Origin of the sequence: Enhygromyxa salina (genome assembly GCF_002994635.1) — a bacterium.
GTDB classification, from domain to species: Bacteria; Myxococcota_A; Polyangia; order Nannocystales; family Nannocystaceae; genus Plesiocystis; species Plesiocystis salina_B.
Genome location: NZ_PVNL01000064.1, coordinates 1 through 57,671 on the forward strand (window position 1 = coordinate 1; position 57,671 = coordinate 57,671).

General features: G+C 67.0%; 23 protein-coding genes (1 of these 23 running past the window's edge). 8 read left to right on the plus strand and 15 right to left on the minus strand.

Annotated features, from left to right (window positions below; translation table 11 throughout):
- Positions 1-862 (minus strand): toxin TcdB middle/N-terminal domain-containing protein (locus ENSA7_RS17175; RefSeq protein WP_280524014.1); only part of this gene is annotated, 862 nt, incomplete at its 3' end.
- A complete protein-coding gene (locus ENSA7_RS17180; RefSeq protein WP_181233824.1) occupies positions 859-1,500 on the minus strand; it encodes a transposase zinc-binding domain-containing protein in 642 nt (213 codons plus the stop codon). The genes ENSA7_RS17175 and ENSA7_RS17180, both read right to left, overlap by 4 nt.
- Positions 1,501-2,007: 507 nt before the next feature.
- Between ENSA7_RS17180 and ENSA7_RS17185 the strand changes: the two genes are divergently transcribed.
- Positions 2,008-2,982: a CNNM domain-containing protein gene (locus tag ENSA7_RS17185; protein WP_106090383.1), complete on the plus strand. Its 975-nt coding sequence runs from the start codon at positions 2,008-2,010 to the stop codon at positions 2,980-2,982.
- An 87-nt stretch (positions 2,983-3,069) separates the two neighbouring features.
- On the opposite strand, the gene ENSA7_RS42290 is transcribed toward ENSA7_RS17185, so the two are convergent.
- The 3 genes from ENSA7_RS42290 to ENSA7_RS17195 are packed head-to-tail and all read right to left on the minus strand — an operon-like array spanning position 3,070 to position 19,790.
- Positions 3,070-3,726, minus strand: a complete 657-nt coding sequence (locus tag ENSA7_RS42290) for a hypothetical protein (protein WP_146157795.1) — start codon at positions 3,724-3,726, stop codon at positions 3,070-3,072.
- The gene (locus tag ENSA7_RS17190; protein WP_106090384.1) at positions 3,723-11,129 is read right to left on the minus strand and encodes a SpvB/TcaC N-terminal domain-containing protein; all 7,407 of its coding nucleotides are present in this window, start codon (positions 11,127-11,129) and stop codon (positions 3,723-3,725) included. Before ENSA7_RS17190 ends, ENSA7_RS42290 begins: the two co-directional genes overlap by 4 nt.
- Positions 11,130-11,150: 21 nt before the next feature.
- Positions 11,151-19,790, minus strand: a complete 8,640-nt coding sequence (locus ENSA7_RS17195; protein WP_146157796.1) for a Tc toxin subunit A-related protein — start codon at positions 19,788-19,790, stop codon at positions 11,151-11,153.
- A gap of 1,083 nt (positions 19,791-20,873) precedes the next feature.
- Here ENSA7_RS17195 and ENSA7_RS17200 point away from each other — a divergent pair.
- On the plus strand, positions 20,874-21,836 hold the full coding sequence (locus tag ENSA7_RS17200; protein WP_181233825.1) for a serine/threonine-protein kinase: 963 nt from the start codon (positions 20,874-20,876) through the stop codon (positions 21,834-21,836).
- A gap of 20 nt (positions 21,837-21,856) precedes the next feature.
- On the opposite strand, the gene ENSA7_RS17205 is transcribed toward ENSA7_RS17200, so the two are convergent.
- Together ENSA7_RS17205 and ENSA7_RS17210 are read right to left on the minus strand one after the other, a co-directional pair.
- Positions 21,857-22,450 (minus strand): hypothetical protein, encoded by a 594-nt coding sequence (locus ENSA7_RS17205; RefSeq protein WP_146157797.1) that lies wholly within the window; start codon positions 22,448-22,450, stop codon positions 21,857-21,859.
- The gene (locus tag ENSA7_RS17210) at positions 22,447-23,550 is read right to left on the minus strand and encodes a hypothetical protein (RefSeq protein ID WP_146157798.1); all 1,104 of its coding nucleotides are present in this window, start codon (positions 23,548-23,550) and stop codon (positions 22,447-22,449) included. The genes ENSA7_RS17205 and ENSA7_RS17210 overlap by 4 nt, the downstream gene beginning before the upstream one ends.
- 135 nt (positions 23,551-23,685) lie before the next feature.
- Here ENSA7_RS17210 and ENSA7_RS17215 point away from each other — a divergent pair, with 135 nt between their 5' ends.
- A complete protein-coding gene (locus ENSA7_RS17215; RefSeq protein WP_106090389.1) occupies positions 23,686-26,232 on the plus strand; it encodes a serine hydrolase in 2,547 nt (848 codons plus the stop codon).
- Between the two features lie 106 nt (positions 26,233-26,338).
- Positions 26,339-26,917 carry a Uma2 family endonuclease gene (locus ENSA7_RS17220; protein WP_181233826.1) on the plus strand — a complete coding sequence of 193 codons (579 nt, stop codon included), beginning with the start codon at positions 26,339-26,341 and terminating at the stop codon, positions 26,915-26,917.
- A 20-nt stretch (positions 26,918-26,937) separates the two neighbouring features.
- On the opposite strand, the gene ENSA7_RS17225 is transcribed toward ENSA7_RS17220, so the two are convergent.
- The 3 genes from ENSA7_RS17225 to ENSA7_RS17235 form a co-directional block, all read right to left on the minus strand.
- On the minus strand, positions 26,938-27,714 hold the full coding sequence (locus tag ENSA7_RS17225) for a hypothetical protein (protein WP_146157799.1): 777 nt from the start codon (positions 27,712-27,714) through the stop codon (positions 26,938-26,940).
- 14 nt (positions 27,715-27,728) lie between these two features.
- Positions 27,729-28,133, minus strand: coding sequence for a hypothetical protein (locus ENSA7_RS17230; RefSeq protein ID WP_181233827.1), 405 nt, complete (start codon positions 28,131-28,133; stop codon positions 27,729-27,731).
- 307 nt (positions 28,134-28,440) lie between these two features.
- Positions 28,441-29,034 carry a hypothetical protein gene (locus tag ENSA7_RS17235; protein ID WP_106090392.1) on the minus strand — a complete coding sequence of 198 codons (594 nt, stop codon included), beginning with the start codon at positions 29,032-29,034 and terminating at the stop codon, positions 28,441-28,443.
- Positions 29,035-29,123: 89 nt separating this feature from the next.
- Here ENSA7_RS17235 and ENSA7_RS17240 point away from each other — a divergent pair, with 89 nt between their 5' ends.
- From ENSA7_RS17240 to ENSA7_RS17255, 4 genes are all read left to right on the plus strand, one after another.
- The gene (locus ENSA7_RS17240; RefSeq protein ID WP_106090393.1) at positions 29,124-30,239 is read left to right on the plus strand and encodes an ADP-ribosylglycohydrolase family protein; all 1,116 of its coding nucleotides are present in this window, start codon (positions 29,124-29,126) and stop codon (positions 30,237-30,239) included.
- A 67-nt stretch (positions 30,240-30,306) separates the two neighbouring features.
- Complete coding sequence (locus ENSA7_RS17245) at positions 30,307-31,716, plus strand: MBOAT family O-acyltransferase (protein ID WP_181233828.1); 1,410 nt, start codon at positions 30,307-30,309, stop codon at positions 31,714-31,716.
- Between the two features lie 18 nt (positions 31,717-31,734).
- Positions 31,735-35,019: an NHL repeat-containing protein gene (locus tag ENSA7_RS17250; protein ID WP_106090395.1), complete on the plus strand. Its 3,285-nt coding sequence runs from the start codon at positions 31,735-31,737 to the stop codon at positions 35,017-35,019.
- A 97-nt stretch (positions 35,020-35,116) separates the two neighbouring features.
- Positions 35,117-37,534: a trypsin-like peptidase domain-containing protein gene (locus tag ENSA7_RS17255; protein ID WP_106090396.1), complete on the plus strand. Its 2,418-nt coding sequence runs from the start codon at positions 35,117-35,119 to the stop codon at positions 37,532-37,534.
- 32 nt (positions 37,535-37,566) lie between these two features.
- Here the strand turns inward: ENSA7_RS17255 and ENSA7_RS17260 are convergent, their stop codons facing one another.
- The 5 genes from ENSA7_RS17260 to ENSA7_RS17280 form a co-directional block, all read right to left on the minus strand.
- Entirely contained in the window at positions 37,567-38,145 is a 579-nt protein-coding gene (locus tag ENSA7_RS17260) for a Uma2 family endonuclease (protein ID WP_244923828.1), read from the minus strand.
- Positions 38,146-38,326: 181 nt separating this feature from the next.
- A complete protein-coding gene (locus ENSA7_RS17265) occupies positions 38,327-40,003 on the minus strand; it encodes a SulP family inorganic anion transporter (RefSeq protein ID WP_106090397.1) in 1,677 nt (558 codons plus the stop codon).
- 233 nt (positions 40,004-40,236) lie between these two features.
- The gene (locus ENSA7_RS17270) at positions 40,237-42,666 is read right to left on the minus strand and encodes a LamG-like jellyroll fold domain-containing protein (RefSeq protein WP_181233829.1); all 2,430 of its coding nucleotides are present in this window, start codon (positions 42,664-42,666) and stop codon (positions 40,237-40,239) included.
- Positions 42,667-42,944: 278 nt separating this feature from the next.
- Positions 42,945-47,066 (minus strand): type I polyketide synthase, encoded by a 4,122-nt coding sequence (locus ENSA7_RS17275; protein ID WP_106090399.1) that lies wholly within the window; start codon positions 47,064-47,066, stop codon positions 42,945-42,947.
- 21 nt (positions 47,067-47,087) lie between these two features.
- Positions 47,088-57,671: the 3' portion of a type I polyketide synthase gene (locus ENSA7_RS17280; protein WP_106090400.1), read on the minus strand. It continues 5,892 nt past the right edge of the window; the window shows 10,584 of its 16,476 coding nt (coding positions 5,893-16,476); its start codon lies off the right edge, out of view; its stop codon occupies positions 47,088-47,090.

Genomic DNA, 57,671 nt, shown 5'->3' on the forward strand with positions numbered 1-57,671 from the left:
TCGCGTCACCGCCCCAATACTCCGCAGAAAACCGCTCCTCGAGCTGCTCCGCACCCAAGAACGCCCCCGTGTGAAACCAGCTCTTCGTGTACACCGGCGGCTGGTGCAGCTGCTCCTCCACCGCGTCGAATTGCTCGAACGAGAACAACCCCGCATTCGAAAAATCCTCGAACGACTCGGTGTCCCAGCTCTCCACCATCCCAAACCCTCGAAACTCCCGCTCTTGCCCGTCGAAGTACCCGTGGTGGTACGCCACGTGCTGCACGTACCGCTGGCGCGTCACGTGATCAATGCTCTCGACCCGCTCGACCACCTGCACCGGAAACGGCAGCTTCGTCGCCCATGGCTTCCCGGCTCGCCTGTCGGCCAGGTAGAACTTGGTCGACGGCGCGTACGCAACCTTGGTCTCGGCGCCCATGTTGTTGCGGGACCCGATCAGCAAGTGCGGCTTTTGCCCACCCATCAGATCAATGTACCGAAGCACGCCGCCGCGCCCCGAGCTCAGCGATGACGACCACACCAGGTGCCCGTTCCCGGTCCCCTTCAGATCCACGACCTCGGCCCAATCGACGCTGCGCACGCCCGGGAACCTCGAGATCTGCTCGGCCGCCGCAAAACCGTTGCCGCACAGATTGCGAAACAAGGTCGCCCCGCGATCCCCGAGGTACAAAATGTCCGTCGCCCCGCTACCGTCGACGTCCGCGAGCCGCACCCGCGCTGGATCGAACAGGTTGCCGGCGGCGAACGCTGACAGCCCGCGCATGCGGATCATCGGGCCAAACCGCCCATACCCGAGGTTTGCCCAATACACGCACTCGCCGTTGCGGATCCTGACGATGTCGACCAGCCCGTCGCCGGTCATGTCCGCGAACTGGATCGCCGTGCGCGGATCCGAGAACAGAACGCCCGAAAGCTTCCCCAGCCCTCCTGCTCTGTCCGCCGAAAGAACCCCGGCGCAGGCGCGACGAAGCTGACGAGTTCCTTGCGACCGTCGCCGTCCACGTCCATGAGCTGCGTGCCCGCCATGCCCAGCGTCGTCGGCCGGGTGGGCAGCGCGACGATGAACGCGTCGAGCACGTCGGCACACAGCTTGCGGTCGTAGCCCATTGCATAGCGCAGCCGCCACGGCAGCGAGCACACCCACTGCCGCACGGGGACCTCCGGGAACACCTCGTCGATGAGATGCGCGGCAACGTCGGACATACGCCGGCCGAGGCACGACGGGCATAACCCTCGGCGCTTGCAGGAAAACGCCACGACCAACGACTCGCCACATTGCCGACAAACAAAGTGGGCGAGACCGTGCTCGAGCATGCCGCAGCGCAGGTATGCCTCGAACTCCTCGACGATGAAGTCAGGCAAGCCGCCGGCCTGCTCGGCGCGCTCGAGGAAAGTCGGCCAATGCTCTTCGATGAGCTGGTACAGCCGCGTCTCGTCGGGCCGGCGACGCTGATAGCTGTCTCGACGCGGAGTCGTCGAGCACGGTGAGGGAGCAGCCACGACCAGCTGCTCGGCCGTCGTGCTCAGGCTTTGCAGCGCTCACGCGTGAGCCAGCGAGGTGTCCGGGATTTGGGCCACCCTCGCTTGCGGGAAAGCAGCCTCGCCGAGTCACGCCGTGCACACACCGAGCGGTGCGTGCCCGGTCCAAGGCGCTGTGAGCAAAGGCGGCCCATTTTGGGCCACAGCCGATCCTGCAACTGCTGGCGCGGACGGGGCTGTGTCTGCCCGACAGCACGCCGAGAATTGAGCGAATTCGACCCGAGCGGGCGCGGACGGTGCGAGACATCGCCGAGTTGCGCCCGAGTTGGGCTCGTGCGGCCAGGCGCTCTCAGGGGCGCCCGCCCCCCACTGTCACGTAGTGTGCCCGCATCGCCGCGTGAAACCGGGGCACATACTCCGCGACCCACACGGCGAGCTCGTCCGCCTCCTCGCCCGAGCGCACCGGCTGTTTGCTGTGGAGCTCGTCGCTGAGCTCGGGGCGCGGCGGGTTGTTGCGGTATCGACCTGATGGGCGGACAAAAGCCGCATCTGTTGATAGGGACCTGCAACAACATGGGCGCCGAGACCAAGGTTGCGTACGTGCCGTCGACCAAGTTCTACTTGGCGGACAAAGCGGCGGGGAGGTTGTGGGCGACCAAGCTGCCGTTTTCCGTGCAGGTGATCGAGCGGGTCGAGTCGATAGATTACGTCTCGCGCCAGCGCTACGTGCAGCATTATGCCCTACCATCCGAATCGGCGAACACCCTGGGCGACATGGTCGCCAAGCTGATCTGGACTGCGCTGTTCGTGTTCCTCAACGGGATCTTCGTCGCCGCCGAGTTCGCCCTGGTCAAGACTCGTCCCGCCCGCATGCAAGCTCTGGCCGACCAGGGCGACGCACGCGCCAAGCGTCTGATCGGCATGTTTGACGAGCTCGATCTGTACCTCTCCGCCTGCCAGCTGGGGATCACGATCGCCAGCCTCGTGCTCGGTTACCTCGCCGAGCCTGCGTTCGCGGCCCTGATCGAGCTGGCCGCGGAGTCCATGGGCTTCGACACCCACGACAACACGACCCTGCACGTGGTCTCGTTCGGCCTGGCCCTGACGATCGTGACCCTGCTGCACATGGTGCTCGGCGAGCAGTGGCCGAAGATCTGGGCGATCCACACGGCAGAGCGAACCTCGTTGCGGCTGTCCTTGCCGCTCAAGATCTTCACCATGATGTTCAAGCCGCTGATCGTCGTGGCCAACGTCCTGTCCAACGGCTTGCTGCCGGTACGTCTGCGGGTCGTACGTGTAGTTGGTCGTCGTGGTCGGGCTCGAGCTCGAGCCGTAGACCACGGACTCTCGCTGGCCGCGGGCGTTGTAGGTGATGTCTCCCACGACCGTCTCGGCCGTGGAGCTGCCGCGGTGCTTGACCTCGACGGCCTGCAGCGCGCCGCCCTCGTCGTAGCTGTAGATGACCTCGATGTCGTCGGGCGAGATCGCCGTGAGACTGAGTAGCGAGCCTCTTCTTTATCGCGCTCCTCGTCTGTCGTCGGATTGCGGTTCGCTGGACGGATACTACATGCCCTTCGGGCGGGGACCCCCCTACCCAAGCAGATGAATCGAGCAACCTGATGGATCGGCTGCAAATATGTCGAACTCAACGCGCCCAGCCCCGTGCGACCATTGCGAAATGATCCCTCGCGTAGTTGACGATGTCACTTCTCGCTCCGCTCGCTGATAGTCGACATCGTCAAAAGGGAAAGCCATTGGCGTGCGCATAGATTCTAGGTTGTATCGCCAAGAATTGCGTGCGCAGTGCAACAGATCACAGAAAGCCATGCCAGGATGCGCAATTTTCACCGCAATGCTACACAAACGATTTTTTAATTTTGTATTGCGCTTCAAGGCCACTGTTAGCGCCTGCGGTTCACAGTCGAGACTGCGCAAGTAGTACGCAAATTCCCGAACGGGAGCACTTACATGCTGTTCTAGTTCGTTGGCGTTGGGATCGAGCGCCACAACATCAGCAAGGGTGAACCGGTAGCTGTCCCCTTTAAGTATCCAGCTGAATGTCCCGTCGGAGTGGCAGGTGATCACAGGCAGCTTGCCTAGGTACGCCACCTCCTTCTTGGACTTGATTCGCCACCTCAAAATCGAGTTTTTACCCGATTGCGATACCTCAGCAACTTCCGCGCGCGCGCATGCAATGCGTGAAAGCGCATGAAGCAGCATGTCGATTTGCTCTTTCTGTACGGTCATGGGCTAAAGTGGAAGGTGAGATTTGTAAACTCAGACAATTCGGCCAGCATCGCTTCGCCCGTACCATCAATTAAAATAACATTGCCCGCCGTGTCAACTATTGCGTTGACGACATGCCCCACATCTGTCGACGCGGTTTCAAACGTAAGAATGCCAACGCTGCCTGGGCTCCGTGACATAGCGACAACCATCTCCTCAAATGTGCCTGCCGCCACCGTGTCAGTAAGATAAATCTCAGGCATGAGCACTTCGAGCAGTTCATCGGTCGCTGTCAGACCCTGCTCGACTTCGGTAATTGCCTCCGCGTGGACACCAACCCCTTGCAGATTTCGAGAGATCGCAATCGTGTTCGCGGCACAGGCTTCACTCTCGGCGAGGCCGACTTCCGCGACTGTCAATCCGCTGGGCAGCAGAGCCTCAGCTTCCGCAATCATTACCTCGACTCCATCGACGGTCGCAACTGCTCGCAGGTCAGCAATAGCCTCGCCAGCGAGAGGTGTGCCACCCTCTAATGCGCCGACAAGGGTGCGCGCTCCGTTTACCGCCGCTGGCTCCCCCACGCCGAGGGCCCCTAGCATAAGGATGAAGAGAAGGGCAAAAGCCTCTGCTTCAGCCGTCACTTCATTGTTGAACACTGGCTCAAACTCCGTTCCCTCTGCGAGTGCGGCCACACCACCGAAAGCGGATTCGTCCACAATCTCCGCAGCCATCACCTCTCCGGCGGCGACCGTACCCAGTGCAATCGTCGTCGGGAGTTCCAGTACACCTTCAGCCTGGGAATTAAGCTGATCAAGGGAGTCGAAGGGTGTTCCGTGCCCATTTGGACTGGGGCTTGGATTGAGCTTTCGCCGAACTCCGTCAATGCGTTTAGAGGCTTCCCCGATGGGATCTTTTATAAATGCTTCGGCTTGCTCCAACAACCCCGGCTTTGTTGTCAAGGTACCCGATTTGTCCGCTAGTGTTGCTGAATTGTCGGTAGCGTACATCCAGCGATTCGGTCCATCTCCGAGTCCGATCGGGTCAGCCGAGACCCATCGCCCCAACCAAGGAGCATAGTAGCGGGCAGAGTGGTACGCGAGCCCCGTCTCCTCGTCGCGCTCCATACCCGTATAGCGGTAGCGTTTGGCCGAGACGTCGATGCTCGTGTTCACAGCTCGGTACGCGCTCGTGCCGTAGGAATGATACTCCTCGTAGGAGATGACCGCTCCGCTCCCGTCGACCTCGGTCGCGGCGGAGCCGAGGTGGTTGCTCAGCTGGTACCGCCAGACGCCAGTCGGACCCCCGACCGCAGAGCCGCCGTCGACCGTCTTGGTCTCAATGATGCAGATGCGACCGGTGTCGTCGCTAATGTGCAGCGACTCCCGCTCGAGGTCGAGCGTGTCGCTGATGCTCCTGCGATAAATCTCGAATGCGCCAATGTAGATGCGCTCCTCGGTGGTCGCGCCGGACTTCTCCACGTACTTGCGGCTGCGCATGCCGCCCGCGTACTGGAAGTAGACCGTCTCCGTGCCCACGGCGACCTCGCGCAGCTCGTCGTCGTGGTTCCACACCATGCTCGACAGGTGCGGCATCGCGGTCATGTTGCCGTGCGCGTCGTAGGTGTACGCGTGCGTGTACGGCCCGTTTGCCGGATCTCCGGGAGCGGACGTCTTCTCGAGCCGGTTGCCGTAGGCGTCGTATTCGTAGTACCGAGTCCAGCCACTCCCCGAGGCGGGGATGTGCTGCATCTTCAGAATGTTGCCCACCTCGTCGTAGGTGAACTTTTGCGTGTACCGCCGCATCGCAGACGGGTCACTCGTCATCGGCTGGGCACCGATCGTGATCTGCACGTCCGTGCGCTGCGTCGTGCCTTGCGTGCTGTGCTCGCGGCCCGTCGCTTCTATCAGCCGGTACGTCGCGTCGTACGTATACGAGTTCGCAGCCTCGACCACGGAGTTGTTGAAGTAGACGGTCTCCTGCGCGGTGTCGCGGATGTCGGTGATGTTGCCGACGGGGTCGTAGTGATAGTGTAGGCCCTGCAGCGTGGCGTCATCGCTTCCGCGGACGGTGGTGAGCGACGCGAGCCGGTAGGTCTCCAGGTCATAGGTGTACGTGGTCGTCGTGGTCGGGCTGGAGGTCGAGCCGTACACGACACTCTCGCGTTGGCCGCGGGCGTTGTAGGAGATCTCCCCGACCACGGTCTGCGCGGTGGAGCTCCCGCGGTGCTTGACCTCGACGGCCTGCAGCGCGCCGCCCTCGTCGTACGTGTAGCTCACCTCGCTGTCGTCCGGCGAGATCGCCGTGAGCACCCGGTTCGCCGCGTCACGCTCACTGCTGGCCGAGAACGTCTCGGAGTCGAGCAGCGAGGTCGCGGCGGTTGCCATCGCGGCAATTGTACTCTCGCCCAGCAGCGCGCTCCAGTCGGGCTGGGTAGTCTTGCTCGTGACGAGCTGTCGCTGCTCTTCGAGCGGGTTGCCCTTGAAGTCGAACTCCACCGTGGTGGCCACGCCAGCGCCGTCGTACACCCGATACACACGACCGACGTGGTTGGTGTCCTCGGGCGTACTGAGTAAGTCGCCATACACGATGCGCCCCAGCAACTTCTCCGAGCCGCTAGACACGCTGACCGTCCGGTCCACCGGACGGCGCAGGGTGTCATACGAGTACGAGAAGCGCTGGCTGCGGCTGTCCCAGTTTCGCATGGGTTGCCCCAGCGCGTTGAGCAGCGTGTACCGGTCGCCCGCGTCGACGCTGCTGACCACCAACGACTGCCCGAGCATCCCGAACGTCCGAGACTCGGCCGTGTTGTCCCGCGCGTCGATCACCTCGAGCACGTGCCCCTGGATGTCCAGCACAGACTTCGTCGTGTAGTACTCTGAGTCCCCAATCAGATCCTTGTTGTGGGCGACCGACAAGAACGGCCGCCCGAGCGTGTCGAGGTGCACGACGCTCGGCGTGCCGTGGTGGTCCGCCGCGAGCAACGCGGCCCGCTTCTCCGCGAGCAGGCCGACGTCGGCGCCTTGGTAGCTGATCCGCGCCGTGTGCCAGTCGCTGCCGATGACGGTGTCGTTCGGGTCGTAGCTGGTGTGCTCCCACGGCGTGAACTCCACTTTGGAAAATGTGGCGTTGGGCAGGTCCGTGCGGATCAGCCGCCCCAGCGGATCATAGTGCATCAGCGGCGTCACACCCTGCTCGACCAACTCGGCTTCGTCCTCGTATATGTGGGAACTAGAAAAGTACGGCTCATACGCCTTGAGCACGTTGCCCTTGTTGTCCTTGACGACGCGACCGTTGCCGACCCAGCGCACGCTCGGGCTGGTGTCCTCGTATTGCAAAACATCATCGACGAACACGAGCTCCCCGTTGCCATCGCGCTCGGGCGCGAGTCCTGGTCGGGCCTGCACCTTCGTCATCACGACGCCACCGGCACCACCAAAGTAGTTGTACGACCCGAGCCAGCGGGTGCTGACGTCCTGATGCGTCTCGCGGACACGCATCTTCGCCCAGTTGGGCTTGCCGGTGTTCTGCCAGGCGAACAGGTCGTACTCGAACGTGCTCGTCGGGTCCTCGAGCGTGTCACCGTCGGTGTCGCCGACCTTGCCCATCACCGCGGTGGCGGTGACGAACCCGAGCACGTCGAACGCGACCTGGCTGCGGTTGCCGTTCGCGTCGGTCAGCTGCCAGGGCCCGAGCACGCGATAGTCGTGCTCGGCGCTGGCCGTGTTCCCGAGCGGGTCGGTGCTGCTCACGGTCAGCAGCGCGTGCGCGTCGTAGGTGGTCGAGTAGACGTTGCCGTACGGGTCCTCGACGGATGTGACCGCAAAAAACTTGCTCGCGTCGTAGCTTGGGTGACCCGTGCGAACCCACCACGCGTCATCGGCGAGCACGTACTTGCCCTCGTCCTCGAGCTCGGCGTTGGTGGGCGCGCCAGTCAGCCCGCCGAACACCGACTGCCGCTGGGACTCGGTCATCGCCATCGCGTCACTGTCATACGCCAGCGCCTTGCTCTGCACGACACCATGGGCCAGCGGCGCGGACAGGTCATCGGCGAGATAGCGGGTACGGCTGCGAGTGAGCAGGCGCTTGTCGATGCCGTTCGACAGCTGCCCGTCGTAGGCCACCGCGTTGGCCGTGTCCGCGGCGTCGCGTATTGCCTGCCAGGTGAAGGCATCGTCCCCCGGCGCCGGGAGCCCGTGCAGCTCATAGCTACGCGCCTCGACCGGCACGCCCAGCCGCAACACGTCGTCGCTCGCATCGAGGTGCACGACGTCTGTCTCACTGAGCGTCGCGTGGCACACACCCTGCTCGTCGAGCACGAAGCTGCGCCGCGGGTACACGACCGCAGCCGAGCGCAGCGCCGTGCCGTAGTCGTCGACCTCGAGCACGAAGCTGTGCGCGATGCGAGGGTCCGCGGGGTCGCGCTCATACTGGTAGCTCAGCGCCTCGCGGTCGTGTGCGAGATACACCCCATACACGTTCGGCCCGCGACCCTGCACTTGCCGGACCTCAAAGTTCGCCCCACTCACCGTGAACGGCTCGTCCTCTTTGTCGGACCCATCCAACGCATAGACCTCGGTCCGCAACGTCCGCCCCGCCAGCGCCCGCGTGGCCTCGCGCGCGTCGGCGCCGTTGAGCCCACTCGGCAACACGCTCCTCGGCAGCACGAACGCCGCCGCGTCACCCGCCCAATACTCCTGCGCGAACCGCTGCTCCAGCCGCTCCGCCCCCAAGAACGCCCCCGTGTGAAACCAGCTCTTCGTGTACACCGGCGGCTGGTGCAGCTGCTCCTCCACCGCGTCGAATTGCTTGAACGAGAACAACCCCGCATTCGAAAAATCCTCGAACGACTCGGTGTCCCAGCTCTCCACCATCCCAAACCCTCGAAACTCCCGCTCTTGCCCGTCGAAGTACCCGTGGTGGTACGCCACGTGCTGCACGTACCGCTGGCGCGTCACGTGATCAATGCTCTCGACCCGCTCGACCACCTGCACCGGAAACGGCAGCTTCGTCGCCCATGGCTTCCCGGCTCGCCTGTCGGCCAGGTAGAACTTTGTCGACGGCGCGTACGCAACCTTGGTCTCGGCGCCCATATTGTTGCGGGACCCGATCAGCAAGTGCGGCTTTTGCCCACCCATCAGATCAATGTACCGAAGCACGCCGCCGCGCCCCGAGCTCAGCGATGACGACCACACCAGGTGCCCGGTCCCGGTCCCCTTCAGATCCACGACCTCGGCCCAATCGACGCTGCGCACGCCCGGGAACCTCGAGATCTGCTCGGCCGCCGCAAAACCGTTGCCGCACAGATTGCGAAACAAGGTCGCCCCGCGATCCCCGAGGTACAAAATGTCCGTCGCCCCGCTACCGTCGACGTCCGCGAGCCGCACCCGCGCTGGATCGAACAGGTTGCCGGCGGCGAACGCTGACAGCCCGCGCATGCGGATCATCGGGCCAAACCGCCCATACCCGAGGTTTGCCCAATACACGCACTCGCCGTTGCGGATCCTGACGATGTCGACCAGCCCGTCGCCGGTCATGTCCGCGAACTGGATCGCCGTGCGCGGATCCGAGAACAGCACCATCGGCTTGCTGCGATCATCCCCCGGGTTCGGCACGAACCGCGGGCTCTCGAACCCGTCGGCGCCCTTGCTGCGGTACCAGACGAAATCCCGGCCACGATCGATCAGCAGATCAGGGAAGCCGTCCCCGCACAGATCGATCATCTGCAGCCGCGGATCCTGCCAGTCGATGTTGGGCACCGAGGAGAACGCCCGAAAGCTTCCCCAGCCCTCCTGCTCGGTCCGCCGAAAGAACCCCCGCGCAGGCGCGACGAAGCTGACCAGCTCCTTGCGACCGTCGCCGTCGACGTCCATGAGCTGCGTGCCCGCCATGCCCAGCGTCGTCGGCCGGCTGGGAAGTGCGAGCATCGGCCCAAAGCGACCATCGCCGAGTCCCCGTTTAAAGTACCACTGGCCCGCCTGCTCGGCGACGATCCCCGGCAAGCCTTCGCCATCGAGATCCATGAGCCGATACTGCCGACCGTCGATCCCGGCGGGCAGGTTCCTGAGCGTGCCCGGATCATTGATCTCGTGCACCGTGGGATCGATGATCGGCTCGCTGTAGTCGAACTCGAGCGTAGGCAGCTGCGCGACCTCGAAGTGCTCGGTCTGATCATCGCGCCGATAGCTGCGCTGAATCACGCCGGTGATCCGCGTGAGCGCCGGCCCCTCGTCGTGGATGAAGTCCGTCGACGCGACCAGGTACGGCGCCGGCCCGAGCGCCGCGGAGAAGTGGTGAAACATCAACACCCGCCGGCACAGCCGACGCGTGCGCAGCTCAAAGCCCGCGCGGTTGGTCGAGAACGTGTCTTGCCGCGCAGACCACTCGCGGACTTCGGACGGCGAGACCTCGAGTTGGTCGTCGTGCATCACCCCGTGCTCGCCATAGTCGAGCACCACCTCGAACAGCCAACCGCCCTTCACGAACGGCGTCGCGTTGCTGTACTTGATCCGCTTGAGGTAGCGCTGCGCCTGCACGCTAGTCTTCGCCAACCGCGGCCGCTCCTCGAGCGCGCTTTGGTCCACGCCTGCCAGATCCTCGGGCTTGTATTCGTAGACCACGATATTCCCGCGGTCGTCGTGGCTCTCCTCGAGCAACCACGAGAACACGCGCTTGGGGTCGCCAGGATCCGAGACACGGCCGAACGGCGTCACGCCATAGAGACTCGTCACGTTGTCGGGCGTGATCGTTCGCCAATGCACCTCCCCAGTCGCTTGCGACGTCCACCGCTCGATCCTGGCAAACCCGCCCTCGACCCGCGGCATGAAACGATGAACCCGGTGCCCGTCGCGAACCTGCGTCCAGACCTCGCCCTGCTCGTCGAGCGCGTGCACCAAGTCCTCGACGCCCGCGAGCACGAACGTGTCCCGCCGCTCGAGCTTGGGATCCTGGTCGCGGTACTCGGGCAGCCCTTTGTCGGTCTTGCGCGAGATCGCAGGCACCCCCAGCATCCACCCCAGCCCGAATGGCCCGTTGCCGAGCCCAGAGCTGTAGCTGAGCGACAACGAGGGCCCAAACCCGCCACGCCCCGGCGAGCTGGCGACCGGCACCGACATCGAGCCGCCCCCGGTAAACGGGTTTGGGGAGAACTTCTCGCCGATGCTCCGCAGGGCCCCACCGCCGGTCGGCAAGCTGATCGACGGCGCAAAGCTCGAGGTTGGATCCCCTTGTCCCTCGGGCGACTGCGCGCCGCCATACGGCGACTTGAACACCTGCGCGAACGGGTTGGCATCGGGCTTCATCCCGGCCCCGGGCGCGTCGCGGCCCGGGAATGTCCCAGCGCCAAAGGGCTGGCGAGGTTGCGGACCCTCGATCGGGATCGAGGGACCCGAAGTCATGCCGGGGCGGTTGGTCTTGTCGTTGCTCATGGCGGCAGCTCCCCAGCGTGATCAGGCGTCGAGCGTGTAGCGGACGATCATCAACATCCCGGCGACCTTCGTGCGATCCAGCCGCGTGCCGTCCTTGATGTTCGCAGGCGCGGTGTCGTCGGCGAGCGAGAGCGTCCACGTCCCAGGCTGCTCCGTGATCACGCCGGTGTCCCCGATCATGAACGCATCGTCGTCCGTCTGCACGAGATCCAACTCCGCAACACCGATCGACGAAGTGAACGATAGGTCGTCCCCCGCGTCGACCCCGTCGGGGAGCAGCAGCGCAAACTCGACCCGCTTGATCTGCACGCCCTGCCGCCGCGCCAGGTGGTCGAACTCCTCCAGCTCCACGGGCAAGCTGAGCACCTGCGGCCCTGAACTGGGCGTCACCAAAAACTGCTCCCATTCGTTGGGGAACGCGTCATGGACCACGAACAGTCGCATCAGCTCCGCACCTGCAGCGGCACTGACTAGCGACGCTAGCGCGCTCTCGCTGGCTTCATCACGCAAATCCGTGCCACCGTCCCGCGCGCTGTAGTCGACGTGCAGCACGACGTCGGAGATCGTCCGATAATCGAACTGGCGCGTGTCGCTGGGGAGCGTCAGCTTCCACTCGCTGATCGCCCCCGCGTACTCGAACGGCAGGTACCGCTCGTCGCGGAAGTCGAGGTTGAACAGTCCGCCATCCGCGACGGCCGTGCTCGTGGCGATCGCCTTTCCTCCGCCATACCCGACGCGAAAACGGTCGTCCGGCTCCTCCGTCTCTGGGTAGTCAGACAACGCGTCAGCGTCGATCCGGGTCCGATGCCGCACGAGCTCGAGTCGGGCGCCGAGGCTCGTGTAGGTCCCGACCACCGCAGGGATCGTCAGACGAACCGCCCGGATTCGCCGCAGGTAGTGGCCGGGATGATCGAGATCAAACAGCAGCTCAGGCAGCGAGATGTCGCAACCCCCGGTCTCTTGCAGCGTCCGCAGCTGAACTGGGTTGAGCTCGGCCAGTGACACGCTCTTGCGCAGCTCGAACTCCCGTATATCCCGATCCATGTACGCGAGGTCGAGCCGCTCGAGGTCATGGTTGAGGCGCTCACCGGCGAGCAGGCCGTTGCGCAGGCTGTCCCAGTAGCCGTGCTTGATAATCGGTGGGTCGTCGCTCGGGATCGCCAGCTCGAGGCGATAGGCTCGCTCGGCTCGTTTGGCGAGATCGCAGGCCAGCTGGTACGTCTGGAAGTAGAGCGTGGAGAGCTGGCCTACCATCCAGTCGTAGAGTTCGAGATTGGTGAATTTGCCGCGCATGTAGCGATCGAGGTCGCGCGACTGCTCGGCCTGGTGGTCGTGGTTGTCGAGCTCGCGGGTGGCGATGTCGCGGCGGATCTCGGCAGCGATGATGTCACGGTCGATCCGGGTGATCTCCCTTTCGGCCTGCGAGAGCTGTAGATCCCAGTCCTCTGAGCGGCGATTGTAGCCCGCGGTGATCGCCGCCTGATTCGCGTGATAGGAATACTCAGCCGAAGCCATTGACAGGATCGTCGAGTTCGCGCTCATCATGTGCGCTAAATTGAGCCCACCGACCTCGGTCGAGACCGAACCCGGTGGAATGGTGATCTTGAACTGTGGGATCATTGAGACGATGGCCCCGAGGGCGCTCGTCGCAGAGGCCCTCTGGCCCCACTTATTCGCTTTCCGTGCAAGCTCGAACTGCCGGTTTTCCCGCTCCGACAACCCGACTTTTAGGAGCTCCTCGTAGTGTTTTTTGCGGGCGTCAACGGTGGCCTTCGCGGCTTTGAGAGAGGCGATCGCCTGCTGCGCCTCGTCGATCTGCTGGACCCGTACGTCGCGGACACGGTCGAGCATCTCGAGTTCGTGCTCGGTCCGCAACCGCGCGATACTCTCAGCGTCACGCTTCTCGAACGCCGCGAGCAGCTCCCCGCCCAAGCTGCGCAGCGTGCCCGTGAACGCCATCGCCCGCGCATGGACCGAGCGGAACCGATACGGCGGGAGCCCTGAGTCGAGCTCGGCGAGCACCGAGCGAATATCGACGCCGGCCGCCGTCGCACGCACCAGCAGCCCCGGGTCGATCGGCGGCTGGAACAGCGGCAGTTGACGTGCCACGCCCTCGATGTTGCGACAGTGGCGGATCTTCCACAGCCGGTCCTCGATCGTGTCCCAATACTTCAGCAGCTCGGCGTTCGGCGGATAGCAAAAGTACCAGAACCGCGACACGACGGGCACCCGCACCCACGGATCCGAGGGCAGCGCTGGCCCGCACCCGAGCTTCTTCGCGCCGTCGCTTGGCCAGTGAATATAACCCTCGAGTTGGACCAAGGCGTTGGAGAACGCGTCGAGCCCGGAGTCGGCGAGTTGGTCGAAGCTCTTCGCGTCCGTCTCCGGGCCAGGCACCGCATGAGGACGCGGGCCGAGCAACTGTGCCACCAGGATGTACAAAATCGTGGCTTCGTTGATCGACTCGATCGTATCGCGACGATACAAGCTGTCCGCCCACTCGATCAAGTTGTTGATGTACTTGCGCAGCAGTGTACGTTGATAGACGCCGTCTCGCACCCTGGCGACGGCGTGCGGGTCAAATGGATTGTGCTCCCAAGCCTTCACCTGCGCCATGAATTCCTTGACCGCGGTTGTTTGCTTCGCTTGCGTGGTGCCGATGCCGAGCATCAACTCCAGCTGGTCCTTCGCCAGTGCCCCTGATTGATCGACGAAAGGCTTGAGCCGCCAAAACTTCGAGGTCGTGGTCTCCTCGGGCAGGTCGACGACATCGATCGGGTTGAAGATCAAGTGGTACCACTCCCGAGCCTCTTCGAAACGTTGTTCGGTTGCCAGCTTGCCGGCGATCAACATCGGCACGTGGAAGAACAGCTCCCAGTTGTAGATGCCGTAGGGGCTGTCGTAGCGAAAATCGAACTCCTCGATCGGTGGGTCTCCTTCGGCGACGCCGGGCCAGAGAAACAACTCCTCTACCACGAAAGGATTAAACGCGCCTTGTTGCCGGAAGAGAAATGAGTTTGGCGCGGGGGCATACAATCCCCGAAAACCCTCGTTGGCGACCGCCTCGACCATGGTGCGCGCTGCCGGATGATAGAGCGACTCGAACGCCAACGTGTACTTGGTCTTGGACAGGGGAAACGGCGCCTCGATGCCCTGCGAGGTGTTCGCGGCCTGACTGTCTTGTGTCGCCTTGTATAGGATCGCGGCCGCGTCAGTGGTTGGGGCAAGGGCCGGGACGACCCCGTCCAGCAAGTCGTATCCCGCAAGTTGTTCCGGTACGCCGCTTGGCCAGGTGTTGATCTCTGTCACCTCGTCGTGGAGCTTCTGCGCCCACTCCATCTGAGGAACGGTGCGCAGGGGTTCTCGATACTCGAGAGGGGGACACTCATCGTAGTACGGTTGGATCGTGAAGCCGGCTACAGCGTCGACATTGCCACCGTCGTCTTCACTCACTGGAAGACCACCGTCGGGCACCGGCTCGAGCAGATACTTGCGCTGAACATCGTCGTAAACGACCGGGCAAAGCTTCGTATTTTCGTGCGAAGACCAGACGTCGGCGTGGTGGATCGCGGCCGCGGGAAGCTTCGCGTTTGAACGCGACATGAACACTGGTCCCTGGAAGCTGCCCTGAGCAAACCGAAAGCCCAGGACTTCCGATGGATCGGAGTACCGTTGACCGTCAAAATGGTACCGAACCTGTAGCGAAATGACGCCGGGGTCATCCAGCATATGCGATCCCTCGACATGGTCGGTCCCCGTGAAGTCACTCCCACCCCATCGGACCTTGCCGTCTATCGGGTTGAATCGGAAGTACTGCAGCAGGCGCACCCGGCCTAAGATCCAATCGGCGATGATGAGGAACAGCGATCCTGATGTATCTGCATCGAGGCACATGAGGTGATGGCCAGGCCTCGTTGATACTCGTTGGTCAGGAGCGCTCTGCTCGGAGATCTGCACCTTCCCCCAACCATCATCGGATCGCTCGACGTGTCCGATACTGTAGCGGACGGCCTGGACGTTGGCGGACGTGACGGTCGCGAAGGAGTTGGCCCAGAACACGTGAACCCTGCGCTCGCGAACGATCAACGCGACCGTGCGAGTGTCGATCTTAATCGGTATCGTTTCCCACGGGTCCCACGCACCGTCCTTGCGCCGATGCCTCAAGAACCACTCGTGGGGTTGGGCGCTCGTGCGCCCGAGGATCCAGGTTTCGCCGCCGTAGAAAGGCTGGCAGACCCCCGCGATTTCCAAATTCGACACGCGAGCGAGCTGCTCGAGGTAGCCGATCAGCGCCTTCTCCACCCGCGTCTGGTCGAGCGTTCCCTGCATGAGCGTGGCTTCGAGCGCAGCGAACTCCGGCGTCTTGTTTGAACGCAGCTCGGGCTCGATCCAGTTCTCCGGGTACAAGAACACCTTGCGGTTGGCCTCCCAGACCCGGTAGTTCTTCATCCACTCCCAGCGCGCGATCGCGTCGCTGGCAAACACGACGTCGTCAACCTCGAGATGCAACAACGCCCGATGGATGTAGATCTGCACCGAGCTGATCGCCTGCTTGATCCGCGACGTCTGCATGCAGGCGCTCATCTCCACGTCGATGAGCAGGTGCTCGAACACCGCGTTGCGATCACGCAAGCTCGGAGCCACAGATGTAGCGATCACGGCGTCGACCAGCGCGTCGCGTTGCCGCTCACGAATCGTGTCTCGCAGCGGCGCGGCGACCTTGGCCCACCGTGACTCATCGTGCTTGGCCCGCGCCGCGGTCTTGATCGCGGTGGCCTTGGCCATGGTCATCGTAGGTGTGGTCCAAGCCAGCAGCGTGTTGGCGTCGACGCCGAGCCGCTCGCTGGTCTCGGCGATTTTCCACAGGCGCAGCAGCGCGGCCTCGCCGGCGAGATCTTCCGACGCGAAGCCCAGCGCCGCGGCGACGGTCGCCAACGCGTTGGGCTCCCAACCCGCGTGGTCGGCGAAGATCGCAACGCCCTCGGCTAACGCAGCGCCAGCGATAGCCACGTGGCCGAGCTCGCCAGCCCGAAACAGCTTCCGCAAGCTCAGAGCGCCTCGCAGCTTGTCCCACGCGTCAAAGCTCGCGCTCGGCTCGTTGGCACCCAACGGCAGGGCGTTGAAATCGAGCCACTCACCAGTTCCCGAGTAGCAAAATGCTTCGTCGGCTCGGAGCACGAACCGTCCGCCGAGCATCGCGGCCTTGGCTAGCCGCGTCCACGCGGCAAACTCGTTGGTGTGGCTGAGGGGCGTGATGCCGGCTGCGATCGCGTCTTCGTCGGCGAACGCGATCATGAAGATGTCGCCGAGCGGCACCTCGTCTTCGGGGTCGGCGGTAGGATCGTGGAGCAACGTGAACGTGAGCGTATCGGCGAGCGTGGCTGGGATCTGAAAGCGGCTGGCGATCGAGTCGACCACGAGCGCGCGGCGGCGCTGAAAGCTGACGACCTGGCCCAGCAGCCAGGCCCGTCGCGCCGGTACATCCAACAGGTAGTCGTCGCTGTCCACGTTGACGAGGACATCCTTGGCGAGGCTCGCGTCGAGGTAGGCCGAGAGGTGGTCGTCGATGTGCTCGTGTTGAGTCAGGACGGGTGCGGTGCTGATCTGCACAATCTCCAGCGTGGTGATGACGTCAGCCTCGACCAGCAGGTTGGCGAGATTGGTCGCCAACGCCTTGCCATCCGGGTCGGCGAGGCCAGCGGATTCATCGATGATCGTGGCCAGACCACGGGCGAGCGAGGCCAACTCTCGGCCGGTGCGCTCGTCGTCGAAGGGCGCGTCACCCCTGTGCCGCAGTAGCCAATCGAGCTCGAGGATCGACAGCCCGCTGGTGCGGATACCCTCGAGGATCGCCATGAACTCGAGGGTTGCCGCGGGGCTAGCAAAGGGATCTCGACCAGTGAGGCCCTCGCTCACGCCCGCGAGGATCGCTAGCTCGTCTAGGCTCAGCCGGAGCTGACGTGCGAACAGTGCGCAGCGAAACAGCGCAGTGAGGTTGGTGAAGCTGAACGCGTCGCTCGCTAGATCCGGGTTGCTGATCAAGGTTACGAGCTGGGCCTCTTTGAGGCCGATCGCCGCGAGTACGATCGCTCGTTGCTCGGGCGTCATGACGCCGCCTTCCCCCTGCAGCATCCCCCCGGAGGCGGGGTTGAACTGCGACAAGGTGGAGACGCCGATCTTCTCAAACTCCTTGGACAGAAAGCGCCGCCGGTACAACGCGCGCGGCGCCTTCTCGTACTCACGAGGGTCGATGACGTTGGCCCACAACGTCGCCAGCTCGTCCCACGCCAGCCCCAGCTGCTCGTTGACGCGGACCATGTCTGCCAGCTTGCGAAGCGCGACGTGATCGAGGGTGCCGCCGCAAGCATCGACGATCAGCACGTTGAGCATCCGCGCCGGGATGCCACAGCGTCGCTGCAGACGGGTCAACCGGTGCAGGCGATCGAGCTCGGGCGCCTCCAAGAATGCGATCGACGCGTCGTCGAGGTTACATGTCTCGTTCCACTGGAAGGCGATCGCCCCACTTGGGTCGACGAAGTCGAGCGCCAAGTACTCGCGCAGCTCGTCGAGGGTGTAGCGGCCGCGTCGAAGTAGCTCGCCGATATCACGTTTTTCGGGGTCTGCGTGCGTACCATTGAGCACGCCAACCCAGCTATTGTCAGGCACGCCCGCGGCGAAACCCCAGAACTCGCGGTCATCGTCAGACGGATTTCCCTCGTAGGCCCCGGCGATAATCGTGAACTCGGTCGCGTTGAGACCGAGTACCTCGGCCGCCCGCGTGTCGAGATACGCGCCATCGGGGAATTTCGGCTCGTAGCGGGCGATCAGTTCGCTACGGGGGACCCCGAGGTGGCGTAGGTACGTCTGCGCTTCGACCGTCGGCAGCGAGAACGGCAGGCTCCACGGGAACACCAGCTGCGTGATCGGGGGAGCGGGTTCATCGTCGTAGACGTCGTGCTTCAGGTGCTCCGGGTGGATCCGCAGCTCGTTTTCGGTCCAGGTGGTCTGGTTCGAAGATCCATCGAGCGTGTCGGTGAACTTCGCCTCGAGCAGCTCGTTGACCAAGTCGATATACGGTAGCGGGGTGTTGGTGTTGGTGCAGTCGAGCAGGATGTGCCGGATGTCCGGCCGCCGCTCGCTCAGGGCCTCGAGCGCGTTGGCGGCCTGTTTGGCTGGCCGCTTGCTCAGAAACGCCAAAAGATCCGCCAAGTATGCGGCCGGGCTGAACACCGAGCGACAGTGTTCACACGCGCAATAGTCGAGGTTGCCGAGGATCGTGGAGAGGTCGGCGAGGCCGTGATCCGCGTCGGCGAATTGCTTGGCGCCGGGGACGGACAGCACACCAAAGTCTGCATCGGACCTGCTGAGCGCGAGCTTGGAGGCGAGCGTGATCGTCGCGCTGTGGATCTGCGTGGCCTTGTCCCAGATACCGCCCGCGAGCGCGTCTTGATGGTGAACGTCATCCGGCAGCTGCGGACCAAACACCTGCACGAACTCTTGCCGTGTGTAGCCGACAACTTGGGCGGCCGAGGTGATGCCATGATCCAACAGTTGCTTGGCCGTGTCGTAGCGACCGATCCTGGGCGTCATTCGATAGACGCGCTGCACGATCTCGAGGTTGGCGCGCGCTGCCGCCTGATCCGCGGGATCGATACTCTGCCACGGCGTCGACGCCTGGTCGAGATAGTGCGAGATCGTGGACCGAGTGATGTCGAAGTCGACGTTGTTGCTCAGGAACGTGGCGACGTGGGCCGTGTTCGCGGGGGCGCTCGCGCTCAATTCGTCGCGCGCGATCGCGTGGCTGAGGTACGAGGTGGGGTAGGCGTCTTCGACGATGCGGCTGAGCGCGCGCGCGTAGGACTGCCGCTGTTCGACGGGATCGGCACCCGGGGCGTCATCAGGTGCAGCGATCTCCCAAGTGACCAGAAAGCCGTCCCAGTCAGATGCACTCCACGCGGCGAGGTCGCGGACCGTAGAGATATTCTCGGCGCCTCGCTCGGCCTGAAGCCCGATGAGGGTTGGGACGTGGGTTCCAACCAGCGTCGCGGCTTTGATCGTGAACTGGAACGTCAGGGCTCGCGTTTCGTCGAGCGCGGTCGTCAAGGCCGCCCAGAAGTCCGCCAACGTCCCGGTCCGCGCAAACCACAATTCCATGAAGGTCTGTTGATCGGCGGGATCCAAACCGGCGGTGTCGAACAAGGTCCCCTGGTTGAGCGCACCCGGGGAGCTGTCGAGGGCAGCTTCAACCGCGAGTTCACGCATGGCGGCGACCTCATCCGCGACTTCGGCCGCGAGCGCCGACTCCGAGCCATCGCCGGGGGCACTCGAGATTCGCTGCATCCACGCGCTGCGCAGGGCACTCTCCCAGGCCGGGGCGCCTGCGCGCAAGAGTCCGAGCAAGTCGGCCGGCAGGCCGGCGCGCATGAACGCGTAACAGCTATGGGCTTTGATGGTGCGTCCATCGGCGAGCCGGTGGGCCTGAATGTAGAAGCCCAAATGAGTTGGAAACACGTCGGCGCGGCCAGCCAACCACTCGATACGGTCGACCGGGATGTCCTGGGGCGGGGTCGAGCCGAGCACCGGCGCGAGCTTGGCCGCCACGCGATCCCACTCGCTGCTACCGAAGTAGGTGCCCTCGCCGAGCACCAGGTCGACCACCATGGGTTGCGTCAGGTCGCTGATGAGCGGTGACTTGACCGTGGTCGTGTTGTCGGTGGCCTGGACGAAGATGTCCCATGGCAGCGCGGGAGCGGACGTCTCGCTCCAAATAATAGTGTATGCGCCACGACTGTCAGTTTGCGCCGAGGACCCTTTTAGACGGGGCGGATCGATGAGGTCGAAGACCTCGAGGATGCTGACGGTAGCGTTGACGACAGGGGCGCCCTTCATATCGACCACTCGGCCGGACACTGTATACGTTGGCATGTGGTTTGATTGTCCTGATCTGGTCGCTGGTTGGAGCCGTCACACCCGAGCGCAGACCTAGCCGCGACGATGGTCAGTGGCCAAGTCTGCGAATTTTGGTGTGCGCGAAAACCTAACAGATGTTTTACTGAGGTCGAGACGAATGTTGATATTTTTTGAAGTTCACGACGTTGGTGTCGAGTGAGCGATCGCAGCGACATGACGTGAAAGGTTCAAAGATCGACCACACGATCGACTTTGCGGCGCCGCACCGAAGGGGTGGTTCAATTTGGGACACGTCATCCCGGCGACCGGCCCGGCGGCTGGTCGTCCCCGAAGGTCATCTGGTCGGGTCCTCGACGCGCTCGTCGGCTCGCTGGCCGGTGGCGCGGCTCACCGATGTCGCCTGGAGGCCGCCGGCCTGATACGTCGCCGACGACGTGCGATCATCGAAATTGCTCGATCGCTTCATCGACCACGGCTTGGCCAACTGCGCGCTGCGAACGGGTCCGAGCGCCGCGGCGACGGGCCAAAGGTCGCGGTCGCGGGTGGTCCCGCTGTCCAGCTCCCTCGCCGGACGGCTACGTGCTCCGCCTCGTGCGGTCGGCCGGCATGGCCGCCGAGACTCGCGCTGCACTCTCACATCTGCGCCACACCTTCGGCACGCAGTGCGCTGGTCGCGGAGTGTCAGCTAGCCCAAGTTGGACACCACGATGGTGCAGCTTCGCTTGGTCGCACCTGACGACGCGACTCCTGTCTGATCGGCGCGCTACCAGGACTGAAAGTCGTTTTTTGGCGCCCGTGACCCCAGTCCGGTCATGGAGGTCTAAGATGCCCCGGATGGCCGGCGCAGACGACTCGGACGGACAGGCGGGACACAAGCGCGAGCTCCCGTCGGCGATCGGTCGGTTCGAGGTTCGCTCGCTCGCGGGGATCGGCGGCACCTCGATCATCTACTCGGCGTGGGACAGCGAGTATCAGCGACCCGTCGCGATCAAGCTGCTACGTCATGATCGATCGGCGCGGCGCGACACCCAGGCCAGGTTCCTGCGCGAGGCCAAGACCATGGCGCGCCTGACCCACCCCAACATCGTGCGCATCTACGAGGTCGGCACCCACGAGGGTCAGGTGTTTCTGGCGCTCGAGTTCGTGGAGGGCAAGACCCTGCGCGAGTGGGTCGAGCTCGATCAACCGGAGGTCGGCGAGATCATCGAGCGCTACCTCGACGCCGGGCGGGCGCTGGAAGCCGCGCACGCGGCCTCGGTGATGCACAGGGACTTCAAGCCCGACAACGTGCTGCTCGGTGATGACGGCCGCGTTCGCGTGCTCGACTTTGGCCTCGCGCGCAGCACTCGGGGCACTGATAATTTTCAGACGCTCGAAAATTTGACCCCGGGTCTGCGCGACGCGCTGGCCGAGGGGCCCGACCTGCTCGCGACGATCGGGTTCTCCGGCACGCCAGCTTACAAGGCGCTCGAGCAACACTTTGGTCGCCCCACGGACCCGCGCGCGGATCAGTTCGCGTTCTGTGTGACGGTCTGGGAGGCGCTGTACGGCGAGCGGCCGTTCGAGGGGCGGTCTGCCAGCGAGATCGCCCGCGCGATCGAGGCTGGGCGGATCAAGCAGCCGCCCGCGGAGCGCCTCGCGGGTGTGCCACGGCGAGTGCGAAGCGTGCTCGAGCGCGGACTGGCAGCGGAGCGGATCGATCGCTGGCCGTCCATGACCGAGCTGCTCGCGGAGTTGGAGCTCGCGTCGAGAGCTGGGCTGCTCACGCGGTTGTTTGATGCGCTGCGCGGTACCTAGAAGTTTGGGGTGCAACTCGCTCAGCAGCCGCAGGTCGCCGGCTGCTGAAGCGGATCGCAAACCGCCGGACCGCCGCAGACCATCTGGCACTCGACGAACACCCACGCACCCATCTCGCACACGGCGATCGTCGCGTCGTCGACACACGTGGGCATCGACGACGGCTCGCACGGGGTGTCCTCGCTCGTGCACCAACAGCTCTGCTCGCCGTCCTCGTTGGCGAGGCAGCCGACTTCGTCGAGCCCCGCGTCTGCGCAGACGTCCGAGCATGGCGTTGATTGGAGCTGCTGAGCCTCGTCGCACACGGCGACGGTGCTCTCGTCCACGCACGTGACTTCGTTCGGTGTGCAGCCCGAAGGATCGAGGAGCTCGCAGACACACTCCCGGTCGCAGCCGGCGGGACCGTAGGCTGGCCCGAGCTCGGCGCACACGCTCGCGCAGTCTCGCTCTACCCAGACGTTGGACTCGCAAGAGAGGGCGGAGTCGTCATCCAGACACGGTTTGTATGCAGATCGACAGGGGTCGCCCAGCTCGTAGAGCAGCCGGGCCTCTTGCTCGGTGCACCCGAGCAACAGCGCCACCGCGAAGCACGGCAACATTCGGCTGGCCGTCACGGTTTTCCCTCGACCGGTTGAGGGCCCAGCGAGGGCCAGATCGCGAGGTTCACCTCGCGCCCCTGGTAGCCGAACAGGCCTAGACCGATCTCGTGCTTGCCGGCTTCGAAGTGGAGGTCCACGATCGAGCCACCCTCGTAGTAGTGAAACTCTTCGTCGATCTCACCCGCGTAGCTCGGCGGTACGTCCTCGCCAAGAAACGTGCTGCTACGGATCGCCTCTTCGAGGGGTCCTGTAGCACATCGGCTGAGTAAGATCCCGTCAGCATTCGAACTCACCGAGTAGTACCCAGCGGCTGGAATGACAAAGGTGCGTTCGACCATCAGGCTGGTCCCATACGTGTGAACGTCCTTTCCGGTGTCGCAGTCGATGTCGATGTCCGTCCGCCAGCCGCCGAGATCGTCCATGAAGTCGAGTGGCGTCCCATCGCAGGTGTTGAGGCTCGGGTATCCATACGGCGCCTCGGCGAAGTACATGGCCTCGGCCTCGGCGAAGCTCAGACCGTAGACGTCCGCGAAGCGCTTGTCGGCGTGCTTTCCCAACCTCACCAGCTCGCCGAGCTTCGCGGTGCCCCAGGTCTCGCGGAGCCATCGTACGAAGTGTCGAGCCGTGCGCTGGTCCACCTCCACAGCCGAGATCGCCAGGTTGTCGGCGGGCGCCGTGAAACCAAACCGAGTCAGTTGCACGCCGCTGTAGACGTCCGCGAGCCCCTCGGCAAAAAAGGGCGCCAGGTATGGAATCGGAGCGTGGGCCAACTCGTGCTCGAGGGCGGGCCGCGTCGTGTGAATTACGGTCCCGTCGGACGACGTGCATCCAATCACCCTGGGGTCCGTGGGGCAGTAGTGCTCGCGCGCGTTCTTCCACGCTTCCTCCGGCCAGATCGACACGGAGACCTTCTCCTCGATCGAGAAGCCGAGATCGTCTTCAATCCGATCAATGATCGCTTCGAACGCGACGAGGTCCCCGGCGCAGAGCGGCACGTCCGGATCCGTGTGGATGCGGAGGTGCTCGGTCTCGTAGGAGAGCGGAAGCGCAGGACCGCTGTCGCACGCGACCAGCAAGCTGACCACCGAGAGCGTCACCAACTGTCGAGGTCGCATGTGCCTTGCTTGTACCAGACCCGCGGGTCGGTGAGATCTGATGGCACTGCATCGCCGACAAGCCCGACGACATCGCGCGGCCGAGGGGTCGGAGAACTGATACACTCGCGCCACCCCCGCTCGGGAGAGTCGCGCATGCCTTGGAACAAAATTGGTGGTCCTGCACACAGCCTCGCAATCTACGCCGGTCGCCTCGCCGCGCTGACCCCGGATCGCAAGGCCATCTACACCCTCGATCCCGCCTCGGGCGAGTGGGCCAAGATCGGTGGCGCGATGACGGGGCTCGTTGGCGGTGGCTGGGACCTCTACGCGACCGCGGCCAACGGCGACCTCCACCGCTACGACGGCGTCAGCTGGGCCAAGGTCGGCGGACCCGGGGCCCAGTTCGTCGGCATCTGCAACGCCGTCTATTCGCTCGGTCCGAGTCGCGACCGGGTCGATCACTATGACCGCTTGATGAACAAGTGGACCAAGATCGGCGGACCCGCGCAGAGCCTGATCGCGGGCGGATCAAAGGTCTACGCGGCGGCACCCGAAAATCGTGCGATCTTTGCCTGGTCGCGCTACGACAAGACCTGGACCGAGATCGGCGGCGCAGGCTCGATGTGGGTCGGGGTCGGGCCGACCGTCTATGGGCTCACGCCGGACCGCCAGGCGGTCTTCCGCTACGACGGCACGCCCAAGCAGTGGACCAAGGTCGGGGGTCCGGTCGAGCGCCTGATCGGCGGCGGCTCGGTCGTCTACGCGGTCCAGCCGAAGACCAAGAACTTGCTGCGCTACCGCGGGAGCGGCCAGACCTGGGACGTCGTCGGCACGCCCGGGGTCAACGTCGTGGCCTTCGATCACACCCTCTACAGCATGACCCTCGACAAAAAAGAGGTCCACCAGCTCGACGAGGCCAACGCCGAGACCCGTCGCCTGCGCGAGCTGATGTGGGGCTGCTATGGGCACCCCCACCACAGCCGCCGGTCCACGTGTGGATTCTTGGTCAAGCAGCTCGGCAAGAACGGAGCGATCATTGCCGAGCACGCCGCGGACGTGTGCGTGCAGCCGCTGAGCGTGCTCAAGCTCGTGCCCTACCTCCACGCGATCAGGGAGGTCGACAGCAACCCTGCGGTGTCGATGGCGACCACCGTGTCGTGGTTCGAGTCGAGCACGGCGACGGGCGCGAACAAGACCGACACGACCTGCCTCGGGAAAGCCAGGGGCAACGTCAGCAACTCGGCGCCGCTGTCCGAGGCGCTGCCGACGATGATGTGGGAGTCGCACAACCGCACGCTCGACGCGGTCATGGAGAAGTTCGACATCCAGCAGATCACGCGCAGCGTCCAGGCGCTCGGCTTGGTCTCGACCGAGATGTATTACGGCTGCAAGCAGGCCACGGGCCCAAATGTGCCGTGGGCCGACAACCTGACCACGCTCGTCGACATGGCCAGGCTCTACGAGGGCATCGACGACAACAGCTTCGTGACCAAGGCCGCGTCGCGGACCTTGTTCGAGACCAACATGATCGTGATGGCCGCGAGCAATCCCCAGTACACGAGCGCGATCACGGGCCGGAGCTCCGGCCCGGTCAGCGCCAACGGGTTCCGGGAGCTGGTCGAGGCCGAGGCCGCGCCGCTCGGCAAGCTCGCGATCGTGCCTCAGTTCATGCCGCTGGTGGTCCGGCGCTGGAAGGGTGGATCGGGCGGACCAACGGGCATCGACACTGGCTACTCGGACGCGGCGACCCTGAGCCTGCCGTTCAAGGTTGGCGGCGCGACGGTCATGCGCGACTACTTCCTGGGCTGGTGGTTCAGTCAGATCCGCAACCCCAACAGCCACGACCCCGGGCCCCCGAACGCGGAGCCCTACTTGCTCGGGTCGAGCGGGGACTGGACCAAGATCGGTACGCCCGGCGCGATGTGGGTCGCGGTTGGCAGCGACATCTACGGGCTCACGTCCAACAAGAAAGAGGTCTGGCGCTACAGCGGCTCGCCGACCTGGACCAAGGTCGGCGGGCCCGCCGAGCGCTTGATCGGCGGCGACGCGGGCCTGTTCGCGATCCACCCCGACACCGGCGACATCCATCGCTACTCGGGCACCGGTCAGCAGTGGCAGCGGATCGGCGGACCCGGGGCCAGCTTCGCCGCGGCCGGCAACACGATCTACGGGCTGACCCCAGGGCGCGACGCGATCTATCGCTACAACGGCACCCCCGACAGCTGGACGAAGGTGCGCGGTCCGGCGGCCGATCTGATCGGCGGTGGAAACACCATCTACGCGATCAACTCCAACACCCAGGACGTCGAGGCCTACTCGCCCGGGGGCGCGAGCTGGGTGAAGATCGGTGGGCCTGGTGTGGACTTCGTCGCCGATGGCAGCCAGCTGTTTGGCATGACCACCGATCGCAAGCAGGTGTGGTCGTACACCGGCACGCCCAACAGCTGGACGCAAGTGGGGGGGCCCGCCGCGGCCCTCGCTATCGCTGGCGGCAGCCTCTACGGGCTCGCCTCCGTCGGCGGGGCCCTGTTTCGTTACAGCGGATCGGGCATGGCGTGGTCGGCCGTCGAAGGCGGCTGGGCGAGCTTGGTCGGCGGCGGCACGCGCTTGGCGGCGGTGTCGAGTTCGCATCGGGCCAGGCAGCAGTTCTCGAATGCGCTCTTTCGTCAGCCGATCCGTGACGCGCTCGCGACCTGGTAGCGCAATGCTGGCGTCGGACTCAATGCGGCGAAGTCCCCGACGCGGATCTTCAGCACCAACACACCGTCGGCTGGGCGCGGCGGCGCTGGAGCGCTATGCTCTCGTCGTGCCCGCCGAACCCGCACCGCACCTGCCGATGACGCTCGAGGACTACTTGACGTTCGACCGCGGCGCTGACGGCAAACACGAGCTGTGGGATGGCTGCGCCTACGCGATGACGGGAGCCAGCCTGGCGCACAACCGCTTGGTTCGAAACTTGATCGTGAGCCTGAGCGGAGCTCTCGGTGGCAGGGACTGCGAGGTCTTGCCGTCCGACCTTCGAGTTCGGATCCCTGAGCAGGAGCGCTACCTCTACCCGGACCTCAGCGTTGTCTGCGGTCCCCCGGAGCTCGAGGACGAGCAGGCCGACACCTTGCTCAACCCTCGCGTTGTCATCGAGGTCTTGTCAGGTTCGACTGAGGCGTTCGATCGCGGCCAAAAATTCGAGGCGTATCGGGCAATCCCGACGCTAAACGAGTATGTGCTCGTCTCCCAGGACGCCGCGCGCGTGGATCACTTCGCCCGCGACGATCAGCGCGGAGTCTGGACTCTGCGTCCTTACTCGGGGGCGGACACGCTCGAGTTCCCGACCCTCGCCGTCAGCATTCCACTCGCGCAGATCTACGCGGGCGTACTTGCAGCGTAGACGGCTCCAGCGCAGTGGGTTCAGCCGGCGCTGGGCCGCGGCTCGACGGGCGGCGGCGGCGGGGCGGGCTCGATCTCTTCGAGCGGTGGCGGCGGCGTGTCAGCCGGCGCAAACGACCGCGAGGGATCCCCGGCGAGGAGCTCGTCGACGAGCTCGTCGTTCATGCCGGTGAGCTCGAAGTACTTGGCCATGTAGCGCGACTGGGTGTCGCCGATCAGCGCCCAGCGCTCTTCCTCGCTCGCGCCGTCGTCGACGAGCTGCCGAATCTCGCCTTTGAAGTCGGCGTTGGATTCATGCATCAGCTGCTCGGCCTGGGCCTTTACCTCGTCGCTGATCGGGTGCTCGACGAGGTCCTCGACGTCGCCCCAGCGCTGGGTCTCGAGCACCTTGAAGCCGAAGTAGGTGAGCTCGTGGACCTCGGCGACGGTGATGCCTTCCTCGCGGGCCTGGGCCTCGGCGAAGGCCTGGTTGTAGGCCATGAAGGCGTCGATCATCTCGCGAAAGGCGACCTCGCCCGGACGCGCGACGCCGTCTTCGACGGCCTTGGCGTAGGCCTGGTTCTTGATCTTGGCGAGGTCCTCTGGGGCCTCGGGCGAGGGCGCCGAAGCCGGCCGATCGCGCCCTTGGACCGGGGGCTCGCTCGGCCGAACCGGGTGCAGCAGCTCGGAGCGCTCGCGCTCGGGCGGCTGCGCCCGCGCCACCTGCTGCACAGGCGGATCGGGCCACATCGACCAGACCAGCCCGGCAGCGACCAGCGCGAGAGTGCCGGCCATCCACGGCCAACGTGAGCGCTCCATGGGTTAGCGACGACCTACCAGCACGGGCTGGCGATGCTGACCTGACGGCCCTGGCACTTCGAGAAGTTCCGGATCCAGCAGTCGCTGTTGCAGTCCATGAGGACGTTGTAACTGCACGAATTCGAGCGATCTGCGTAGTTCGGCGTGTTGTACTTGCTGTTCGTCGACGAGCCGCAGGCGTCGAGCTGGGACTTGCCGGTGGCGTAGTTCCAGTCGTACCAGGATCCGTTCGGTACCGAGGCGGCGTTTGCCCCCGAGTAGCAGTAGCGCTGGTGCGTGAACCCGTCGTAGTCCTGGTTGGACTGGATCGTGCTCCAGTTGGTCAGGCACGCCACGCGGTGGTACGCGAGGCCGATGAAGAGGTTGTCCCGGTAGTACTCGACGTAGTTCGCGGAGTTCGCTTGGTGTGCGAAACCCACGCTCAACATGGCGGCTAGGCTGGCTACGGTGAGAATCTTGCGCATCTTGGTTCTCCTGAGGTCTACGAACGAGCGCACGGTAGAGACTTCCTCGGCAAATAGCTACTACTTTAGTTGGCAGTTGTAATGGCGGTAAAAGCTCGAACAACTCATACATTCATTCCGTGTACTTTGGATCAATGACGCGCCTTTTCGATCTCGAGCGAGGCGCCGGTTGGCCGAAGGGACACGGCGTCGTGCCAAGTGGGCTGCGCGAACGCCCCTCACGGCGCCCGCGCAGACCCGATGGCGATTGAGGTCGAAACCGTCAGAGCAAGCAAGCGATCAACACGACATGATCGTGAGACTGCAGAAAGCTCGACTGCTTTTGAACCTCATTGCCCAGCGCCAGCTGAGCGAAGTCGTCGCTCGTCAGCGAGACCGTGTGGTTATGGTTCGCGCCCCCCTGAATTCCGTACATCTTCGGCACCCCAGCTTGCACGTCGGCCGCGGGGATCAGCAGCGTATGGTTGTGGTTGTTCAGCACCGTCCCAGACGCGCCGTTCGGGCACACCGGGTCGCCGTCGCCATCTCCGTCGCCATCGCCGTCCCCGTCGCCGTCGCCAGTCGGCTCCCCGTCGCCATCGCCGGTCGGCTCGCCGTCCCCGTCACCGGTGGGGTCGCCGTCTCCGTCCCCGGTGGGATCCCCGTCGCCAGTGGGATCCCCGTCACCATCACCTGTGGGATCGCCATCCCCGTCACCGGTGGGGTCGCCGTCCCCGTCTCCGGTCGTGCCGCCTTCGAGGCTACCAATGCCTTCGAGGCTGCTGCGCCCGTCTCCGCCATCATCCGTACAGGCGTCGAGAAACAAGGTGGCGGCACCGAGGCCCCCGAGTAAGAACTGCTTGCGCGTAATGGTCATGGTCGCTCCGAGTGGCTAACGGCCCGATGGTACCCTGCCCACGAGCGCCGCAAAATCGGGGACCGCAGCGGTAGCTGGTAGGCTGAGGGATGCTTGCCCTGGAGATCCTGTGGGACCGGATCGCCGGCTGCCTCCATGGTTTGCTGATCGGCAACGCGATCGGCTCACCGGTCGAGGGGTGGACAGCAGCGCAGATCGAGGCCGAGTTTGGCCAGCTCGAGCAGATGACCGAGGTCGCTGGCCGCCACTGGCGACCGCGCGGGCTTCACACAGACGACGGGCAACAGGCGCTGGCGGTGCTCGACGCGATCTGCATGGACCCCGAGCACCCCGAGCAGCGCTTCGCCGAGCTGATGGTCGAGCTGCGCGACGCGGCGCCGCAACGGTCGGGGCGCTGGGGCCTGCACCGCGGGGTCAGTAAAGACTTTCGCCACACGGTCCGCGGCATGCAGGCGAGCGGCCTGGACAAGCCCTGTGCGCACGCGACCCCCAGCGCGAGCAGCGGGGCAGCCACGCGTATCGCACCCGCCGCGCTGTGGTGGCGCGACGACTCGCGGCTGCTCAACCAGCGCGTGGTTCAGCTCAGCGCGGTGACCCACTCGGACATGCGCGGGATCATGGGAGCGCAGGCGCTGGCCGCTGCGATCTCCCAGTCGATGGTCGTCAGGTCGCCGCCGGTCCTGACCCAGCGCCTGGTCGAGGCGGTCGAGGCCGGCGAGCGACAGGCCGCGCGCCAGCTCGGGATCCCGGTCGACCATCGGTTTAGCCGCCTGGTCGCCGGGCTGGTCGAGCAGCGCCGCGCCGCCTACCACCTTCAGGATCTGCTCACGGGGATCGAGGAGCGGGCGCGGGCGATCGCCGAGCCCACGGAACATGTCGATGCGACCAGCCCGTTCGCGCCGTGTAGCGTGCTTTCGGCCCTGGCGATCGTCGACTTCTCGAGCAGCTTCGCGGACGCGGTGATCACCGCGATCAACCTTGGTGGTGACACCGACGCGAACGGAGCCATGGTCGGCGCGCTCGCGGGCGCGAGGTGGGGGCTGTCGATGGTGCCCTCGGAGTGGCTCGATGACCTGCGCGCGACCGGCAGCCTACTCGAGCGGATCGAGCGGCTCGTCGACAACGAGACTGGGGCCTGCCAGCCCGATCTGCTGGCCTTGGAGCTTCAGTGGGACAGCCTGTACGACGATCGGTCGTGGAGCTGAGCGCCCGCTCGCGTGCGTCGACGATCGTAGCTACTTTTATCCCGATTCGCCGAGAGCTGGCCGCGCCGTGAATTTCGACTCGATCGAGTACGTGCTGTTCTTGCTGCTTGTGGTCGGCGTGTTCGCGACGCTGCCTGGCCGCGCGCGCGTGCCCTTCTTGCTGGTCGCGAGCCTGGCGTTCTACTCGGTCTGGAGCGTCCCGCTCACGGCGCTGATCCTGATCTCTGGACTGACCGACTTTGGTGTCGGCCTGGCGCTGGGCCGGACCGAGCAGGCGACGCGGCGCAAGCTGTTGATGCTGTTCAGCGTCGCGGTCAACCTGGGGATCCTGGGCTACTTCAAGTACCGGGGGTTCTTTCTGGACAACCTGTATGCGCTGGGCGTGGTCGAGCAGGGCGGCGTGGTCGACGTGCTGCTCCCGCCGGGCATCAGCTTCTACACGTTCCAGACCATGAGCTACACGATCGACGTCTACCGTCGAGAGCTGGAGCCGACCCGATCGCCGACGCGGTTCTTGCTGTACGTCAGCTTCTTTCCGCAGCTGATCGCGGGGCCGATCGAGCGAGCGGGGAGCTTGCTGCCGCAGCTCGAGGCCCTAGCTCGGCATCGGGTCACGAGCGAGGACCTCGCAGCCGGGCTGCGGCTGATCATCTTCGGGTTGTTCAAGAAGGTCGTGCTCGCCGACTACTGCGCGATCCTGGCTGACCGTGTGTTCGCGGATCCAGGCGCCTACGGGGGCTGGGCGTCGCTGTGCGCTTGCCTGCTGTTCACGCTGCAGATCTACTTTGATTTCTCGGCGTACTCGGAGATCGCCAAGGGCTCGGCGCGGCTGCTTGGGGTCGAGCTGATCTGGAACTTCGACCAGCCTTACCTCGCGGCCAATGTCTCGGAGTTCTGGCGGCGCTGGCACATCTCGCTGTCCAACTGGTTTCGAGACTATGTGTACAAGCCGCTGGGCGGGAGCCGCCCTGGCAAGGCGCGGGTGCTCTTCAACCTGGGCGCGACGATGTTCCTGTCGGGGCTGTGGCACGGCGCCGCCTGGAATTTCGTGCTGTGGGGGCTGTTTCATGGCTTGTTGTTGCTGCTCCACCATCAGCTGCGCGGGCGCGGGTGGGTGACGAAGCTCCGCGAGCGGGCGCCGCGGGTGCTCGGAATGGCGACCTGGGCTTTTACGCTGCACGCGGTGATCCTGGGGTGGTTACTGTTTCGCGTCGAGCACATCGCCGACGTTGGGGTGATCGCTAGCTCGATCGGTCAGGCGCTGACGGGCCGCGAGTCGATCACTGACAGCCAGATTGCGATCATCGTCGGCTTCTACACGATCCTCGCAATGAGCCTGGCCGCCCGCCGCCTGCGTCTGCTCGAGCGCGTGCAGGACAGCGCCAGCGTGTCGCTGGTGTTCTACGCTGGGCTGGCCGTCGCCTCGATCCTGCTGGCGCGGGACCAGGCGCCAGCGTTCATCTACTTTCAGTTCTGAGCCGATCCGATCACGACCATGGCAGCCACGCCCGATCTCCCCGACTCGTCGGTCCCGCCGCCAGCGGGAGCCGGTCGTGCCCGTGGGTTCGTGCTGGGCTTGATCGCGCTGCTGATCTTGATTGATCTGCTGCTGTCGGCGGTCCAGAGCCCGCTGGGGCCCGACACGCTCGAGGACGCCGCAGATGTTCGCCGCTACCTGCGAGCGACGGCCCAGCTCGACGGCGCGCCGTGGTTGCTGATCGGAGACTCGGTGGTGGTCGGCGACACCGGGCAGGCCGAGCTCGCGGACTGGCACGAGCACCGACTCGTCGACTACCTCGAGGGCGAGCTGTCTACGCGTGAGGACGCGGTGTTTCGTCAGGTTGCCTTTAGCGGGATGTTGCCGGTCGACATGCTCGCGGTCGTGGAGGCGCTCGAGCGCGAAGATCCAGACGCTCGGGTCTCGCTGCTGGTCGAGCTGTCACCGCGCCACTTCTCTGAGGCTTACGCGGCGCTGGAGACCCCGAGTCGGCCGCTGTTCGCGGAGCTGGCGGATCGCGACGAGCAGCGAGCGCTGGGGGTCCCGCGCGTGGACGAGATCCTGGCGGTCGTTCGCAAGTGGGCGCCGATCTATCGCCACCGAGATCGCTTTGTAAACGCCCGCGAGCAGCTGGTCGCGCCAACCCAGACCAGCTCCGAGCACCCGGCCGAGCGCGGCAACCGGGTCGAGGCGCTCGCGCGGCTCAGCGTTCACTATGTCGATCCCCAGCTCGATCCCGAGTCGGTCCAGGTCGCGGCGCTGCGAGAGATCGCGCGGCGCTGTCGGGCGGGCGGGCGCAGGCTGGCGGTGTTCACAGTGCCACTCGAGGACGAGTTCATGACCGGGATCGGGCGCGCGGACACGCAGGGTGACTACCTCGCGCAGCTCGACAACCTGCTCGAGCCCGACGGCCGACAGGTCGCGCTGCTGCCCATGGATCACCCGCAGTTTCGCGCGGAGCTGTTCTGGGATCACGTGCACCTGCGCCCAGAGGGGCACCGCGTGCTGGCGATCAACCTGCTGCACCAGCTGGGGCTGAGCCTCGCGCGTCTGCCCAGCACGCCAGAGCTGATCGCACCGTGGGGGTTCGACGCCAGCTTGGTCGCGCGGCTCGATGCTGGGTCGAGCGACGGCGCGGCGTGGCAGGCCCAGTTTGCGTCTCCGCGCGGGGTCGCGGTCTCGCCTGACGGTCGGCAGATCGTGATCGCGGACACGGGCAATCATGTCCTGCGTCAGCTCCACGGTGATCTGCGGGTGGTCTCGACGCTCGCGGGTCGCCCGGGTGTCGCCGGTGATCTCGACGGGGACCGAGTTGTCGCGCTGCTCAGCGGGCCTTCGGCGCCGATGTTCGTCGGGGACGCGATCTACTTCGCGGACAACGAAGGTCGACAACTTCGACGCCTCGACGCGGGCCAGGTGCAGACGGTCATGCACACCAACGCTCGCTGGCAGATCCAGGCCCTGCGCGGGCACGAAGAACAGATCTACATGTTGCAGTCGCGCGGCGCCGACACCCGCATCGTCGCGCTTGGGTTGGCGTCGACGCGCGCGACGTCGGTCATCCGCGGCGGCGAGGCTGCCGGATTGCAGATCTCGGCGTTCACGATCAACGCCGCGGGCGAGCTCTACCTCGCAACCGCGAACGGCCAGCTCCACGCCACCGAGGCGTCGGCGCGCGAGCTGAACCTGGCCGCGCCAGATCCCGAGCAGCTGCGCCTGGTGTTCGAGAACGCGGGCGGTGAGGTGCTCCCGCAGAGCGACACCAAGTCGTTCCCACGCCCGTTCGCGGACATCAAGCTGACCGAGATCGTCGGGCTCGAGTACGTCGAGCGCTACGGTGGCTTGTTGGTCCAGGATCTCGCGCCGCACCCCGAGCCGGGCGCCTACGAGCAGCCAGTGACCGAGCGCGCGCACCTGCGGTACTTGGATCTCGAGCGCGAGGTCGTCTACCCGTGGCTCAAGCCGCTGGTGGTCGGGCTTGGCTACTTCTACTTCAACCAGGCCACGCAGGGGTTCTCGTCCTATTACCACGAAGGCTCGATGGCGCTGGATCAGCGCTCGGCCACGCTGGTCTACCTCGAGCGCGGGCGCTCGCGCTTGCTGCGGCTCGAAGACGGGCTGTTGGGCGTGTCGAAGATCGGCCAGTTCAGCCTGGACCGGCTTGGGTTTCGCGACCTGCTGGCGGCCCGGACCGGCGAGCGGGCCATGGAGGATCACGATCCAACCCGGTTCCTGGACGACCCGCGCGCGACCCAGCTCGAGCCGCGCGGGCCCTACGTCTGGTTGCTCATGGGCTCATCGATGATGTCGATGTCCGAGCTGGTTGGTCAGTACTCGCTGGGTCGCCAGCTCGCGCAGGGGCTCGAGCGTGACCTCGCGCTGCGCGAGGGCGTTCGGCTTCACACCTTTCAGCGCACGATCCCCGGCGGGCGGCTGACCCGACAGATCACCGCGATCAAGGGGTTCATGCAGGTCGGGCGACCCGACATCATCTCGATCGAGGCCAACGCCTCGACCTTCTTGCCCGACGACGCCGACGAGGCGTTCATGGCTGAGCAGCTCGAGCGCCTGACCAAGCTCGCGCGGCGCTGGGACTCGAAGCTGGTGATCATCGACACCTCGCCGTATATCGTGCGCAACCGTGAGGCGCTGCGGCCCGCTTCCGACCAGGTCGTGCGGTTCTTGCAGCTCGCGCGCGAGCGGGGGTTCGAGGTGATCGAGGTTGGCGACCCGGTTCTGGATCGGCACATGGAGGTCACGCCGTTCGCGAGCCCGCCGATCACGGGGATCCATCCGCCGCCGTGGGCGATCGACACGGTCGCCGAGGAGATCGTCGCGGCCCTGTCACCGAGCGTTCGGGATTGGCTGCGCGAGCGAAGCCCGGCGCTGCGGTCGGCGGGGCCCGAGTCGGTCGAGTCGGCCCGGACCGAGCCGCTCTCCGCCGCGTTCGAGGCTCATGAGTTTGGGTGGGCGGAGCGGCTGAGCCGCTTGCCGGCCGCGGCGACGCAGGTCGACTACGACGGGGATCACTTGTTGGTGTTCGTGGATCTCGCCCAGGTCCCCGAGGCGCTCGCGCTCGACGAGCTGGTCCTCGCGGTCGTGTATGAGCAGACGGTTCGGCTGCACAATGGCGCCCGCACGGCGGAGATCGTGCTCGCTCGGTTTGGGCGCTACGACGAGTACGGCGCTGGCGTCGATGAAGGCGCGACGATCGTTCGCCGCGAGCAGCTCACCCACGAGAGCTTGAGCGACGCGCTGCGCGAGTTCATTGCGGGGAAGTAGACGGCTCACGGCCCCTCGCGGCTCCAACAGCCCGCGCGGTTTCGACCTCTGCTCGAACATAGGCTCGCCGTTCCGCGCTGGGCTATGGTCGGAGCTGATGTCACGAGTATATTCGCGTCGTACCGATCTGGCTTTGCTCGCGCTGGCGTGCACGAGCGCCCTCGCCTGCGCTGGCAGCCCGTCCGAGCCCACGCTCAGCGCCGACGCTTCGCCGACCACGAGCCCCGCCGCGACGGGCCCCGCCGCGGCCCAGCACGGCGTGCTCCCCAACGCCTCCGCGCTCGAGGAGAGCCACGGCATGCATGCGCCCAACACCGCGGGGCTGCTCCGGACCGCGCAATCGGGCGAGACCTCCTACGACGTCAGCGCGCCGGCGACGGTGCTGGTCACGACGCGCTGGGGCCACGGCTCTGGCGTGCATATTGGGGACGGGCTGGTCCTGACCAATTTTCACGTGATCGCCGACGCGCTCACCGATGAGTTCCAGTTCGAGGTCGAGGTCACGACCGTCGACATCCAAAAGAACGGTTCGGTCAAGCCCGGGCCCCGGTACGACGCGATCGCGCTCGAGGTCGACCCCAAGCGCGACCTCGCGCTGCTGCGCGTCGCCGGGGTCCCGCCCGGGCTGGCCTCGATCAGCTTGGCCACCGACCCGCCCAAGCCTGGTCGCCGGGTCGCGGCGATCGGCAACGCCGGCGTTGGGTTCGGCTGGGCGGTCAAGCACTGCAACATCAACGCGATCGGCACGCTCGAGAGCCGGGCCGCGGCCATGGTCCACCTGAGGGGCGAGACCTGGACTGAGGCCGAACGGGCCGAGATGAGCGAGTACTTGGCCAAGGCCGCGGCCGACGCGGGCCTCCAGATTCAGACCGACTGCACGATCCTGCCCGGGGACAGCGGCGGGCCGCTGATCGACGAGCAAACCCACGCGCTGGTCGGGCTCAACGCCTCGGTGACCTCGGCCCTGAGTCACGACAAGACCATCGGGACCGTCGCGTATCACATTCACGTCGACGAGCTGCGCGAGTTCGTCGCCGTGGTCCCGAGCGAGCCGGTCACCTGGATCCCCGATCCCTGGGAGGTCGCGGGGTTCGAGGGCAGCCTCGCCGACGTCGATCGTGACGGCGAGTTCGACTCGATCCTGGTCCACGGGAGCTGCAACGAGTCGATGTCCTGCCACGGGCTGTTCGTCGACGTCGACCAAGACACTTTCGCCAGCGGCACGCCAGTCCCCAAGCTGTCCGAGCTCTACGGCGATCGCAGCTTCGACGCCGAGATGGTCGCGTTTCGCCGGCCCCGCTTGCCACGCACCGAGGCGAGCGCCGGGGGCCGGCCGGCGCCGGTCAGCGACCTGTTCATCTACCTCGATCGCGACAACGACGGCGACCTCGACAGCCTGATCGTCCAAAATGGCGAGACCGAGCAGGTGATCGGGTTCGCGGGCCTCGACGCCAGCGTCACCCGCGATCCCAGCCTCGATGGCGCCTCGGGTCTCGACGGTCGGCTGTTCGCCGACGCTGCGATCGGCGAGCGCGTCGCGAGCTTCGCCGACGTGTTCGAGCGCCCCAGCCACGACCCTCGCGCGCCGACCCGGACCAACGCCATCGAGCTCGAGTTCGACGACCATGACGACGATGGCAAGGCCGACACGCTCTACGCCCAGACTCGCCTCGACATCCGCGTTTTGATCGACGCCGATCAAGACTCGATCGCCGGGTTTGCCAACAACGCCGAAGCCAGCGCCGCGCTCGCGGCCGGGTCCGTCGACGCCGAGTTCATGGTCGTCGACAGCACGCCACTGCGGGTCTGGTACGACACCGACAACGACGGCGAGTTCGACCTGCTACTGGTCGGGTCGAGCCTCGCACGCGGCGTGGTGGTCGAGGCGACCAGCTACACCCCCGACGGCAAGGCTGTGGCCGCGCCGATCCACATTGGCCGACGCATGCTCCGCCCGGGGCTGCTCGCTGATCCCGGCCAGGCCGCGACCCTCGAGCGTATGTTCGGCCACGCGTTCCCCCAGGCCCACGCCGATGTCGATGACGGACTCTCGTCGTTCCCGGACATGACCGTGCACCGAGGCGCGATGATCGGCGAGGTCGAAGGCAGCAAGCGCGCCGCCGTCCACGTCGTCGAGTTCGACCGGATCATGCTGTTCGCCGACCTCGACCGCGACAGCTTCAAGGGCAAGGACCGCAAGCAGCTCAGCGTCGAGGAGGCGCTTCACGCCGGCAGCTACGAGGCCGAGTTCGTGTTCGTCTACGACGGCATCATGGCTTGGGCCTACTACGACAGCGACAACGACGGCAGCTTCGACCAGGTGTTGGTCTCGCGCTTCGGCGATCCGCTCCACGCCGAGGAGGTCTTCACGCTCGGCGCCCAGCTCGAGGCCCAGACCCCGAGCGAGATTACGCCCATGTTCGACAGCGCTCGGGTCGGGTCCAAGCAGCGGGCGGCGTTCAAGCAGTTCGAGGCCCTGGCCCTCGACCCCGAGGCTAGCAAAGAGTCACGCTGAGCGGCCGCGGCTTCAACTGCGCGACGCCAGCGTCAGACCTGCGGGCCGAGTGAGCCCTGGTAGACCTCATCGACGTCCAGCGTGACCCCCAGCGCCTCGATGCAGAGCTGCTCCCCCGGCCCGGCCTCGAGCAAGGTCCAGCTCCCGTCGTCTCGGCGAGTCTGCAGCTCGAGCTGTCGCGTTTGTTGCGATACCAGCAGGTATCCCTTCAGCGCAGGGATCCGGCGATAATGAGATGCCTTCTGCCCGCGGTCGTAGCCCTCGGTCGACTTCGACAGGACCTCGATGACGAGCGTGGGGTTGAGCAGGGCGTGGTCGTCTGCCGCCGCGGTCTGGGGATCGCCGCAGACCACCGAGAGGTCGGGGTAGGTGTCGAGATCCGTCGCTTCGATGCGCACGCGGAGGTCGGAGGAGAACACCCGGCAGGACCCGCCCGCGAGCTCACGGCCCAACAAGTAGGCGAGCTGGCTGGCGAGGCGGGCGTGCTCCAGCGTCCCGTCGGTCATGGCAACCACCTCACCCCGAAGGTACTCGTGTTTGCCGAGTCCCTGGCGCTCCAACTCGGCGTAGTCGGCGTAGCTCATGCGCTGGGTGGCGGCTTCGGCGGTCACCGGACCAGTATGACGCACTGCGAATCCTCGACGTACGAGGGCTGAGCAGGCGTGCCCAAGCGCTGGGGCGAAACTGGCTCCGACGCCCCGATCTGGAGGCTTCCGCGGAAGCCTCCGCGACCCCTGCGGACGGCGACTCCGCGGCATCGGATGGCATCGGATGGCGCCAACTCGTGTGGGGTCATTTACTCGGAGAATTGCGCAGGTTGCGGCCTTCACGGGCGAGCTCGTGCAGGTTCGCATCGTCGAGCGACGCAACGCCGCCAGCTCCGATCGCGTCTTGCAGCGAGCGGCGGTAGTTGTCCACAGCCACGTAGTACTCGGGATCCTCGAGCACATTGACGTCGCAGACCTTCTCGGCGCGTCGGATGAGCTTGATGCAGTCGGCGCTGAGGTGGCGCAGGTGCAGCGTCTTGGAGGCGGCGTGGTAGCGCTCGGCGAGCTTGTTCAGCGCTTCGATCGCGCTCTGATCGACGACCCGCGACTCGGCGAAGTCGATGACGACCTCGTCAGGGTCGGAGGCTACGTCGAACTTCGAGGCGAAGAGGGTGGTCGAGCCGAAGAAGAGGGGCCCGTAGATCTCGTAGTGCTTGACCCCGGCGGCGTCGACATGCTTGCGCGCTCGAATGCGAAGCGCGTTTTCCCAGGCGAAGACCAGGGCCGAGACGATGACCCCGCAGATCACCGCGAGCGCGAGGTCGTAGACGACGGTCAGCCCGGTGACCAAGGCCATCACGACCACGTCCGGGGCTGGGACCTTGTTGATGATGCGAAAGGTGTTCCAGGCGAAGGTGCCGATCACCACCATGAACATGACGCCGACCAGCGCCGCGATCGGGATGAGCTCGATGTAGCTCGAGCCAAAGCAGATAAACGCGAGCAGGGCCAGCGAGGCCACGACGCCGGAGAGCCGTGTACGCCCACCCGACTTGATGTTGATGATGCTCTGCCCGATCATCGCGCAGCCGCCCATGCCACCAAAAAAGCCGTTCGTGATGTTCGCCGCGCCTTGAGCGACACACTCACGGTTTGCATCGCCGCGGGTGTCGGTGAGCTCGTCGACCAAGTTGAGGGTCATCAAGGACTCGATCAGCCCGATCGCTGCCAAGATGGCCGCATAGGGGAAGATGAACCCAAGCGTGTGCTGATCGAAGGGGATCGCGGGGACCGCAAAACTGGGCAGACCTGCAGCGATGCCATCTCCGCCGCGATCGGTGATGAAGCTCGCAACCGTCGGCGTCTCGATGCCGGCGACGATCGTGATCACAGCGACAGCAACGATCGCGGCCAACGCTGCTGGGACCTTGGTGGTGACGCGCGGAAGGCCGACCATGATCCCCATCGTCAACGCGGTGAGCCCCAGCATGGTGAGCAGAGGCGCGCCGGTGAGCCACCCTTGCGCATCGTGGAACATGCCCAGCTGCGACAGGAAGATGACGACGGCGAGGCCGTTGACGAAGCCCATCATCACGGGGCTGGGGATCATGCGAACGAACTTGCCCAGGCGCATCGCGCCCGCGGCGATCTGGATGAGACCCGCCAACACCAAGGTCGCGAACAGATACTGCAAGCCCGCCGAGCCCGAGCTGTCACCTGCGGCGAGGCCCATCGCATTGCCCTCACTGACCAGCGACACCATGACCACCGCCATCGCACCGGTGGCTCCCGAGATCATGCCGGGGCGGCCGCCGAAGAGCGACGCGATCAACCCCATCATGAACGCGCCATAGAGTCCGACCACGGGGGGGACGCCGGCGACAAAAGCAAAAGCGACAGCCTCTGGCACGAGGGCCAGGGCAACTGTAATTCCGCTGAGGACGTCCGCGCGGACGCTGCCTCGTTCTGGGCTGGTAGGCATGGAATTTTTGGGCCATCTCGCGCGCCGGCAGGTCGCCGGGGCGGTGAAGGGCGGGCTCCTTACCGGAGCGCGAACGCGGTTACAACCCCGTATGTCGCGCACGTGTGGATGTGCTCGGTAGCGGGGGCAGCCCGCTGTCAGCCCACCAGGAATGAACTACGCCCGAAGGCCACGACCTGAACGATCGTGGCCTCCGGGGTCGACATCAACCGCTTCGTCCGCCGGTCCAGGGCTCACCCCCGCTCGAGGGAGCAGCCGTCCACCGAGCCGAGCAGGCTTTGGTTGCTATCGAAGCAGCCGCCGTCACAGTCCTGCTCCTGGCCGATGAAGCACACGCTCACGTCGGTCGGGCCGCCGAAACCGTTGGCAACGCCGACCGAGGCGCCGTCGAAGCTGACGCTGACCACGTCGCCCGATCGAGACACCCCCCACTCGTGGTACTCGCCGTCCGCGACCGCGTCCTGGACCTCCTGCGACACGCTGAAGGTGCGTGTGGTGTTGTTGATCCGCACGGCGAACAGGCCCGAAGCCGCTTCGTACCAGTAGCTCATCGCGTTGTCCTGCCAGGGGTTGGCGCAGGACAGCAGGGTGTTGCCGGGGTACGCCCCCGAGACCTGCAGCCCGTCGAGGCGGACCTCGCAGGTCAGACTGAAGTCGTCCATGCCATCAAACGCGCGGCTGTCGAGCTGCGCCGCGTCCCAGCTGTTGTCGCCGATGAGCAGCTCGTCCGTCGCAAAGTTCCATGACTGCCCGGGGACGTCGTCGCTCCCGTCGATCGTGGCGTACGAGCTCATGTGGTACTGGAGAAACGAGGTCTTCTCGTTCCACGCGGTCCAGACCCCGACGTTGCCGCCGCGATACTCGTCCTCGTTGACGGTCGCGCAGGGCTGGCCGAAGACGCGCAGGACGTGGTTGATGCTCGCGTCGGCCGTGTCGGAGATGTCGACCTCCATGTCGAACGCCCAGCTGACAGGGAGGCCATCGCCACACGACCCAGTCCCGAGCAGCTCGTATTCACCGTCGACAACCCGCGTGATCCGGGCGGCGCCGGTCAGGCCATCGATCTCCGCGCGGTAGAAGTTGTCCTCGTCCCGGTAGCCGTAAATGATGCCGATGCCGTCGTCGTCGCCATTCCAGAGGTTCACGCTGAACCGGCCCTCCTCCATCCACAGATCGCTCACCTGCCCGGTGCCAAACCATGGCGTGTGGCCGTCGAGGGCGATCGGTCCTTCGCTGCCGGCGTTGAAATGCTGGGTCAGCATCCACCCGTGCGGCGGGATCCATTCGGACGGACGATATTCCCAGTCCCAGCTGCCAACGCTCCCCTCGTCGATCTGTGACCAACCGATCCCCGAGGTGTCCTCGATGAAGAGCAGATCGAGCGTCGTCCCCGAGTCGTTGCCAGCTCGCCAACGACCTTGCGCCGTGCTCACCTGGGCGGCGCTGAGCGCTTCGTCATAGACAGAGGCGCTGAAGATCGTGCCGCCGAGGCTCTGGTTGGCGTCGAAGCCACCGCCCATCGTGTCTTGCTCCTGGCCAAGGATCACCTCGCCGACGACGCCGGCGTTGACCGGGTCGAGGGTGAACGCCCCGACCGCGGCGCTGCCGATCAACACGCCGTCGATGTAGGCCGAGGCCGAGCTTCCGGACTTGGTGACCGCGACGACGTGCCTGGTGCCGAGCGTCAGCGCGGCCGTGCCCAAGCTGTACTTGGTGCCGTCGAGGGTCAGCCACAGGCCCCCGTCGGATTCGTAGTACTCGAGGATCAAGTGATTGGACTGGGCGTTGCGCGAGACCGACAAGAGCGTGCGGGAGCTGTGGCTCTTGGGCATGGGCTCGAGCTCGAGCCCGAGCGCAATCGTGAATGACGACAGGTTGTCGAACGCCCACGATTGCAGGCGGGCATGATCGCTGGTGTTGTGACCAATCTTCAATGGCTCGGGGATGCTGAACCACCGCTGCGCGCCGTTGTACTTGGTCGAGCGCCGCTTCTCGAGGTGGATGGTGTCGCGGCCGACCCGGCTGCGGCACATGTAGATGAAGTCGCCCCCCACGTCGTGATTGAGGTCGACCCAGGCCATCGGGTCCCCGTCCTTGTCGGTCCCCGGCACGCTCACAAACGTGTCGTCAGCGCACTTGGCCTTCGCCTCGTCCTTGTCATCGGACGCGGCCACGTAGAGTTGATCGAGGATGTACGTCGAATCGGGCGGCTGATATGCACACAGAAGAACTTCGTCGTTGCCCCAGGACCCCGTCGTGTTGAGTTCTGCGGCGTCAGGCGCGAAGTAGGGGCTCCCGATGGGCACAACCCCAATGTACCTCTGATTCTGATAGAAACCCCCGACCTGATAATAGTCGGGCCCTATGTCCTGGCACAGTTCATCCCCGCTCGAGCCGCCGACCACGTCCCAGCCGTCGATGATCAGCCGCAGGTCGGCGATCGGCCGATTGGCCTGAAATTGGTCAGGCCACATGAGGGAGTGATCCATGCACATGTAGACGTTCGTCTCTTGCCAGCTGGTGTTGCGATTGAGGTTGACGTCGACCATCTCGTCGTACCCGATGGCATCGCAGTGATAGATTGCATCTTCACCGATCGACAGCTCGATGTCGGTCCACGGACCGACACCGGACTTGTAGCCCACTGTGCTGGCGAGTGCCACGGAAGGGATGCTGCTGATGGCCAAGACGGTAAATATGTACGTTTTCATGAGAGTTCCTGATGTTCGGGTACGCCGTGAGGTCTCACCTCGCTCGGGTTGTCGCAGCGCGACCGGATCGGACAACTCTCGATGACTATTTTTTTTCTCAGGGAAGACAACACGGGGGCGCGACCACAAAGGACACCCGGGCGACCGCACCGACGCGCAGCTCGTCGCGGCTGGCCGTGGCGCCGGGTGATGGCGAGATTCGAAGCACAATCCCGCAGGCGTCTCCGGGATCAGGGGCGGCCGATGTGGATCTCGCCTGCGACGATCTTCCCGCTTCGGACCCGGTAGCGCGCCGTGTGTGGGTGCTGGCATGACCCGCCGGTGGCGAGCTTCAGCGTGAGGCTGCAAGCGGCGTCGATCTCGTCGTCACCGCGGAGCGCGAGCTCGAGCTCGTGCATGGCGACGGCGCTCACCGAGGCGCGGGTGCACCAGGAACGAGCGGATCGCTCGGGGTCAGTCGGCTCGAGCGCGTCCATGCCGAGGATCCGCCACTCGACCGCGTCAGCGACAAAGGGCTCGCAGGCGGTCGGATCGCTGCCCTGCGCGGCATAGAAGCTGCGCACCACGTCGGTCGGCGTGAGCGCGATCGCGGTGGTCGTCCGCGGGTGCGGCTCGGGCAGCTCGTCCGCTCGCAGCACAGCGAAGACCCGCGCGAGCTCGTCGGCATGATCAACGTGAAAGTAGTGATTGCCCGCGGGAAACCATCGCCAATCGAAGCGCACGTTGGTGTGTGGCGCCCACTGCCACAGCTCGAACACGTTGATCACGGGATCCCGGGCCCCGCCGATCGCGGTGATCGGGATCCCAAGTGGCTCGGCCGGGACAGGCCGGTAGGTCATCATCATGCGGCTGTCGGCGCGCATGGTCGCCATCGCCATGTCGCGCAGCTCGACGTCGCGGTCGAACTCCTCGAGGCCCTGAAATTCGACGCTACGCAGGAACCCCAGCAGCAGGTCGTCGCTCATGTCGTGCAGGGCCGCGCCCGAGCGCTCGACCGCGCCGACCAGCTCGTCGAGCTTGTAGCGGGCGGGTGGCCCCAGCGCGGCCACGAACAGGTGGCGCGGCACGTGACCGGCAGCCGACAGCTGCCGGGCGACCTCGTAGGCGATCAGCGAGCCGGAACAGTGGCCGTAGAGCGCGAAGGTCTGACCGTCGAGGGTGTGCAGATCATCGATGATCGCCCGCGTCAGCTCGGTGACGAGCTCGTCGACGCTGGTCGGCCAAGCCTCGCCCAGCCGGGTCCCGCGGCCGGGTGCCTCGACCGCGCGGATCTCGAGCCACTCGGGCATCGCGTCGTTCCACGGGCGAAAGGCGCCCGCCGAGCCGCCGCCGTACGGCACACAGTAGAGGATCACGTCGGCCTGCGGACGCGGGCGCGACGTCACGAACCATGGACCGCGCGTCGGTGTGGCGGCCGGGTCTCGGGTTGCGCCATCGCGGAGCTTGGCGACGAGCGAGCGGATCCCCGCGGCCTGCAGCACCTCGAGCAGCGGGATCTCGTAGCCATGATCAGCCAGGCGCGCGCGCAAATGCGAGGCCATCAGCGAGTCGAGGCCGAGCTCGCGCAGCGGCACGTCCATGGCCAGCTCCGACGTGGCTCCGAGCTCATGCGCGAGGGTGTTGACCACCAGCGCCTCGACCGAGAGCTCGGCGCGGTCGCTGACGGGCGGGGCGGCGTCGCTGGCGTCCGACGCGACCACGCCCGCGCGACCGGTGCGGGGATCGGCGAGGCGGATCCCCGGCCCGTAGCTGCGGCGGGTCCACGGGTAACTGGGAAGACTGGTGACGCGTCCGCCCAGCCACGGCCCGGTCCAGCGCGGCTCGACCCCGCGGGCCCACACCCGACCCAGCGCACCGAGAAACGCCTCGGGCCCGCCACCGCGCGCCATCCCGCAGCTCAGACTGCTCGGCGGATCGAGCTGCCCCAGCGGATCTTCGAGCGGCACGCTCAACACCGGGTGCGGACTCAGCTCGATCACCACGTCGCCCGCCGGACGCAGCACCTCGCTCAGGGCCGGCCACAGGCGCACGGGCTCGCGCAGGTTCGCTTTCCAGTAGCTCGGCGCGGTCGCGTCTTCGAGCCACGCCAGGGTCACCGTCGACAGCATCGGCGTGCGGGGGCCGTCGCCGGGAGCCAGGCCGCGCAGCGCAGCTTCGACGCCGGCCGAGAGCTTGTCGACGTGGCTACAGTGGGAGGCGTAGTCCACGTGGATCCGGCGGGTGAACACGCCGTCGGCCTCGAGCTCGGCCATGAGCTCGAGCAGCGGCGCGGGTGAGCCCGCGACGACCACGTTGATCGGGCTGTTGACGACGGCGATCTCCAGATCCGAGGGGCGCGCGGCCAGGCGCTGGCGAACTTCGGCCTCGGACAGCGCGACGGTGGCCATCGCCCCGGGTGTGTCGAGTCGCTCGGCGACCAATTGGCTGCGCGTGGTGATCACCCGCGCGGCGTCGTCGAGCCCGAGCAACCCGGCGACCTGGGCCGCCGCGACCTCGCCCATGGAGGTGCCCAAGACCACGTCCGGCTCGACGCCGAAGCTCCGCCACAGGGCCGCGGCGGCGACCTGCATCGCGAAGATCGCTGGCTGTACCCGGTCGACGCGAGCCAGCTCGGTCTCGGAGCCGAGCGCCGCCGACAAGCTCCATCCTGCGACGTTGGTGATCGCCTGCTCACAGCGAGACAGAGCGTCACGAAACACGGCCGACCAGCTCGCCAGCGCGCGGCCCATGTCGATCCACTGGCCGCCCTGACCGGAGAACAAGAACACCACGCGCGGTGTCGTCGAGCTGGCGAGGGTCGGGTGGGCCTGGTTTAGCGCGCTCGCGAGGCTGGCCCGGTCGCGCCCGATCGCGTGACCGCGCCACGGCAGGTGAGTGCTGCGCGCGGCCAGGGTGTACGCGAGCTCGTGGGGGTCGATCGCGGGATCGTGCGCGAGCTGAGCGAGCTGAGCGGCGCGCTCGAAGAAGGCCTCGCGGCTGTTGGCCGAGATCGGCGCGAAGATGATCTCGCTGGGCGGCCGCTTCGAGTTTTCACGCTCGGGAGCCGGACCCAAGAGCGCGTGGGCGTTGGTGCCACCAAACCCAAAGCTGCTGACCGCGGCGTAGCGCGGCCCGTCCCAGGTCGTCGACTCGCGGGGCAGAACAAAGCGCGTGCCCTCGAGCTCGACGTCGGGGTTGATGCGCTCGAGGTGAAGGTTGCCAGGGATCCGCCCGTGGTGGATCGCCAGCGCAGCCTTGATCAGCCCAGCGACGCCCGCGGCGGCCTCGGTGTGCCCCAGGTTGGTCTTGACCGCGCCCAGCAAGCACGGCCGGGTGGCCTCGCCATACACACTGCTGATCGCCTGAAACTCGATCGGATCGCCGAGCGCAGTCCCGGTCCCGTGGGTCTCGATCAAGCCGACGTCTTCGGGCGCCAGCCGGGCGTCGGCGAGCGCGGCCTTCAGCACGCGGGCCTGCGCGAGCGCGTTGGGGGCGGTCAGCCCATTGCTGCGCCCGTCTTGATTGGTCGCAGAGCCGTGGATCACCGCGTAGACCCGGTCGCGGCTCAGGTCGACGTCGGACAGGCGGGCGAGCACGACCACGCCGCAGCCCTCGGAGCGCACGAACCCGTCGCCGCGCGAGTCGAACGCCTTGCAGCGACCGTCGGCGGCCATCATCCCGAACCGGGCCAGCGACATGGTCGTGTGCGGCACCAGGTGGGCCTGCACGCCGCCCGCGATGACCCGATCGCACTCGCGCCGACGCAGGGCCGCGACGCCCAGGTGCACGGCGACCAGCGACGAGGCACAGGCCGCGTCAATGCTGAAGCTCGGGCCGCGAAGATCCCACAGGTACGAGAGCCGATTGGCGAGGATCGAGTGGCTCGACCCGGTCGCCGAGTAGGCGTCGATCGTCTGCTCGGCGAACGCCAGCAAGGTCCAGTCGAAGCCCGACGCGCCGATGAACACACCGGTCTCGCTGCCGCGGACGCTGGCCAGCGGCAGCCCGGCGTCCGCGAGCGCGCTCCAGGCGATCTCGAGCAGCAGCCGCTGCTGGGGATCCATCATTCGAGCCTCGCGCTCGGACAGGCCGAAGAAGCCTGGCTCGAACTCGTAGATGCGATCGATCATGCCAGCGAAGCGGGTCTCGGCTTCGCCGGCCGGCCAGCGCTGCTCGGGGATCTCCTGGATCACGTCGACGCCCGCGCACAGGCCAGCCCAAAATTGTCGCGGGTCGCCCAGCCCGCCGGGGAACCGCAGGCCGATACCCACGATTGCGATCGGCTCGGCCGGCGCGGCCTCGAGCTCGGCGACGCGGGCCTTGAGGGCGTTGATCCTCAACAGGGACTGACGCAGCAATTCTGACTTGTCCATTTGGGGGGAGCCTGTGGGGGATCAGGACATGGGCTCGGCGAGCTCGAGCAAAAGCGCGGCCATGACCTCGTCATCGCTGGCGTCGGCGCCTTCGATCGGTGCGCTCACAGGCGCTGGCGCGGCGCGCTGGGGGGCAGGTGGATCGGCCTCGGCCTCGGGCGCGACGAGCTCGTGCAGGTGCCCGGCGAGCGCGACGATCGTCGGGAACGTGAACAACAAGGTGCTGGGGAGCTTGCCGTCAACCAGGGTCTGCAGCTGATTGCGCAGCTCGAGGCTCATGAGCGAGTCGAGCCCGAGCTCGGCGAGCGGTTGGTCCTGGCTGATCTGCGTGGGCGAGACGCCGAGCACAGCTGCGGCGCGCTCGAGCACCCAGCGCTCGAGGTTGCGGCGACGCTCGCGGGGTCCGTGAGCGTCGGCGAACAGAGCTTCGATGCTGAGCGCCGGGGCCGGCTTGGCGGCGGCACCTGGCGCGAGCAGGGCAAAGCGCGGGGTCTGGCCCATCTCGGGCTGGGCGCTGCGGTACGCGGGCCAGTTTAGCGGCGTCGCGCTCACGCAGGTCGGGGCGACGGCGCTGGTCAGCAGTCGGCTCAGCAGATCGATGCCCGCGTCGGGCGTCAGCGAGGGCAGCCCGCGCCGCGCGAGCCGAGCCCCGCGGCGCTCGTCGGCGGCGGCCAGGCCGATGTCCTTCCACGCACCCCAGGCGATCGACAGCGCGGGCAGACCCTGGGCGTGGCGAGCCGCGGCGAGGCCGTCGAGATACGCGTTGGCGAGCGAGTAGGCGCCCTGCCCCGGCGAGCCGAGCACGCCCGAGAGCGACGAGAACAGCACGAAGTGCATCAGCGGCAGCTCGCGGGTGAGCTCGTGCAGGTGCTGGGCGCCGTGGACCTTGGCGGCGATCACCCGGGCGAAGCGGGCGTCGTCGAGGTCGCGCAGCAGCGCGTCGTCGAGCACGCCCGCGCAGTGGATGATGCCCTCGAGCTCGTGCTCGTGGGCGCCGACGAGCTCGGCGACCGCGTCGCGGTTGGCGACGTCGCAGGCGGCGACGACGACCTCGACGCCCTGCGCCCGGATCGCGGCGATCTCCAGCTCGGCGGCGTCGCTCGGGGCCCGCCGCCCGACCAACACGAGCCGCGCGACGTTGGCGTGGGCCAGCATGGTTGCGCAGCGCAGACCGAGCGCGCCCGTGCCTCCGGTGATCAGCCAGGTGCCACCAAACAGCCCGAGCTCGACGGAGCCCGCGACCGGCAGCATGATCCGGTTGGTCGCCTGCTGGGGATCGGGCAGCTCGAGCACCAGCTTGCCCGTGTGCCGGCCCCGCGCCATCTCGCGCAGGGCATCGGCGCCGCGCTCGATCGGCCAGGTTCGAAACGGCAGCGGCTGATAGCGCCCGGCGTCGACCCGGGCCACCAGCTCGCGCAGCGACTCGCGCAGGGCCGCGGAGGCCAGCAGCGCGGGCTCGCCGATGTCGACGGCGAACAGCGCCACGTTCTTGCGAAACACCTCCATGCCCAGGCGCTTGTTGGCGTAGATGTCGGTCCGTCCGATCTCGAGGAAGCGCCCGCCGCTGCGCAGGATCTCGATGCCGAGGCGCAGATCCTCGCCGGGCAGGGTGTTGAGCACGACGTCGACCCCCTCGCCGTCGGTGGCCGCGCGGACGCCCTCGAACCACTCGTGGGTGCGGGACGACCACGCCTGCTTGCAGCCGAGCTCGAGCAGCAAGGCGCGCTTGTCTGGGGTTCCGGCGGTGCCGTAGACCTCGGCGCCAGCGTCCAGGGCGATCTGGATCGCCGCCTGGCCGACGCCGCCGCTCGCCGAGTGGATCAACACCCGATCCTCGGGGCCGACCTGGGCCAGCTTCACGAGGGCATGAAACGCGGTCAGGAACACGCCGGGGAGGGTCGCGGCGGCGGCCGGTGGGAGCCGCGCTGGCCGGCGCGCGAGCAGGGACGCGCGGGTGATCGCGTGAGTGCCGAACCCGCCGCCACTGAGGATCGCGACCACGGGATCGCCGATCGACCAGTCGTCGACGCCGGGGCCGAGCCGGGCGATCCGTCCGCTGCACTCGACCCCGAGCGGGGGCGGGCCGTTGACGCCCGGGTACAGGCCGTGGGCCTTGAGCACGTCGGAGAAGCTCACGCCGGCGGCCTCGATCGCGACCTCGACCTCGCCGTGGTCGGGCTCGCCGCGGTCGAGCTCGCGCAGGGCCAAGCTGTTGAGGTCGCCCGGCTGCGCGCACCAGAGCCTGAACGGGCGATCCATGGCGTCGGCGATCCGCTGCGGGGGTGCGGGTGGGATCGGGGCGCCGCGCCAGCGCGTCACCCATCGCTCGCCGGCACGAAACGCCAGCTCGCGCTCGTCGTCGGGGGCGAGCAGGTGATCGAGCATGGCCGCGATCGAGCTGTTTGGGCGTTCCGTGGGATCGAGATCGATCAGCGACAGATCCCACTGCGCGAGCTCGTGTCGCAGCGTCCGGCCCAGGCCCCAGGCTGCGCGTGCGCTCGGCTCGATCATGGTCGCAGCGCCCGAGTTGCCGTCGCCGATCGACCAGGCGCCGCGGGTCACGAGGACGACCCTGCCCGGCTCGGCGTCGACGGCCGCGATCCGATGCAGCGGTCGCCACAGCTCGTCGAGCGCGGCGCTGCCGAACTGGATCCAGGTGGCGCCATCGATCTCGGCGACGGGGAGGGTCGCGGAGGCGTCGACTCGGGTGATCTGCTCGACGCCACGCTCGCGCAGCGCCTCGATGATCAAGCCCGCCAGCTCGTCTTCGCCGCCGCAGACCACCCATGGGCCGCTCGGCACGGTCGGGGCCGCCGCGCTGGGGGCGACCGTCCATGTGTCTTCAAACAGCCGCAGCTCGTCGAGGGTCGAGGTCTGCGAGTCGACGCGGCGCAGGCGGAGCCCCTTCATGGTCGCCGCGATCGCGCCGTCGTCGGTGTGGACGGTCAGATCGGTCACGGCTTCGCGGGCCGCGAGGTCGCTGGCGGTGGGCTCGCGCAGCCGAGCGTGGACGAGGGCTCGCCTGGGGATCCCGCCGCGGACCAGCAGCGACTCGACCCCGACGGGCAGCCAGCGCCCGGCGCTCAGCAGCGGCGCGACGGCGTGCTGGGCCGCGTCGACCCACGCGGGGTGCAGCGCGTCGGTGCCCGCGACGGCCTCGGTGGTGTGCAGCTCGGCCAGGGACTCGCTCGCGCCCACGCGCAGCTCGACGATCCCCTGAAACGCCGGCCCATAGCGCAGGCCAGCCGCGGCCATGCGCTCGTAGAGCTGCTCACCCGCGAGGACGTCGGCGCAGCGCTGGCGGATCGCCGCCATTGCGACGCGGCCGTTGGCCTGATCGATCGCGGGCGGCCGCGCGACGACCCGGGCCCGCGCGTGGCGAACCCACGCGCCACCCGACGCGTCACGCCCAGTCTTCAACGACAGCACCTCGGCGTCCCAGACCCCGGGCTCGACCATGTGGCAGACCGTCTGGACCTCGACCTGCTCGTGCTCGCCAAGGGTCAGCGCGCCCTCGATCGTCAGCTCGCGGACCTCGACCTCCTCGTCGCGGGCACCGACGGCGCGCCGGGCCCAGACCAGGTAGGCCGCGCCGGGGACCACGATGACCTCACCCACGCGGTGATCGGCGAGCCAGTCTTCGCCGCCGAGCTGCAGGGTGAGCACGCGGACGCCCTCGTTGCCGGCCTCGGCGATCAGCCGGCCTTCGCTGGAGCTGCGCGCGGGCCCGATCGCCGGCCAGTAGCGCTGGCGATCCCACGGGTAGGTGGGCAGCTCGATGAAGCTGCCGTGCGGGTTGAGGGCCGACCAGTCGGGATCGTGGCCGCGCTCGTACAGCCGGCCGACCAGCTCGAGCATGCTGCGGCGGTCACTGGTGTCGTGGCGCAAGCTGGGCAGGCACACGCTGCGGCCCTCGTGGGCCTCGCACCACTGCTTGATCCCGTAGCCCAGCACCGGGTGCGGGCCGATCTCCACGAAGGTGACGGGCCCGCGCGAGAGCAGCTCGAGCACGACCTCGTCGAAGCGCACCGGGGCCCGCAGGTTGTCGCCCCAGTAGCTCGGATCCAGCTCGGTCCCGACCACCGCCCGGGCGCGGACCGTCGAGTACATGGTCGTCGTGGCTGGGCGCGGGCTCAGGCCGATCAGCGCGGCTTTCAGCGGCTCGATCAAGTCGTCCATGCCGGGGCTGTGCGAGGCGTAGCCGATCGCAACCCGGCGAAAGAACCGACCGCGCGCCTGCAGCTGCACGCCGAAGCGATCGAGAGCCTCGGGCGCCCCCGCGAGCAACACCGTCTGCGGGCCGTTGACCGCGGCCACGTGGAGTTCGTGGAGCTCGCCGGCAATCTCGGCCTCGGCCTCGGCCCGCGACAGCTCGACGACTGCCATTCCGCCAGCGGGCGCACGCTCGGCGACGAGTCGACTGCGGGCGTCGATCACCCGACCGGCGTCACCGAGCTCGAGCGCGCCAGAGATCACGGCCGCCGCGACCTCGCCGATCGAGTGACCCACCACGCCATCTGGCCGCAGTCCCCAGCTCTCGAGCACCCGCGCGAGCGCGATCTGGATCGCGCACAGCAGCGGCTGAACGACCTCGGCCCGATCGAGGCTGCGCGCGTCGGACGACTCGGAGCCGACGAGCTCGGCGCTGAGCGACCAACCAAGCGTGGGCTCGAACGCCTCGGCGATGCGGTCGATCGCCGCGCGAAACACCGGCTCGTGGACGTAGAGCTCCTGGGCCATGCCCAGGGTGTGCGAGCCCTGCCCGGAGAACACGAACACCAGTCGCGCGTGGCGCCCGACCTTGCTTGGCTCGGCGTGGCGCAGCAGCTCGGGCAGCTCGTTCCGCTCGCCGAGCGCCGCGATCCGCATTGGGTGATGATCGCGGTGGGCACCGAGCGTGAGCGCGATGTCGTCGATCTCCTGCGCGGAGGTAGCCGCGCCCACGCGCACGGCGGTCGACTCGGCCCGGGCCTGCAGCGCCGCGAGCGAGCGGGCCGACAGCGGCAACAGGTAAGGTCGCTCGATCGCGGCCGGGCGCGCCGCTGGTTCACGCGCGGGCGCTTGCTCGAGCACGATGTGGACGTTGGTCCCGCCGAACCCAAACGAGCTCACGCCCGCGAGGCGTCGCCCACCGCTTGGCTCCCAGGCGACCGCGCGCGTGGGGATCTCGGCGCGCAGCGGTCCCAGATCGATGTTGGGGTTGAGCGTGTTCAAGTTCAGGTGCGGCGGCACCACGCGATGGCGCAGCGCGAGCACGACCTTGAGCACCCCCGTGATCCCGGCCGCGGACTCGAGGTGGCCGAGGTTGGTCTTGTGCGAGCCCAGCCACAGCCGGTCCGCGCGGCCGCCAAACACCTCGGTGAGGGCCCGAACCTCGATCGGATCGCCGAGAGGTGTGCCCGTGCCGTGGGCTTCGATCATCGAGACCTCGTGCGGCTCGACCCGGGCGCTGGCGAGCGCCGCCCGGATCACCGCGGTCTGCGAGGCTGGATTGGGGACGGTGAGCCCGCTCGCGTGGCCGTCGTGGCGGACCGCCGAGCCGCGGATCAACGCGAGGATCCGATCCCCCGCTCGCTCGGCGTCGGACAGGCGGCGGACCGCAAGCACCACGCAGCCCTCGCCGCGAACGTAGCCGTCGGCGGCGCTGTCGAAGGTCCGACACCGACCGCTCGCCGACATCGCGCGAGCGCGGCTGAGGAACACGCCGAGCTCGGGGGCGAGGATCACGTTCACGCCACCGACCAGCGCACGATCACACTCGCCGAGCCGCAGCGACTGCGCCGCGAGGTGCAGCGCCACGAGCGACGACGAGCAAGCCGTGTCGATCGCCATGCACGGACCTTCGAGGCCCCAGGTGTGCGACAGCCGACCGGCGGCGACGGACGTGTCGGTCCCGGTGAAGTCATACGCGCCGATGTCCTCGGCCGACCCGGCGTGGAATTTCAGCTGAGCAAAGTCCTCGGTGCCGATGCCCACGAACACGCCAGTCTGAGACCCGCGCAGGCTTGCGGCCGGCCAGCCGGCTTGCTCGAAGGCCTCATGACCGACCTCGAGCAGTAACCGTTGCTGCGGATCCATGCGCTCGGCTTCGCGGGCCGAGATGCCGAAGAACGCCGGATCGAAGCGGGTGAGATCGCCGAGGAACCCGCCCTCGGCCGAGACCATGCGGCCGAGGCGATCGGGATCGGCGTCGGTCCAGGCTTCGGCGTCCCAGCGATCCGCGGGCACGGTCGTGACCGCGTCGACGCCGGCCTCGAGCAAGCTCCAGAATTCGTCGACCGAGTCGGCGCCCGGCAGCCGACAGGCGACACCGACCACGGCGATCGGCTCGTCCAGGCGCGGGTCTCGGCCGTCGCGCGGGCGGGGATCGACTCGGGCTTCGACTTCGGCTTCGCGGACGATCACGGCGCCGGGTTTGCGAAGCTCGCGCTGCGGGACCGGGCTGGGCGCAGCCGGGGACGACCAGTCGACAAAATTCAGGGCCGCGCGGGCCAGCGCCGACACGCTTGGGTGCTCGAACACCAAGGTGCTGGGCAGCGACACCGCCAGCGCCTTGCTCAAGCTGGTCAGCAGCCCGATCGCCAGCAGCGAGTCCATGCCGAGTGAGAACAGGCCCTCGTCGCGGGGCAGCTCGTGCTCGATCATCAGGGCGGACTTGGCCTGAAGCTCGATCCAGTCAGCCAGCGCGTGCTCGCGCTCGGTCACCGTCAATCGCTCGAGCGCCGCGACCAGCGAGCTTGCGACCGCGGCGGGCGGGGGCGCTTCCGCGGGGGTCTGCGTGGGTGGGTGAGCATCCCGATCCCACTGCGTGGCCTCGACGAGGATCAGCTCGCGGCCGTCGGGATCGAACATCACGAGCTGCGTGTGGGTGACGACCAGCGCGCCCACGCGGCTCGGCGTCGCGCGACCGTGCAGCCGGCTCCAACCACCCAATACCCGGGCGCTGCCGTGGATCAGCGAGGCCAGCGTGCCCGCGAGCTCGAACGCGCGGACCGTGGTGACGCCGTTCAGGCGCAGCCGCCAGCTCGCGCCCCCACGCTCGATCGCCGTGACGTCGGCCCCGAGCGAGCGCTGGATCGGCGCGAGCTCGGCCTCGAGCTCGGCGGCCGAGCACGGCTCCCAGACCACGTCGCTGGACCACGGCGCGAGGGCGGCGGCCGGGGCGAGGTTGGCGTTCAGCAGCTCGCGCCAGCCGTGACCATCGTCGGACCAGACCTCGACGCCGTCGCGGGTGCGCATGACGTGCACGCGCTCGATGCTGTGGGTGCTCGCGGCCAGCAGGGCGTCGACCAGGGGCGCGTCGACCAGCGCGATCAACAGCGTGATCAGGGCGCCCGCGTCGAGTCGAGCTGTGGCGCTCGGCCTCGCCTCCCAGGTTGGTCGGGGTTGATCCAGACGAACGAGGTCAGCCCAGCCCGGCGGCGCGACGAGGATGTGGCCCGCCGCGGTCCCGCGCCTGGGTGTGGCCACGGGCGCCGCGGGGAGCCGATGCCGCTGGCGCTGCCACGGGTACACGGGCAGCGAGGTCACGTTGGCCGGCGGGATCAAGCGCTCGAGCTCGACGGCCACACCCAGACCGTGAAGCCGGCCCGCGGCCTCGGCGAGCTCGAGCCGGGCGCTGCCGTCCCGCCGCAAGGTCGCGACGGTCGCCCGTTGCGCGGCGTCATGATCCGCGCCGCGCTCGGCCAACACCTGCGCGATCGGGATCTGCAGGACCGGGTGCGGACCCAGCTCGACGAACACCGCGTCCATGTCGTTGGCGACGGCCTCGATCGCCGCGGCGAAGCGCACGGGCTCACACATGTTGCGGACCCAGTAGTCGAGGTCCAGCGGCGCTTCTCGGCGAGCGCCATCGACCGTCGAGTAGAGCGGCAGCTCAGCCGACTCGGTCTCGACGTTGCCCGCGAACTTGCGCAGCCGCACGCTCGCGGCCGTGACCGCGGGGCTGTGAAACGCGTACTCGGTCGACACCCAGCGCGCGAACCGACCGGCGCTGGCGAACGTGGCCCGGACCCGCTCGAGCGCGGCGAGTGGTCCGGCGAGCACACACGAGCTTGGCCCGTTGATCGCCGCCACGCTCACCTCGGGCTCGCCGAGCGCCGCGACCTCGTCGGGGGCGATCGCCAGCGCCAGCATCCCCCCGCTGCCGCGCAGGTTGGCCATGACGCCGGCGCGCATGGTCACGATGTGGCAGGCCTCGAACAGCGGCAGGGCGCCGCACGCCCACGCGGCCGCCAGCTCACCGACACTGTGACCGACCACCGCGGCCGGGCGGATCCCGTGCGAGGCGAACCACGTCACGAGGCCGACCTGAAGGGCGAAGATCGCCGGCTGCGCGAGCTCGGTCGCGTCGAGCTCCTCGTCGCGCAGGGCATCGAGCACGCTCGTGCCGCCGAGGCTGAGCACGAGCCCGTCGATGTCCTCGAGGATCTGCCTGACCTCGATCGAGGACTCGAGCAGCTGGCGGCCCATGCCCCGGTACACGCCCCCCTGCCCGGCGAACACGAACACCACGGACGGCGCGGTCCGGCCAGCTTGGATCAGGGGGGCCGCGCGCAGGCGGGCAGCGAGCTCGCCCGCGCCGTCGCCCGCGACCGCCAGTCGCCAGGCATGGTTGCCGCGGCGGCGCGCGGCCGTGTGACACAGATCCGCCAGCGGCGGGTGCTGGCCAGCGAGCAGCGCGGTCCAGCGCCCGCGCAGCTGCTCGAGGGCTCGCTCGTCGCGGGCCGACAACAACAGCAGCGAGGGCCCCGGCGGGGGCGGGTGATCCTCGGCCGAAAGACCCCGCTCGAGGATCACGTGCACGTTGGTGCCGCTGAACCCAAACGAACTCACGCCCGCGAACTGGCCGGGTAAGTCGGTCGCATGCTGGGGCACGCGCAGCGGCGAGCTGTCCCAGGGGACCATCGGGTTGCCGCGATCAAAGTGGATCTGCGGCGGGATCATCCGGTGCTCGAGCGCGAGCACGGCCTTGATGAACCCCGCGACCCCGGACGCCGACTCGAGGTGGCCGAGGTTGGCCTTGAGCGAGCCGACCCACAGCGGCGAGTCGTCGGCCAGGCGCATGGCCTTGGACAGCGCCTCGAGCTCGATGGGATCGCCGAGCGAGGTCCCGGTCCCGTGGGCCTCGACGTAGCCGACCTCCTCGGGCTGCACGCCCGCCTCGACGATCGCCGAGCGCAGCAACGCCCGCTGGGCCAGCCCGTTGGGCACGGTCAGCCCGCTGGTGCGCCCGTCGTGGTTGAGCGCCGAGCCGCGGATGATCGCCCGGATCCGATCGCCCGCGAGCATCGCCTCGCTGAGCGGCTTGAGCACGACCATCCCGCAGCCCTCGCCAATCGCTATGCCGTCGGCGCCCGCGTCGAACGGGCGGCAGCGGCCGGTCGGCGAGAACATCCGGTTCTTGCTGCGCTCGACCAGGGTCAGCGGCGACAACAAGGCGTTGACGCCCCCCGCGATCGCCAGGTCGCACTCACCAGCCCGCAGGCTGCGGACCGCCAGATGGATCGCCGTCATCGACGACGAGCACGCCGTGTCGACCGTGAGCGAGGGTCCGTGGACCCCGAGGAAGTGGCTCAGACGACCCGAGAGCACCGAGCTGCGGGTCCCGCTGGCCGTGAACCCGTCGATCCAGTCGGCCTCGGCCCGCCCGAGCAGCTGCGCGCCGTGATCATAGTTGAGGGCCCCGACGAACACCCCGGCCGAGCTGTCCTCGAGCGCCGAGAGCATGACCCCGGCGTCCTCGAGCGCGCTGACGCCAACCTCGAGCAGCAGGCCCTGCTGCGGATCCATGCTCAGCGCCTCGCGCGGGGAGATCCGAAAGTAACCGAGGTCGAGCCCGTCGACCTCGCTGATCAGCCCGGCCTCGCGCGCGTAGGTGCGGCCGGGCGCGTCGGGATCGGGGTCGTACCAGGGCTCGATGTCGAAGCGCGAGCTGGGGATCGGGACCACGGCGTCGGTCCCGGCCAGCAACATCGACCATAGATCCTCGGCCGAGTCGGCGCCGGGGAACCGACAGGCCATGCCGATCACGGCGATCGCCGCGTGGTCGCTGGCGACGATCTGCCGGGCCACCTGCTGCTCGGCGGTCAGTCCCAGGAGCTCGCCGAGGTGACGGACCAGGCGCGGCAGCGTGGGGTAGTTGAAGGCGATCGTCGCCGACAGCTGCAGGTGCAAGAGCTGCTCGAGCCGGCCGCGCAGGGTGACCGCCATCAGCGAGTCCATGCCCTGCTCGGCGAAGCCAATGTCGCGATCGAGGCTCCGCTCCTGGCCGAGGATGTCGAGCACCTCGGCCTCGACGGCGCGCTCGAGCGCGGCCACTGTAGCGATCACCCCGCTCGTGCGGGGGGCGGCGCTCGGCGCTGCCACGATCTTCGTGACGAGATCTTCGATCAGCGGCGGCGTCCAGCTCAGCGAGTCCGAGAATTGATCCCAGTCGACGGGCACCAACACCAGGTGCGGCGCGTCCGTGTTCCAGGCCGAGGCGAACCACTGCACGCCCTCCTTGGCGTCGAGCGGGCGCACGCCCGACCTCCGAAACCGCTCGCGGTCGTGCTCGGTCAGGCGCTGCGATTGGTTGGTCCAGATGCCCCAGCTCTGGCTCTG

What these genes read in the sequence shown, in the direction of transcription:
- ENSA7_RS42290 (WP_146157795.1), bottom strand. Translation starts at nt 3,726, where the DNA reads ATGACCGTACAGAAAGAGCAAATCGACATGCTGCTTCATGCGCTTTCA.
- ENSA7_RS17200 (WP_181233825.1), top strand. Translation starts at nt 20,874, where the DNA reads ATGGCCGGCGCAGACGACTCGGACGGACAGGCGGGACACAAGCGCGAG.
- ENSA7_RS17190 (WP_106090384.1), bottom strand. Translation starts at nt 11,129, where the DNA reads ATGAGCAACGACAAGACCAACCGCCCCGGCATGACTTCGGGTCCCTCG.
- ENSA7_RS17185 (WP_106090383.1), top strand. Translation starts at nt 2,008, where the DNA reads ATGGGCGGACAAAAGCCGCATCTGTTGATAGGGACCTGCAACAACATG.
- ENSA7_RS17195 (WP_146157796.1), bottom strand. Translation starts at nt 19,790, where the DNA reads ATGGTGGTCGACCTGGTGCTCGGCGAGGGCACCTACTTCGGTAGCAGC.
- ENSA7_RS17250 (WP_106090395.1), top strand. Translation starts at nt 31,735, where the DNA reads ATGGCAGCCACGCCCGATCTCCCCGACTCGTCGGTCCCGCCGCCAGCG.
- ENSA7_RS17235 (WP_106090392.1), bottom strand. Translation starts at nt 29,034, where the DNA reads ATGACCATTACGCGCAAGCAGTTCTTACTCGGGGGCCTCGGTGCCGCC.
- ENSA7_RS17210 (WP_146157798.1), bottom strand. Translation starts at nt 23,550, where the DNA reads ATGCGACCTCGACAGTTGGTGACGCTCTCGGTGGTCAGCTTGCTGGTC.
- ENSA7_RS17255 (WP_106090396.1), top strand. Translation starts at nt 35,117, where the DNA reads ATGTCACGAGTATATTCGCGTCGTACCGATCTGGCTTTGCTCGCGCTG.
- ENSA7_RS17275 (WP_106090399.1), bottom strand. Translation starts at nt 47,066, where the DNA reads ATGGACAAGTCAGAATTGCTGCGTCAGTCCCTGTTGAGGATCAACGCC.
- ENSA7_RS17225 (WP_146157799.1), bottom strand. Translation starts at nt 27,714, where the DNA reads ATGGAGCGCTCACGTTGGCCGTGGATGGCCGGCACTCTCGCGCTGGTC.
- ENSA7_RS17215 (WP_106090389.1), top strand. Translation starts at nt 23,686, where the DNA reads ATGCCTTGGAACAAAATTGGTGGTCCTGCACACAGCCTCGCAATCTAC.
- ENSA7_RS17265 (WP_106090397.1), bottom strand. Translation starts at nt 40,003, where the DNA reads ATGCCTACCAGCCCAGAACGAGGCAGCGTCCGCGCGGACGTCCTCAGC.
- ENSA7_RS17240 (WP_106090393.1), top strand. Translation starts at nt 29,124, where the DNA reads ATGCTTGCCCTGGAGATCCTGTGGGACCGGATCGCCGGCTGCCTCCAT.